The sequence below is a fragment of the Kitasatospora sp. NPDC096147 genome (genome assembly GCF_044763225.1).
Classification (GTDB): domain Bacteria; phylum Actinomycetota; class Actinomycetes; order Streptomycetales; family Streptomycetaceae; genus Kitasatospora.
Genome location: NZ_JBIWFX010000006.1, coordinates 150,861 through 207,634 on the forward strand (window position 1 = coordinate 150,861; position 56,774 = coordinate 207,634).

Genomic DNA, 56,774 nt, shown 5'->3' on the forward strand with positions numbered 1-56,774 from the left:
CAGCCGCGCAGGACGCGGCGGCGCCGGGGCCCCGGCTGGCGGGCCGGCCGCTGGCCGAGGGCGGCGGCCCCGCCGAGGACGGTGCGCGGCACGGCCCCGATCAGGTTGAAGTCGCCGAGCACCAGGTGCGGTCCGGGCAGGTCGGCGATCCACCGCCGGATCGACGCGAGCTGCGCCATGTTCCACCCCGGCACGAAGGACAGGTGGGTGGCCACCACGGTGAACTCGCCCTGCCGCCCCCGGAGGACGGCCGCCAGCGCGGCCCGGGGCTCGTCCGGGACGGGGGTGAGCCCGCGTCGCCCGGCGACCCGGAGCGGGAGGCCGAACGGCGCGGGGGCGAAGCGGCGGGCCCGCCAGTGGCTGACGGGCAGTCGGGTCAGCAGCGCGGTGCCGTAGGAGGGGACTTCGAGGGCGGTGCCGGCCTCGGCGGGGCCGTAGACCTGGAGGCCGGGGCGGTCCCGGTCGAGGACCCAGCCGGCGCCGGCCGCCGGGCGGCCGTGCAACGCGGCGGCGAACCGCCAGTCGCCCGCGCCCATCGCCTTGGCGGCCACCGCCGTCTGGTCGGTGAGGCCGGAGCGCTCCTGGTACCGGTCCACCTCCTGGAGCGCGAGCACGTCCGCGTCCAGGGCGGCGACCGCCTCGGCCAGCGGTTCGCCGGGCTCGGCGGGGAAGGGCAGGGGGCTGCCGTCGGCGGCCAGCGGGCGGCCGTGCAGCAGGTTGAAGGTGGCGATGCGCAGCTGGCTCACAAGGCATGACGGTACCGGCTGCGCTTGAGCCGGTGGGGCATACCGGGTATACATACTCGGTATGTCCATCCGTCACGGTCTGCTCGCCCTGCTCGACCAGGGCCCGCGCTACGGCTACCAGCTGAGAACCGAATTCGAGGCCCGCACCGGGGCCACCTGGCCGCTCAACGTCGGCCAGGTCTACACCACGCTGGGCCGCCTGGAGCGCGACGGCCTGGTGGTCCCGGACGGTGAGGACGACGAGGGACACGTGTTCTACGCCGTCACCGAGAAGGGACGCGCGGAGCTGCGCAGCTGGTTCGACACCCCGGTGCCGCGCACCAATCCGCCCCGGGACGAGCTGGCGATCAAGCTGGCGATGGCGGTCACCGTGCCCGGCGTGGACGTGACCTCCGTGGTGCAGGGGCAGCGCCGGCACAGCATGAAGGCGCTCCAGGACTACACCCGGCTCAAGGGGCAGGCGCTGACCGCCCAGGAGAGCGGGTCGGACCTGGCCTGGCTGCTGGTGCTGGAGCAGCTGATCTTCCAGACCGAGGCCGAGATCCGCTGGCTGGACCATTGCGAGACCCGCCTCGCCCAGCACCGCCCGGCCGCTCCGGCGGCTCCCGCCGAGGCCGCCGAGCCCGATCCGGAGCCCGCCCCATCCCGCGCCCGTCGGCGCGCCCGATTCTGAACCACCGTCAGGGGGAAGTGATGACCACCGAGAACCACCGGTCCGGTACCGCTCCGGTGCTGCACCTGGAGAACGTCACCCGGGTCCACGGCCAGGGCGCCGCCGAGGTGCACGCGCTGCGCGGGGTCGACCTGAAGGTCCACCCGGGCGAGCTGGTCGCCGTGATGGGGCCGTCCGGCTCCGGCAAGTCCACCCTGCTCACGCTGGCCGGCGGGCTGGACAGCCCGACCTCCGGCCGGGTGCTGGTCGAGGGCGCGGTGCTCGGCGAGCTGAGCCGGCGTCAGCAGGCGCAGCTGCGCCGCCGGGCGATCGGCTACGTGTTCCAGGACTACAACCTGATCCCCGCGCTGACCGCGGCCGAGAACATCGCGCTGCCCCGCGAGCTGGACGGGGTGTCCACCCGGGCGGCCCGCAAGGAGGCGCAGGCGGCCCTGGTCGAGCTGGGCATCGAGGAGCTGGCCGACCGCTTCCCGGACGACATGTCGGGCGGTCAGCAGCAGCGGGTGGCGATCGCCCGGGCGCTGATCGGCGAGCGCCGGCTGGTGCTGGCGGACGAGCCCACCGGGGCGCTGGACTCCACCACCGGGGAGGCGGTGCTGGCGGTGCTGCGGGCCCGCTGCGACGCGGGCGCGGCGGCCATGCTGGTGACCCACGAGGCCCGGCACGCGGCCTGGGCGGACCGGGTGGTCTTCATCCGGGACGGCCGGGTGGTGGACGAGAGCGTCAGCCGGGACGCGGCCAGCCTGCTGGTCTCGGCGGCCACCAACAGCCTGAACGGCCCGGTGGCGGAGTGAGCCTGACGTCGTGGCGGGTGGCCCTGCGGATCGCCCGGAGGGACGCGCTCCGGGCCAAGGGGCGCAGTGCGCTGGTGATCGCGATGATCGCGCTGCCGGTGCTCGGGGTGACCGGGGCGGACGTGGTTTTCCGCAGTGCCCAGCTGGAGCCGGAGCAGAAGATCGTCCGGCTGATGGGCGAAGCCGACGCGGTGGTCTCCGCGTACGGGCGGGGCATGACGGTGGTCCAGCCGCCGAACCCCAACGAGGGTGCCGCTGCGGACATGCCGAGGGAGGGCGAGAAGCCCACGGCGGAGCAGCAGCGGAGCCTGGACACCGAGCCGGCCGGGCTGCTCGCGGCCCTGCTGCCGGCGGGCTCCCGGCTGACCCCGCTGGGGTCGGGCGAATCGGTCGCTGCCTCCACCAAGGAGGGGATGCTGAGGACCTCCGTCCTGGAGGCGGACCTGACCGACCCGGTCTGGACCGGGCACACGGTGCTGACCGGTGGGCGGGCTCCGGTGGCGGCGAACGAGCTGGCCGCCAGCCGGGAGTTCCTGAAGCTGTCCGGTCTGAGGATCGGTGACACCACCACGCTCAAGGGTCTGGAGGGCCGCCCGTTCACCATCACCGCCGAGGTCGAGTACCCGGGCGAGCTGACGTTCACCCAGCTGGTGCTCCGGCCCGGGTCGGCGCCGCCGATCGCCAGGCCGGACACCGGCCCGTTCGGCGGCGGCAAGTGGATGGTCCGGATGCCGGCCGGGACGGAGCTGGCCTGGCCGAAGGTGCTGGAGCTGAACAAGTACGGCTTCGCGGTGACCTCGAAGGCCGTGCTGCTGGACCCGCCGCCCCGCTCCGAGGTGCCGTTCTACCAGCGGCAGGGCACCGGCGCCCCGATGATCGACGCCACCGCGCTGGCGGTGCTGGCGACCGTGGTCGGCATGGCGCTGCTGGAGATCGTGCTGCTGGCCGGCCCGGCGTTCGCGGTCGGGGCGCGCCGTTCGCGGCGCCAGCTCGGGCTGCTGGCGGCCGGCGGCGGGGACCGCAAGCACGTCCGCGCGGTGGTGCTGGGCGGCGGCGTGGTGCTCGGCCTGGCCGGTGCGGTGGTCGGCCTGGTGCTGGCGGTGCTGCTGGTGGCGGCCACCCGGCCGTGGCTGGAGGATCTGGCCGGGCGCCGGTTCGGCAGCTTCGACCTGATGCCGCTGGACCTGCTCGGCATCGTCGTGGTCGGCCTGGTCACCGGGCTGCTGGCGGCCGTGGTGCCGGCCGTGCAGGCCTCCCGGCAGGACGTGGTGGAGGCCCTCACCGGCCGGGGCTCGGTGAAGCCGCCGAACCGTCGGCTGGCCGTGCTCGGCCTGCTGATGGTGGCCGGCGGTGCGGCGCTCGCGCTGCTCGGCGCCCAGCTGGTGGACCGCACCCTGGCGGTGCTCGGCGGGTCGATCATCGCCGAGCTCGGCATGGTGGCCTGTACCCCGATGCTGGTCGGCCAGTTCGGGAAGCTGGGCCGCTGGCTGCCGCTCAGCCCCCGGCTGGCGCTGCGCGACTCGGTCCGCCACCGGGGCCGGACCGCTCCGGCGGTGGCGGCGGTGATGGCGGCGGTGGCCGGCTCGGTCGCGGTCGGCATCTACACCGCGAGCTCGGACGCCGAGCACCGGCGGGACTACTCGGCCGTGCTGCCCAGCGGTGCGGTGCTGCTGAGCACCGGCTACGGGGAGAGCCGGGACAAGGCGGTGTACGCGCTCCAGCAGGGCGTGCTGGAGCAGACCCTGCCGGAGCTCGGCCCGCGCGGCGAGGTCTTCCAGGCCGGCTACAAGGGGGAGCTGTACCAGCAGGGCAGCGGGCGGCTGGAGCTGGCCCTGCCGAAGGACCTGCGCTGCCCGGCCGACGACCCCTCGGCCCGGCAGCTCGGCGAGCAGGAGACCGACGCGCTGCGGCGGGACGCGCGCTGCAAGGACCCGGTCGGCCTGTACGTGAACGCGATCGGCGGCCAGCTGCTGGTCGGTGACGCCACCGCGCTGGCGAACCTGACCGGTGTCCGCGACCCGGCCGCCGCGGCGGCGCTGGCGGCGGGCAAGGTGATCGTGTTCGACGCGGCCTACCTCAAGGACGGCAAGGCGGCCCTGGTGCTGACCGAGCCGGAGCCGGAGGCGGCGCGGACCCCGTCCGGGCTGGCGCAGGCGGCCGACGGCACGCTCGCGGCCGTCCGGTCGGAGAGCCACGAGATCGCGGTGGACGCCGCGCTGTTCGCCCCCGCGGTGAAGAACGCCGGCTCGTTCGCCAGCCCGGAGACCGCGAAGCGGCTCGGCCTGGTGACCTCCCTGGCCGGTACGGTCTGGCAGCCGCCGACGGTGCCGAGCAGCGGGCAGGAGCAGAAGGCGGTGGCCGCGCTGGCCAAGACCGGGGACTCCAACTTCACGGTGGAGCGCGGCTACCGGGGCGAGGTCGGGCTGGAGGTGTTGGCCCTGACCGGCTTCGCCGGGCTGGTCGCGCTGGGTGCGGCGGGCATCGCCACCGGGCTGGCGGCGGCCGACTCGCAGCGGGACCTGGCCACCCTGGCGGCGGTCGGTGCGACCGGCGGCATCCGGCGGCGGCTGTCCGGCTTCCAGTGCGGGGCGATCGCCGCGATGGGGGCGGTGCTCGGTGCGATCTGCGGGGTGGTGCCCGCGGTGGCGCTGCGGAAGATCGAGGCGATGCCGGTGTACCCGGGCGAGTCGGCCCGGGAGGCGGTGATCGTCTTCCCGTGGGCCGAGCTGGGGCTGACCGTGGTGGTGCTGCCGGTGGTGGCGGTGGGGCTGGCGATGCTCTTCACCCGCTCCCGGCTGGGGATGCTGCGGCGCTCCGCCTGACGGACCGTCATCGTCACCCCGTGGGGCCCGTGGGCCCCACGGGGTGACGCAGGTTACGGGCCCGCCCGGTGGACCGGCGGCACACCCGGCGGCACCGGCGAACTAAAGTCGTCCGTATGACGAAAACCCCGGACAGCGTCGTCCGCTCCTACATCGACCTCCACCGGGCGGAGTTCCTCTCCGACCTGGCCGACTGGCTCCGCATCCCCTCGGTCTCGGCCGACCCGGCCCGGGCCGGGGACGTCCGCCGCTCCGCCGAGTGGCTGGCGGCGAAGCTGCGCGAGACGGGTTTCCCGGTGGTCGAGGTCTGGGAGACGGAGGGGCTGCCGGCGGTCTTCGCCGAGTGGCCGTCCGGGGACGACGCGGCGCCGACCGTGCTGGTCTACGGCCACCACGACGTGCAGCCGGCCGCGAAGGAGGACGGCTGGGCGACCGACCCGTTCGAGCCCGCCGTGGTGGGGGAGCGGCTGTACGCCCGGGGCGCGGCCGACGACAAGGGCCAGGTCTTCTTCCACACCCTGGGCCTGCGCGCCCACCTGGCCGCCACCGGGCGCACCGCCCCGGCGGTCAACCTCAAGCTGCTGATCGAGGGCGAGGAGGAGTCCGGCTCGCCGCACTTCGAGGCGCTGGTCCGGCGCGAGGCCGGGCGGCTGGCCACCGACCTGGTGGTGGTCTCCGACACCGGCATGTGGAACGAGACCACGCCGACCGTCTGCACCGGCATGCGCGGCCTGGCCGACGCCCAGATCGACCTCTACGGCCCGGACACCGACATCCACTCGGGCTCCTTCGGCGGTGCGGTGCCCAATCCGGCCGGGGTGGCCGCCGAGCTGGCGGCCGGCCTGCACGACGAGGACCGCCGGGTGGCGATCCCCGGCTTCTACGACGGCGTGGTGGAGCTGACGGAGCGTGAGCGCGAGCTGTTCGCCGCGCTGCCCTTCGACCGGGACCAGTGGCTGAAGACCGCCAAGTCGTACGACACCCGGGGCGAGGCCGGCTACTCGGTGCTGGAGCGGGTCTGGGCCCGGCCGACCGCCGAGGTGAACGGCATCTGGGGCGGCTACACCGGCCCCGGCGGCAAGACCATCGTGCCGGCCGACGCGCACCTCAAGCTCTCCTTCCGGCTGGTCGCCGGGCAGGACGTGGAGGCGGTCCGGCAGGCCGTCCGGGAGTGGGTGGCGGCCAAGGTGCCGGCCGGCATCCGGTACGAGCTGGTCTTCCCGGGCGTCACCCGGCCCTGCCTGACCCCGCTGGACCACCCCGCGCTGCAGGCCACCGTGCGGGCGATGTCCCGGGCCTTCGAGCAGGAGGTGCTGTACACCCGCGAGGGCGGCTCCGGCCCGGCCGCCGACCTGCAGGACGTGCTGGGCGCGCCGGTGGTCTTCCTCGGCATCTCGGTGCCCTCGGACGGCTGGCACTCGGTCGACGAGAAGGTCGAGCTGCCGCTGCTGGCCAAGGGCGTCGAGACCGCCGCCTACCTGTGGGGCGAGTTGGCCGAGAGCTGGCCCCGGGCATGAACCTTTTCGACAGTCTTCCGACCGATGGGGATGGACCGCGTTGAGCACCGTGCCTGACACCAAGCAGCTGGCGCTGGCCCGGGCGGGGGTCGACCGGGCCGCCGAGCACCGGTTCGACGAGCCCTGGCTGGCCGCCGCCTGGAGCCACCCGAGCACCAAGGTGCTGCCGATCGCCAGCGGCGAGGCGTTCGTGGTGGACACCGAGCACGGCACCGAGCTGGTGCTGCTGCCCTCCTTCGAGGCGCCGGAGACGGGTGACCGGTACTTCCTGGGCACCGACGAGGACGGCACCTCGTACTTCGCGCTGGTGAACGAGACGCTGCCCGGCCGGCTGGACGGCGACGCCCGCCCGGCCGGCCTGCGCGAGGTCGGCGCCCAGCTCTCCGACCGGGACTCCGGGCTGCTGGTGCACGCCGTCGCGCTGGAGCACTGGCACCGGCTGCACAGCTTCTGCTCGCGCTGCGGGCACCGGACCGAGAAGGCCGGGGCCGGGCACGTGCGCCGCTGCACCTCCTGCGCGGCCGAGCACTACCCGCGCACCGACCCGGCGGTGATCATGATGATCACCGACCCGGAGGACCGCTGCCTGCTGGGCCGTCAGGCGCTCTGGCCGGAGGGCCGGTGGTCCACGCTGGCCGGGTTCGTCGAGCCGGGCGAGTCGATCGAGCAGGCGGTGGCCCGCGAGGTCTACGAGGAGGCCGGGGTCCGGGTCGCCGAGGTGGAGTACGTGGCCAGCCAGCCGTGGCCGTTCCCGTCCAGCCTGATGCTGGGCTTCCTGGGCAGGGCCGACCCGGCGGGCACCGCGATCACGGTGGACGGGGAGGAGCTGGCGGAGGCCCGCTGGTTCTCCCGGGAGGAGCTGAGGGCCGGGATGGCCGCGGGGGAGATCCTGCCGCCGTCCGGGATTTCGATCGCCCGTCACCTGGTCGAACTCTGGTACGGGGAGCCGCTGCCGAGCGCCGCCCGCTGGTAGCGGCGGCGCCGGTCGCCGATCGGAGCGAATAAGGGGCGTGCGGTGGAAAACCGTACGCCCCTTGTGCTTTTCTTCGGCTTTTTCGAGCGGATTCGAAATCCCTCGGTCAGTCGATCCTCCGGTCGATTTCCAGTCGGCAGCTGACGGTCTTTCCGGTCAGCCGGGTGGTCACCGACCAGTCGGTGCAGAGCGCCCCGACGATGGCCAGGCCGCGGCCGCCGGTCTCCTCCTCCCCGGCCTCCCGGGGCTCGGGCAGCGCCCGGCCGTAGTCGGCCACCGAGAGCTGCAGCGAACCGCCGGCCAGGGTCAGCGAGACCGAGACCGAGCCCCGGCCGTAGCGCAGCGCGTTGGTGACCAGTTCGGACATCAACAGTTCGGCGCTGTCGACGAGTTCGGCGGCTCCCCAGGCGGTCAGCACGGTCCTGGTCAGCTGCCTGGCCCGGGCCACGTTGCGCGGGCGCGGCGGGAAGCTGGCGGTGGCGTGCCAGGCGCCCCGGTCGGCCGCCTCCAGGGCCCGCCCCGGGCGCGGTCGGGCACCGGACGGGCCGGTGGGTCGAAGAGTGGTCGGCCGCGCCTCGAAGTGCTGCGCGGTACTGGTCACGGGCATGGCTCCGCCCCCGGTTGTACGTGGCTGGAATGCGGACCCGGCCGGAACGGCCAGTGCCGCAGGGCGACTGCGAACGACCTGATCGGGACGGAAACCGAGATCCCCGATCCCGGGCAATATTGGCCGGTTTCGCTGAAATGGCGCAAGCCGGATCGCTACATTCACTCGCGTGACAATCTCGCGGGGCAGTTCCCAATCACCGAAGTACCAGCGACTGGCCGCCGACCTGCGCCGCCGGATCGCGGCCGGCGAGTGGCGCGGAGACGCACCGCTGCCGGTCGAGACCGAGCTGGAGCAGCAGTACGGCGTCGCCCGGAACACCGTCCGGCTGGCGGTCGACGTCCTGGTCAACGAGGGCCGGCTGGTCCGGCTGCAGGGCAAGGGCACCTACCTCAAGGACCACCCGGTGCTGGACCACCGGGTGTACGGGCCCGACCTGCACCCCGGCCCGCCGCCCGGCCGCCCCGCCGGGCACTGCCTGACCGCGCCCACCGGGGTCTACGAGGCCGAGGCCCGGGCGGTCGGGCGGCAGCTCACGGTGGACTTCGAGATGCTCATCGTCCGGGCCCGGACGGACATCGCCGAGCGGCTCGGCCTGCGGCCGGGCGAGGCGGTGGTGGTGCGCCGCCAGCTGCGGCTGCTGGACCGCGAGCCGTACTCGATCGAGGAGAGCCACTACCGGGCCGGGCTGGCGGCCGGCACCCCGCTGATGGAGCCGGACCAGGTGCCCGGCGGGGACGAGTCGGTGCTGGAGGCGCTCGGCCGGACCGAGGTCGGGGCGGTGGACCACCTGGTCTCCCGGATGCCCGGCCCCGAGGAGGCGGCGTGGTTCCAGGGCGGCCCCGGGGCCCCGCTGCTGGTGCAGACCCGGGTCAGCTACGACGCCCGGGGGCCGGTCCGGGTGGTCGAGACGCGGTACTCGGCCGACCGCTGCCGGCTGGTCTACGGCCTCGGCGAGCTGGCCGCCCGGCCGCTGGTGCGGCCGGTCCCGGGGCCCGCCGGGCCGCTCGACGGGGCACCCCCGGAGCGGCCGGACGCGGCGGTGGTCCCGGCCCGGGCGGGCCGGGACCACCGGTAGCGCGGCCTGACGGGCCGTCAGCCGGCCAGCGCGGCCTGGACCTGACGCAGGCTCGGGTTGGTCATCACGACCTGCTCGCCGCCGCCGGCCGGCTTGACGATGACGGTCGGGACCACCTGGTTGCCGTTGTTCACGGACTCGACGAAGGACGCCGAGGCCGGGTCCTCCTCGATGTTGATCACGTCGTAGCCGATGCCCTCGCGGTCCATCTGGCTCTTCAGCCGGTTGCAGTATCCGCACCAGGTCGTGCTGTACATCGTGACGCTGCCGGACATGCGGTGGACTCCTTCGTGAGGGGCGTACGGTCAGTGCCGACAACGCCCGGGACGCGGCCGGGAATTCCGCGCGGCCCCGGCGTGTGACCTACCACGCGCGCCGGTCGGCGGACCGATTATCGTCCGGCGACCCACCCCCTGTGGACGAGCCGGACCGGAACGTCCTACCGCCCTGCGAGGATGGACGGCATGCAGGAACAGCTCTTGGGCCTCCCCGACGGCCACGGCGACCGGTACGGCACTCCGTCAGGTGACGGCGCACACTACGGCGCCCAGGGCGCCGACGCGGTGCTGGCCGGGCTCGACCCGGAGCAGCGGGCCGTCGCCACGGCCCTCCAGGGCCCGGTCTGCGTGCTGGCGGGCGCCGGCACCGGCAAGACCAGGGCGATCACCCACCGGATCGCCTACGGCGTGCGCAGCGGCGTCTACCAGCCGCAGCAGGTGCTCGCGGTGACCTTCACCGCCCGGGCGGCCGGCGAGATGCGCGGCCGGCTGCGCCAGCTCGGCGCCGACGGCGTGCAGGCCCGCACCTTCCACTCCGCCGCGCTGCGCCAGCTCCAGTACTTCTGGCCCCGGGCGGTCGGCGGCGAGGTGCCCCGGCTGCTGGAGCGCAAGGTCCAGCTGGTCGCCGAGGCGGCCGGCCGCTCCGGCCTGCGGGTGCAGCGCACCGAGCTGCGCGACCTGACCAGCGAGATCGAGTGGGCCAAGGTCACCCAGATCGTGCCGGACGACTACCCGGCCGCCGTGCTCAAGAGCGGCCGGGAGGCCCCGCGCGACCCGGCCGAGATCGCCCGGGTCTACGCCACCTACGAGCAGACCAAGCGCGACCGGGGCGCGATGGACTTCGAGGACGTGCTGCTGCTCACCGCGGCCATCCTGGAGGACCGCCCGGAGATCGCCGAGCGGGTCCGGGCCCAGTACCGGCACCTCACGGTGGACGAGTACCAGGACGTCTCGCCGCTCCAGCAGCGCCTGCTGGAGCAGTGGAGCACCGGCGGCGCCAGCCTCTGCGTGGTCGGCGACGCCAGCCAGACGATCTACTCCTTCACCGGCGCCACCCCCGACCACCTGCTGAACTTCCGCCACCGGCACCCCGAGGCCACCGTGGTCAAGCTGGTCCGGGACTACCGCTCCACCCCCCAGGTGGTCCACCTGGCGAACGGGCTGCTCGCCAAGGCGCGCGGCCAGGCCGCCCAGCACCGGCTGGAGCTGGTCTCCCAGCGCGAGGCCGGCCCGGCCCCGGTCTACGTCGAGTACGCCGACGAGCCGACCGAGGCGGAGGCCACCGCCCGCGAGGTCCGCACCCTGATGGGCAGGGGCGTGCGGGCCAGCGAGATCGCCGTGCTGTTCCGCACCAACGGCCAGTCCGAGGTCTACGAGCAGGCGCTCGCCGACCTCGGCATCTCGTACCAGCTGAAGGGCGCGGAGCGGTTCTTCGAGCGCCCCGAGGTGCGGGACGCGGTGACCCTGGTGCGCGGCGCGGCCCGGGCCTCCGAGGACCCGCTGACGGCGGACAGCCCGGCGCTGGCCGGGCAGGTCCGCGCGGTGCTGGCCACCCGGGGCTTCACCCCCGAGCCGCCGGCCGGCTCCGGCACGGTGCGCGAGCGCTGGGAGTCGCTGGCCGCGCTGGTGCGGCTGGCCGAGGAGTTCGAGGCGGCCCGGCTGACGGCGGGTCAGCCCGCCGACCTGGCGGCCTACGTGGCCGAGCTGGACGCCCGGGCCGCCGCCCAGCACGCCCCCGCCGTGGAGGGCGTCACGCTGGCCTCGCTGCACGCCGCCAAGGGCCTGGAGTGGGACGCGGTCTTCCTGGTCGGCCTGACCGAGGGCACCCTGCCGATCATCTACGCCAAGACCGACGAGCAGGTCGAGGAGGAGCGCCGGCTGCTCTACGTCGGCGTCACCCGGGCCCGGGTGCACCTCTCGCTCTCCTGGGCGCTCTCCCGCTCCCCGGGCGGGCGGGCCAGCCGCAAGCCCACCCGCTTCCTGGACGGCCTGCGCCCGGGCTCCTCGTACTCCGGCCCGACCTCCCGGGGCGGCCGGGGCGGCGTCGAGCAGGGCGCCGAGCGCTCCGGCGGCCGGAAGGCCCGCGGCCCGGTCAAGTGCCGGGTCTGCGACCGCACGCTGACCGACGCGGTGGAGCGCAAGCTGCGCCGCTGCGAGGGCTGCCCCTCGGACATGGACGAGGCGCTCTACGAACGCCTGCGCGAGTGGCGCTCGGTGCAGGCGAAGCAGCAGGGTGCCCCGGCCTACGTGGTGTTCACCGACGCGACCCTGATGGCGATCGCCGAGGCGGTGCCCGCGAGCGAGCGCGAACTGGCCCTGATCTCGGGCGTTGGAGCCATGAAGCTGGACAAGTACGGGGCCGACGTGCTGTTGTTGTGTGCCGGCGAGGAGCCCACGGAGCAGTCCGAGGCCACCGCTGAGGGGCTTCGGGGGGAGTCCGAGGAGCAGGCGTGAAGCCGCTCCCGGGAGCCGCCCGGGTCACTCCGCGAAACTCGCCGGAAAAATAGTTTGCGCGCCGTACACGGGGCGCAATAGCCTGCCGGAGCGGTCAAGGGAACGAGATCGCAAGGCCTCGGAAGGCTCCCTTCCGCACGCCTGCCAGCAGCACCGCAGTACCTGCACGACCGTCCAAACATCCGAACATCGGGGCCTGGGGAACCGGGCCGCGCGAGACGCCGAGAGGAGGCGAAGACAGTGGAAACCAAGATGAACACCAACCTGACTGGCCAGACCGTCATCGCCGTGCCCTCGTGCGTCACCTCGCAGGTCGTCACCGCTCCCTTCGGTCTGGGTCTCCATGGCACCGGTGTCTCCGGCGCTGTCAGTGGCTCGGGCATTAATGGCCTGGGCGGCAACGGCACCCGCGGCACCTCCATCGAGACGGGTCTGTCCCTCGGCTGGACGACGTTCGGTGGCGGTCGTGGACTGCGCAGCGAGCGACCGCTCCAGGCATCTAAGGCAATCCAGGTCGACGCCGAGCACGGCGTCTATGTGGCGGCCGTAGATGCCGGAGCGCAGCAGAAGCAGGACGAGAAGCAGATCAAGGCCGAGGCCGCCCTCGCGGGCGCCGAAGCCGTCCGGATGTGGGCCTTCCGCGGCCCCGAACCCTGGAGAGATCGAGCCTGAGTAGCCTCAGGTAGACGCCTCCAGGGCCGCGGAACCCGTCACACCGGGATTCGCGGCCCTTCTGTTTTGTCCGGTACGTCAGACCCAGCCTGGACCTTCGGGTCCTCCGGTCCAGCCCCACCAGTCAGCTGGCCGGAACCACAAGCAAAGACGAGGAAGACACCAGTGTCCACGGTCATCACGCCGCCACTCCCGTCCGTACCGACAGACATCACCAAGGCCGACCAGGCCGACCCCCCGGAGGTTTCTCTCATGCAGCTCACCGCGCTCGACCAGGCCGAGGTCAACGGCCGCCCGATCCCGTGCCGGGCCTTCGACCCCGAGGTCTTCTTCGCCGAGACGCCGGCCGACGTCGAGTACGCCAAGTCGCTCTGCGGCACCTGCCCGGTCAAGGAGGCCTGCCTGACCGGTGCGCTCGAGCGGCGTGAGCCGTGGGGCGTCTGGGGCGGCGAGCTCTTCGTCCAGGGTGTCGTGGTCGCCCGCAAGCGGCCCCGGGGCCGTCCGCGCAAGACCGAGGTCATGGCGTGAACCCCGCGTCCTCCGCAGTGACCGCCCGTCGGGGAGAGCAGCCCCCGCTGGGCACCACCACACTGCGCCACTCGGTCCGCGTCGCCACTGCCAAGGCCGACGCAGCCGCCGATCCCCGTCCGTTTCCGAGCACGTTCCACGAGCAGGACCACCACATGACCCCCGCAGCCGACCAGACCGCCCGCGCCGACCAGGCCAAAGAACTTCTGATCCAGAACAGGACCCGCGAGATGCAACTCATGCAAGAAACCCTGGCCCGTGCCCATATGCAGGAACGACTGCACGAGGCCGAACACCAACGGGTGGGCGAGCGCGTCGCCCGCGCCGCCCGACTGATGCGGAAGGCCGAGCGTGCCTCGCTCCGCGCCCGCAAGGCGATCGCCCTCGCGGTGATGTGAGACCTGACGGAGTGACAGGCCGGTGCCGCCGGTCGTACCTCCGGCACCCGTAGCACCTGCAGTGCCCGTTGGACCAGCAGTGCCCGCAGTGCCTTTCCCCGAACGCCGATGGCCGCCCTCCCCGAGGAGGGCGGCCATCGGCGCGTCCTGACGGCGGATCAGCCCTCGGCGGGCTCCGTGACCGGGTGGGCGAAGCCGGGCAGCCACTCCAGCATCTCGGCCCGGAACGGGGCCTGGGCGCCGAGCTGGCAGAGCACCCCGATGGTGGACAGGGTGACCCGGTGGATCAGCAGGTAGGCGGGCGGCAGGTTGAGCTGCTTGCCCAGGTTGTAGGCGGGCGAGCGCGGGTCGGCGATCCGGGCCGCCTGGGCCCGCATCCAGGCCCGGGTGAAGTGGAAGACCTCCACCGAGGCGGGCTCGATGATCGGCAGCAGGTAGTCCAGCACCGCCGCCGGGTCCAGCTCGATCGAGGGCTTGACGAAGCCCTCCTCCCGGAGCATGTCCAGCACCCCGTCGGCGTCCCCGGCCAGCGCCATCCGGAGCGAGTCCCCGATCGGCCGGGGCAGGCCGCCGGGCAGCCGGTCCACCGTGCCGAAGTCCAGCACCCCGAGCCGCCAGCCCTCGACCGGGCCGTCGTCCTTGATCAACCGGAAGTTCCCCGGGTGCGGGTCGGCGTGCAGCAGACCGGTCCGGGACGGGCCGGCGAACAGGAAGCGGGCGATCAGCTTGCCGGCCCGGTCCCGCTCCTGCTGGGTGCCGCCGCTGATCACCTCGGAGAGCGGGGTGCCGTCCAGCCACTCGCTGACCAGCACCTGATCGGCCTGGGCGACCACCCGGGGCACGGTGATGTCCGGGTCGTCGGCGAACTCCTCGGCGTGCCGGCGCTGGGCCTCTGCCTCCAGCGCGTAGTCCAGCTCCTCGGCCACCCGCTCGCGCAGCTCGGTGATCAGCGGCTTGATGTCCAGCCCGGGGATCAGCGGGCCGATCAGCCAGGCGACCCGGCTGAGCTGGGACAGGTCGGAGAGCAGCGCCTCGCCCGCGCCCGGGTACTGGATCTTGACGGCCACCTGCCGGCCGTCCTTCCAGACCGCGCGGTGCACCTGGCCGATCGAGGCGGCGGCGGCCGGGCGGTCGTCGAAGCTGCGGAAGCTCTTGCGCCAGTCCTTGCCGAGCCGCTCGGCCAGCGCGGCGTGCACCTTGGCGGCCGGCATCGGGGGAGCGGCGTCCTGAAGCTTCGTCAGGGCGGCCCGGTAGGGGCCGGCCACCTCCTCGGGCAGCGCGGCCTCGAAGACGGACAGCACCTGCCCGAACTTCATCGCCCCGCCCTTGAGCTCCCCGAGCACCTTGAACAGCTGGTCGGCGGTGGCCTGTTGGAGCTCGGCGGTGACCTCCTCGGCCGGTCGGCCGCCGATCCGCCGCCCCAGGCCCAGGGTGGCCCGGCCCGCTATCCCCAGCGGCAGGGCGGCCAGCCGCGCCGTCCGGGTCACTGCCTTGCGCGGAAGATCGCTCACCCCAGGGCCTCCCAGCTCCGACGCCCATCGGGAGGGCGTGTCACTACGCCATTGTGCCCGCTCCGGGTGCGGGCCCGGCCGGACTGTGACAGGCGGATCAGCGGTGGCCGGGCGGGGCCGGTCAGCCGGGTGGGGTGATCACCTCGGTGCGGTGCACCGGGGGGCCGGAGGGCCAGGTGCAGCCGCAGGCGGCGTGGGTGGGCAGCCGCAGCCGGCGGGCCATCCCGTCGGCGGCCGAGACCTCGCACCAGCCGTCCACACTGGGCGGGCGGACGCCGTCCAGCCAGAGCTCCACGTGCAGGGCGGCCAGCCCGGCCACGGCGGTGGCCAGCGCGCTGTCGCAGGCGGGGGTGCGGGGGCGGCCCGCGCCGTCCTCGCCGAGCTGGGCCAGCAGCCGGGGCCAGGCCTCGTCCTCGTCCCGTCTGGTCAGGGTGGCGCAGGCGCCGCAGGCCGAGGCGCCCGGAAGCACCAGCGGGCCGACCACCCCGAGGTGCTCCAGCACCCCGACGTAGAGGTGCGGGACCCCGGCGCGCATCAGCCGGTGCGCCTCGGGGGCGACCCCGGCGAAGGCCCCGGCGCCGTCCCTGGGGGCCAGCACCACCAGGGCGGGCGGCGGCTCCGCGCCGGGACGGCGGCTGCGGCGCTGGGCGGCGGGGGTGCCGGAGGTGCGGTGCACCACCTCCCTGGCGGCGGTGGTGCGCAGCCGGCCGACGTCGGCCGGGGCGTACCCGGCGGGGGAGCAGTCCCGGGCGGTCACCCGGCCCCGGTCGGTCAGGGTGACGGTGCCGACGCCCCCGGCGGCCAGCACCGCCCCGATCGCGGCACCGACCCGGCCGGCCCCGTGGATCTCCACCCGGGCGGCGGCCCGGCCGCGCAGCACCGCCGGGGCCTCGCCGGGGGCCGGGTGCACCAGGGAGAGTGACGCCACGTCAGGACCGAGCAACTCCTGCCGGGCTACCGGGTAGGCGCCGAGCGCGGCCTGGCCGGCCTCGGCGTCGTCCAGCAGCCCGGCCTGCTCCAGCGAACCGAGCAGCTCCCCGGCCAGCTCCCGCCCCAGCCCGAGCTTCTCCCCAGCCTCCAGCAGGGCCGGCCGCTCCCGGCTGCCGTCCACCAGCTCCAGGAAGGCGGCCACCGGCTGGCCGACCTCCTCCACCACCCGGGCGTGCCGGTGCACGGTGCCGAACTGCAGGGTCGATCCGTCCCGCCAGAGGCGGGAGAGCGCGGGCTTCACCATCGGACGCACGGGACACCTCCGGGACCGCCGGCAGGACCGGCTGACGTTGCCTGACCAGCAGGATGCCCGATCCGGCGGCCGACCCGGACCGCGCTGTCCACAGGCCAGGTCCGCCGGTATGACGATCGTTCTGCACAGCCTGTGGATAACGAAGCGGCACCGAGGTGACGCGCCCGCCCGGGCCGGGCCCGTCCGTCGGTACCGGGAGGTACCGTCGGTGGGCATGGCGACCGAACAGCACTCCCGGCGGCAGGGCCCGACCGAGCAGGACGGCCCGACGGCGCGGAGCGGCTCCGCCGGGCCGGCGGAGGCCGGGCCGCAGGTGGAGGTCCGGCGCAGCGCGCGCCGCAGCCGCACCGTCTCCGCCTACCGCGAGGGCGACCGCACGGTGGTGCTGATCCCGGCCCGGATGTCGATGGCCGAGGAGCGGCGCTGGGTGGCCCGGATGGTGGAGCGGCTGGCGAAGCAGGAGAGCCGCCGCCAGCTCGGCGGGGACGCCGAGCTCGCGGCCCGGGCCGAGCGGCTCTCGGCGGCCTACCTGGACGGCCGGGCCCGCCCCGCCGTGGTCCGCTGGGTCACCAACCAGAACTCCCGCTGGGGCTCCTGCACCCCGGCCGAGGGCAGCATCCGGCTCTCCCACCGCCTCCGGGGGATGCCCGAGTACGTGGTCGACTACGTGCTGCTGCACGAGCTGGCGCACTTGTTGGAGGCCGACCACGGCCCCGCCTTCTGGGCCCTGCTGGCCTCCTACCCGCGCACCGAGCGGGCCCGCGGGTACCTGGAGGGCGTGGCCGCCGCCCCGAGGCTCCCGCAGGCCCGTGAGGACAGTGACGAGGAGGCGGCGGTCTAGCGCCCGCCCCGCCCGACGGCCCCCGCCGGGCCGCCCCGCCCGACGGCCCCGACTGCCCGCACCGGACGACCCGCCCTGATCCGCCGGGAGACGTCGGAAGGTGTCGGAAGTGTCGGACAGGCCCGGGGAGTTCCTCCCGGACGTCGGGAGGCCTCACCACCTGCCCGCCCGGGCCGAGGAAGGCGCCCGGCCTCACCCACCCCGGGCCCTACGGGCTCTCGGCAGCACGCACCGGCTCACACGGCGCACGCGCTCGCCTCCGCACCGGCCGGGGCGCCGCACGCCGGTGTGCGAAGGGCCGGTCGGCCGGGAGAGTGGCCGGGGACGTCCGCCGCATCGGTGCGGGGTGGCTGCGGCGAGCGGGCGGGCGGCGGGAAGGGGAGCGGCATGAGGAGTTCCGGACCGAGGGGGGTTGTCACGGCACGCGGCGGGCCCGGTGGCCGCTGGCGGAGCCGGGCGGCGACGGCCGTGCTGGGCGTCGTCGCGCTGGCCGCCGGGTCGCTGGCCGCGGTCGCCCCGGCCGCGGCGAACGCGCCCGGCAGCCCGGGCACGCCGAGCGCGCCGGTGACCGTGTTCACCGAGGGGTTCGAGAACGGCCAGGGCGCGCCGGTCACGACGCTGACCGACTACACCGGCGCCCCGCCGACCGGCGAGCAGTACACCGCCGACCCGGCCTGGCTGACCGCCTGCAACGGCCTGATCGTCTCCGCCCAGGCCCCGGGCTCGCCGCCGCCCGGCGTCTACTGCGGCAGCTTCTGGGCGGCCAACAAGCAGATGGCCGCCGCGCTGGGCACCTGGGCGGGCGGCGACGCCGCCACCAACCACTCGCTCACCGCCTACACGGCCGGCGACCCGGGTGCCGGGCGCACCCAGCTGGAGACCGTGCAACCGATCCCGTTGGGCGCGCAGAACCGCTTCCTCACCTTCTCGGTGGACGCAGCCGCCCAGAACTGCTTCGCCAGCCACCCGCTGCTCGCCTTCTACCTGCTGGACGGAGGCACCCCGCGCGCCGCGTTCAGCTCGCCCATCGACCCCTGCCAGAATCCCGGGCAGGTCATCGGCGGCACCGCGGTGGGCACCTACGCCAGCAACGGCTCGGTCCTGTTCAGCGGTGATTCGGCCGGCATCCGGCTGGTCAACGAGCAGGCCAGCGGCGGCGGCAACGACGGCGCGGTCGACAACATCCGGCTGCTGGACGCCACCCCGCAGCTCGACCAGGCGTTCGCCCCCGCCCAGCTGCCCGTCGGCGCGCCCACCACGCTCACCTTCACCGTCACCAACACCAGTGAGCTGGCCGCCAAGAAGGGCTGGTCCTTCACCGCCCAGCTGCCCGCCGGCCTGGTCCTCGACCCGGCCGGCCCCACCACCGACTGCGGCCCCGACGCCACCGCCGTGAACGCGGGGCCGGGCACCGTAGCCGTGCACGGCGACCTGGCGGCCGGGCAGACCTCCTGCACCGCCACCGTCCGGCTGACCTCGCTCACCGGTGGCACCTACCAGGTGTGCGCCCCGGCGGTGACCGCCCGGATCGGCCTCGACCCGCCCGGCTGCACCTCGGTGACCTTCACCGCCCCGGTCTTTGACGCCCGGGCGCACGGCGTGCGGCTCACCTCCCCGCTGACCACCATCGGCCCGCTGCCCCTGTCCGCGCACTCCTGCACCCCGCTGCCGGGCGAGGACGCCGACGCGGTGCTCGGCGCCGGGCTCGGTGCCGTGGGCACCCTGGGCGCCCTCAGCACCGACGCCGCCGGCACCGTCGACCCCGACGGCACCCGCACGGCCTCGGCCCACGCCCAGGCCGCCGGGGTGAACCTGCTCGGCGGCCTGATCACCGCCGACCTGGTCGGCACCTCGGCCCGGGCCCGGCAGGCGCTCAGCACCGACGGGCCGGGCACGGTCACCACCGACGGCGCGACCACCCTGGTCAACCTGCGGGTCGCCGGGGTGAGCGTCTCGGCCGACGCGGCGCCGAACACCACCATCGGCCTCCCGCTGGTCGGCTCACTGGTCGTCAACCAGCAGACACCGCTGGCCGGCGGCAAGGGCACCCGCGTCACCGCGCTCTCGCTGACCCTGCTCACGGGGACCCGGCTGACCGTCGCCCAGAGCGGCGCGGCGCTGCTCACCACCGCCGACGCCTGCCCGGTGACCTGATCTCACGCCCCACCCCGGTGCCTCCTGCCCACAGCGCGGTCGCGCGGGCAGGAGGCACCAGGGGTGGGCGGGGGCGCCCGGAAGGTCCGGGCGGGAACGTCCTAAGCGGCCGTCAGTTTCCGGGCCAGCTCGACGAGTTCGCGCAGCGCGTCGTCGGTCGGCTCCGGCACGGCGTCCAGCGGGAACCAGCGCAGGTCCAGCGACTCCTCGCTGATCAGCTCCTGCGCCCCGGCCGGGGCCAGCGCGATGTACTGGACGTCCAGGTGGACGTTCTCCGGCCGGTCCTTGCCGGCGCAGCGGACGGTGTGCCGGTCCAGCTTCACCGGCACCGGCTCGCCCCCGACGGCCAGCAGCTCCAGCCCGGCGATGCCGGACTCCTCGGTGGCCTCGCGCAGCGCGGCGGCGGCCAGCGTGGCGTCACCGGGCTCGCAGTGGCCGCCCATCTGCAGCCAGAGGCCGACCTTGGGGTGCAGGGTCAGCAGCACCCGCCCGGCCGCCGGGTCGACCACCAGGGCGCTGGCGGTGATGTGGGCGGGCAGGCAGGAGCGCCACAGGCCCTCGGGCTCGGCGGCCAGGTGGGCCAGGTAGTCCTGCCGGAGCCGGTCCTGCCCGGTGTCGGCCACGGTCCAGTCGGTCAGCGCCCGGACCGCGTCCGCGTGCAGCGTGGTGCTCACTTGCCGTCCTCGCCCTTGCCCTCGTCGTTCTTGCCCTCGTCGTTCTTCGCGGTGCCGTCGGAGCCGGCCGCCGCCTCGCCGAGCATCTTGTCCAGCTCGGAGAAGTCGATGCCGCCCTCCAGCGAACCGCCGGTGCCGGGGTGGACGAAGCCGTCCGGGTCGTCCAGGTCGGCGGCGGTGGGCAGCATGTCGGGGTGCTGCCAGAGCGCGTCCCGGCCCTCCACGCCCCGGGCGTCGGCCAGCGAGGCCCAGAGCCGGGAGGCGTCCCGCAGGCGGCGCGGGCGCAGCTCCAGGCCGACCAGGGTGGCGAAGGTCTGCTCGGCCGGGCCGCCGGCCGCCCGGCGGCGGCGGACGGTCTCGCGCAGCGCGCCGGCCTGCGGCAGGTGCGGCTCGGCGGCGGCGTGCACCACCGCGTCCACCCAGCCCTCGACCAGCGCGAGCGCGGTCTCCAGCCGGGCCAGCGCGGCCTTCTGCTCGGGGGTGTCCTCGGGCTGGAGCAGTCCGTTGCCCAGGGCCTCCTGGAGCGCCTCGGGGTTGGCCGGGTCGAGCTGGCCGACCAGCTCCTCCATCCGGGTGGTGTCCACCTTGATGCCGCGCGCGTACGCCTCGACGGCGCCGAACAGGTGGGCCCGCAGCCACGGCACGTGGGCGAAGAGGCGCTGGTGGGCGGCCTCGCGCAGGGCCAGGTAGAGCCGGACCTCGTCGGCGGGCACGCTCAGGCCCTCGCCGAACTCGGCCACGTTCTGCGGCAGCAGCGCGGCCTTGCCGGCCGGGGCCAGCGGCAGGCCGACGTCGGTGGAGCCGACCACCTCGGCGGCCAGCGCGCCCAGCGCCTGGCCGATCTGGGTGCCGAACATCGCGCCGCCCATCGAGCGCATCATGCCCATCAGCGGCCCGGCCATCGCCTGCATCTCCTCGGGCAGCACGCCGCCCATGGCGTTGCCGACCCGCTCGGCCACCGGGTCCACCAGGTCCTTCCAGACCGGCAGGGTGGCCTCCACCCACTCGGCCCGGCTCCAGGCCACGGCGGTGCCGGCCCCGGACGGGAACTCGGTGGCGGAGTCCAGCCAGAGGTCGGCCAGCCGGACCGCTTCGGCCACCGCCGAGCGCTCGGCCGCGCTGACCGAGCGGTCCTTGCTCTTGCCCTCGGGCTGCTCGGCGACCACGGTCTGCCGGGCGATGTCCCGGGCCAGGTCCCAGTTGACCGGCCCGCCCTCGAAGGAGAGCATCTGGCCGAGCTGCTGGAAGGCGGCGCCGAGGTCGTTCGGGTTCAGGTTGCCGAACATCGCCCCGAACGGGTTGTCCCCAGGGGCGCCGGAGCCCGCACCGGGGGCGCCCATGCCGAAGAGTGCGCCGAACGGATTGGCCCCGCCGAAGCCGAAGGGCTGCTGCGGCGAGCCGCCGCCGGAGCTCTCGTCCTTCTTGTCCTTGTCGCCCTTGGCCTTGCCGTCCTCGGGCTCCTCGGGGGGAACGCCGAATCCGAAGGGAAGGTCGCTCACGGGGTCCTCGATCCGGTCGGCCGTCACGCAAGTGGTGTGGCGGGGGCTGCGAAGCCCGGGGAAAACCACCGGCGGGAACGCGGCCCGACCGCGCCGGGTGCACCGCCGGGGCCGTGCCTCGGGCAGGATGGACGTACAAGACACTCGTACGTACGCACATAAGCTAACCGTGGAGGATGGCCGGTGAGTTCCCCGCCCTCGGACGTTCGCTCTGGGCTGACCGGAGGAGAGGACGTCCCTGCCACCGCGGGTTCGCCGCCTCCAGCCTACGGCGGCAAGCCGTTGACCGTGGCCGTGACCGGCGCCGCCGGAGTGCTCGGGGAGCGGGTGGCCGCCCGGCTGGTCGCCTCCCCCTCGGTGCGCAAGGTGCTGGCGCTGGACGACCGGCGCGGTGAGGTGCCCGGGGTGCAGTGGCGGGTGCTGGACGTCCGTGACCCGGCGGTGGCCGAACGGCTGGCCGGGGTGGACGTGGTGGTGCACCTGGCGATGGACCTGGGCATGGAGTCCGACCCGCGCGCCCGGAGCGCGTACAACGTGCGGGGCGCGCAGACGGTGATCACCGCCGCTGCCGCCTCCGGGGTCTCCCGGGTGGTGCTCTGCACCTCGGCGATGGTCTACGGCGCGCTGCCGGACAACGAGGTGCCGCTGGCCGAGTCGGCCGAGCTGCGGGCCACCGAGGAGGCGTCGCTGGTCGGCGACCTGCTGGAGATCGAGCGGCTGGCCCGCCGGGCGCCCCGGGCGCACCCGGGGCTCCAGGTGACCGTGCTGCGGCCGGCCGTGGTGGTCGGCCCGGGCATCGACACGGTGCTGACCCGGCACTTCGAGGCGCCCCGGCTGCTGGTGGTGGCGGGCTCCCGGCCGTGCTGGCAGTTCTGCCACGTGGACGACCTGGCGGCGGCACTGGAGTACGCGGTGCTCGGCCTGGTCGAGGGCGAGGTGACGGTCGGCTGCGACGGCTGGCTGGAGCAGGAGGAGGTGGAGGCGCTCTCCGGCATCCGCCGGATGGAGCTGCCCGCCGCCCTGGCGCTGGGCACCGCCGCCCGGCTGCACCGGCTGGGCCTCACCCCGGCTCCGGCGGGCGACCTGGCGTACACCATGTACCCGTGGGTGGTCTCCGGCTCGCGGCTGTACGAGGCCGGCTGGCGGCCGGTGCACAGCAACGAGGAGGTGCTGGCCGAGCTGCTGGAGCAGGTCACGGGCAAGCACGCGGTGGCCGGGCGGCGGCTCGGCGGCAAGGAGGCGACGGCCGGGCTGGGCGCGGCGGGCGCGACCGTGGCGCTGGTCGGCACGGCGGCCCTGGTGCGGCAGATGCGCAAGCGGCGGCGGATCTGACGGAGCGTCGGCCGAGCGAGGGACTTCCGCAGAGCGGAATGCTCCAATCGTGATGCGGAAGGGCCTTGTCGCGGGCCCGGGGGGATGAGGAATCATGGGGAGCATGTCCGAGAACCACGACCCCATCCGCCTGCTGGCGATCCGTGAGACCCCGCTCTCGCTGGACGAGGTGTACGAAGCGGTCGGTGACGACGCGGCCGGCGGCACCACGGTCTTCGTCGGCACCGTGCGGGACCACGACGGCGGCAAGTCGGTCTCCGCGCTGGAGTACAGCGCGCACCCGAGCGCCGAGGCGGAGATGCGCCGGATCGCCGAGAAGATCGTCGCCGAGTTCCCGGTCCGGGCGCTCGCCGCGGTGCACCGGGTGGGCCGGCTGGAGATCACCGACAAGGCGGTGATCGTGGCCGTCTCCTGCCCGCACCGGGGCGAGGCGTTCGCGGCGGCCCGGCGGCTGATCGACGACCTCAAGCACGAGGTGCCGATCTGGAAGCACCAGGTCTTCGCCGACGGCGAGGAGGAGTGGGTCGGCGCCGGCTCCTGCTGACGGCCGGTCACCCCGCACGCCCGCGCCCGCTCACCCGTCCGGTCGCCCCGGGGCACGTTCGGGCGCACCCGGTCCTACGAATACTCCGCCGAGCTGAGTGCGATCCCCGTGCCGTAACCCGAATGGCGCCGTCACCGTTGGACTCCCGGGTGGTTAATCTGCTCATACGAACGACGAGCTGGGAGTTGGGGACATGGCTGCGCTCGCCTGGTTGATCATTCCTGTGGTGGCGGCGCTCTGCGCCATGGTCTGGGCCGGCTGGGCCGCCCGCACGCCCCGGGCCACCGGGGACCCGGCCTCGCTCGCGGAGCACCAGCGGTTCAAGGCGGCGATGGAGCGCAGCACCTCCGGCGGTGGCGGCGAACGGGACCGGTGACCCGGGCGGCACGGAGGGGGGTCCGTCCCGTACTGTCGGTCCCATGCCACGCCGCTCCGCGACGATGCTCGCCGCCACCCTGCTGCTGATAGCACTGCTCTGCGCGTCGGTCTTGATGAAGGTGCCGTACACGGAGATGAGCCCCGGCCCGACGTACAACACGCTCGGGATGCAGGAGAACAGCGACAAGCCGGTGATCCAGATCACCGGGCACGAGAGCTACCCGACCAGCGGGCACCTGAACATGACGACGGTTCAGGTGACGGGCGCCAAGTACGAGCCCAGCCTGGTCTCGGCGGTGGTCGGCTGGCTGCGTGGCGACGTCCTGGTGGTGCCGCACGGCAACGTCTACCCCGAGGGGCAGACCGACCAGGAGGCGCAGCAGCAGAACGCGGAGGAGTTCGCCTCCTCCGAGGACAGCGCCAAGACCGCCGCGCTGAACCAGCTGGGCATCCCGATCGGCTCCGAGGTGGTCGTCAACTCCGTGGTGGCGGGGGGACCGTCGGACGGCAAGCTGCACGCGGGCGACCGGATCATCGCGGTGGACGGCACCACCATCACCAGCGACAGCCAGGTGGCCGAGCTGGTCACCAAGCACAAGCCGGGCGAGGACGTGGTCTTCACCGTGCTGCCGAAGGGCACGGACGGGGCCGCCGCGAACCAGGCCGACCAGCAGCGGATCACCGTCACCACCGCCAAGGCGCCGGACTCCGACCGGGCGATCGTGGGCATCCGCCCCCGGGTGAACCACACCTACCCGTTCAAGATCGAGATCGGGCTGCAGGACGTCGGCGGCCCGAGCGCCGGGCTGATGTTCGCGCTCGGCATCGTGGACAAGCTGACCCCGACCGACCTGACCGGCGGGAAGTTCGTGGCCGGCACCGGCACCATCACCGACGAGGGCAGGGTCGGTCCGATCGGCGGCATCTCGATGAAGCTGATCGCCGCCCGGGACAAGGGCGCCCAGTACTTCTTCACCCCGGCCGACAACTGCGCCGAGGCGTCCAAGAACACGCCGGAGGGCCTCCGCCTGGTGAAGGCGGAGACCCTCGACAGCGCACTGAAGTCGCTGGACCTGATCCGGGAGGGCAAGCCGGACGGGCTGCCGTCCTGCACCGCCTCCTGACCGGGCGTCAGCCTCAGGAGAAGGTGGCGAGCAGCGCCTCGGTCAGGCCGGGCACCAGGTCCGGGCCGGTCAGCACCTCGCGGGCGACGTCCTTGGAGCGCAGCCGCAGCGCGATCTCCTTCTTGCCGTCGCGCAGCACGGCCGCGGTGATCCGGACCTCCTCGCGGTTCGGCTGGTTGGCCGCCCACTCGGCGATCTGGGCCTCGGTGGCGTTCTTCGGGCGGGTCTGCTCGGCGCCCGGCGGCAGCATCTGACGCTCCACCACCAGCGCGCAGCCGGCCACCTGGTCGGGCCAGGCGATGGTGCCGAGGAACTTGTCCAGCTCCATGCCGGCGGGCAGCTCGTCCTGCTCGACCGGGGTCAGCCCGTCGTCGGCGGCGGTCAGCCCGAGCTGCTTGGCCAGCCTCGGGTCCTGACGGCGCAGGGCGGCGCTGTCGACCAGCGCGAACAGCCGGGTCGGCAGGTCCCAGCCGAGGGTGGCGGCGTACTCGTCGATCTCCAGCGCGGCGCGGGTCAGCGGGGAGGCGGCGGGGGGCTTGCCGCCGGCCAGGGCATCAAGGGCATCGGACATGGCTCCATCCTCACACGGCGGCGGGGACGCTCCGCGCAGGCGAGGGCGTGGTCCGGGACCGCCCCGCGGCGGGCGCCCGGCCCGGGAGTGGACCGGACGGAGTAGGCAGGGGCCGGGGTTACGCCGGGCGAAGTCGTGGTGAACCGTGGGAACTCAGGTAAAGAGCCATTAAGTTGCATGGAGACCCGCCCGAAACCTGACGACACGACACACCAGAGGTGCCCCCTTGGTTTTCCAGATGCCGGACCGCCCGCAAGGCCCGGGCTTCCGCGCCAGAGTCGGCCCGCCCTCCCGCCGCACCCGCGTGCTCCTGCTGACCGCAGGCGTGCTCGCCGTGCTGTTCCTACTGTTCGTGATGTTCGCGGGTCTGTGGACGGACTGGCTCTGGTTCAAGTCGCTCCACTACTCCTCGGTCTTCACCTCCCAGCTCTGGACCAAGATCGGCCTGTTCGCCGTCTTCGGCCTGGCGATGGCGCTGGTGGTCGGCCTGAACGTCTGGCTGGCGCACCGGCTCCGCCCGCCGCTGGCCGCGATGTCGGTCGAGCAGCAGAGCCTGGACCGCTACCGGATGGGCGTCGCCCCGTACCGCAAGTGGCTGCTGATCGCGGTCTCGCTGCTCACCGGCCTGGTGGCCGGCGCCGCCGCCGCCGGGCAGTGGCGGACCTGGATGCTGTGGACCAACCAGACGCCGTTCGGGGTGAAGGACAGTCAGTTCCACCTGGACGTCTCGTTCTACGCCTTCGAGCTGCCCTGGTACGAGTTCGTGCTCGGCTTCGCGTTCAGCGCGGTGATCGTCTCGCTGCTGGCCGCCACGCTGGTGCACTACCTCTACGGCGGTCTGCGCCTGCAGGGCCCCGGCCGCAAGGCCAGCCCGGGCGCGCAGGGCCACCTGGCGGTGCTGCTCGGCGTGTTCGTGCTGCTGAAGGCCGTCGCGTACTGGCTGGACCGGTACGCGCTGGCGGTGAAGTCCGGTGCATACAAGGGCGTCGACGGCTGGACCGGGCTGCGCTACGTGGACGCGAACGCGTTCCTGCCGGCCAAGACCATCCTGTTCTTCGTCGCCATCATCTGCGCGGCGCTGTTCTTCCTCACCCCGATCCGCAAGACCTGGGCCCCGGCCCTGATCGGCTTCGGGCTGATGGCGCTCTCGGCGGTGCTGATCGGCGGGCTCTACCCGGCGATCGTGCAGCAGTTCCAGGTCAAGCCGAACGAGCAGGCCAAGGAGACGCCGTACATCCAGAAGAACATCGACGCCACCCGGCAGGCGTACGGCATCGCCGACAGTGACACCCAGCAGTACTCGCCGAAGGCGTCCACCTCGACCGAGGCGCTCAAGCAGGACGCGCAGACCATCGCCGACATCCGGCTGCTGGACCCGAACGTGGTCTCGCCGACCTTCCAGCAGATCGAGCAGCAGCGGTCGTACTACAAGTTCCCGAAGACCCTGGACGTCGACCGGTACAACAACGGGCAGGCCGGCGGCCAGGACACCGTGATCGGTCTGCGCGAGCTGGACCTGAACGGCGTCCAGCAGCGGAACTGGATCAACGACCACTTCAAGTACACCCACGGCTACGGCGTCGTCTCGGCCAAGGGCAACCAGGTCAACGACAAGGGCCAGCCGGTCTTCACCGAATCCGGCCTGCCGTCCACCGGTGCGCTGGGCGACTACCAGCAGCGGATCTACTACGGCGAGGAGACCAAGACCTACTCCATCGTCGGCGGCTCCAACGAGGAGATCGACTACTCCACCGACAACGGTGACAAGACCTACAAGTACACCGGCGCCAGCGGGGTCTCGCTGGACAACCCGTTCACCCGGGCCGCCTACGCGGTGCGCTTCGCCGAGCCGCAGATCCTCTACGCCGGTGCCATCACCGACGGCGCCAAGGTGATCTACGACCGGACCCCGAAGGAGCGGGTGGAGAAGGTCGCCCCGTGGCTGTCGATCGACGCCGACCCGTACCCGGTGGTGCAGGACGGCAAGCTGGTCTGGGTGCTGGACGGCTACACCACCTCGGACGGCTACCCGTTCGCCTCCAAGACCACCCTGGGCGACGTCACCAAGGACTCGCTGACCGACCAGCGCGGGCGCACGCTCACCACGGTCAACAAGGTCAACTACATCCGGAACTCGGTGAAGGCGACCGTGGACGCCTACACCGGTGAGGTGACGCTCTACCAGTGGGACGACGCCGACCCGGTGCTGAAGACCTGGATGAAGGCCTTCCCCGGCACCGTCGAGGCCAAGGACAAGATCCCGGCCACGCTGATGCCGCACCTGCGGTACCCGCAGGACATGTTCAAGGTGCAGCGCGACCTGCTGGGCCAGTACCACATGACGGACGCCAACTCCTTCTTCAACGGCACCGACATCTGGCAGGTCCCGGTCGACCCGACCACCAACTCCGGTGACGTGCAGCCGCCGTACTACATGACGGTGCGGATGCCGGAGGCGGCGCAGGCGAGCTTCTCGCTGACCACCACCTTCGTGCCCAGCAAGCGGGACAACCTGGCCGCCTTCATGGCCGTCAGCGCCGACCCGGGGCCCGAGTACGGGAAGATCCGCATCCTCAAGGTGCCCGGTGACTCCAACACGCTCGGCCCCAAGCTGGTGCAGTCGCAGTTCAACTCCAACGCCGACGTGGCGAACAAGCTGAACACGCTGAAGATCGGCGGCGACTCCGAGGTCGAGTACGGCAACCTGCTGACCCTCCCGGTCGGTGGCGGCCTGCTCAACATCGAGCCGGTCTACGTGCGCGGCCGAGGCGCCAACTACCCGGTGCTCCAGCGGGTGTTGGCGGTCTACGGGAACGACAACGTGGCCTTCGAGAGCACCCTGGAGGAGGCGCTGAAGAAGGTGCTCGGCAATGCGACCACCGGCACCACGCCGACCGCGCCGACCACCCCGGGGACCACCACCCCGACGCCCAACCCGGGCACCACCACGCCCACGCCGACGCCCTCGCCCTCGCCCAGTCCGGGCACCGGCAGCCCGTCGCAGCAGCAGGCGGTGGCCGACGCGCAGAAGGCCTTCAACGACATGGAGCAGGCGCGCAAGGATGGCGACTGGGCCAAGTACGGCGAGGCCCAGAAGGCGCTGAAGGCCGCCCTGGACGCCGCCACGGCGGCGCAGCCGAAGGCCGGATGACCATGGATTGACGATCTGCTCCGCCCCCGTGCTACGGTTGTGCACACAACGACGCGGGGTGGAGCAGCTCGGTAGCTCGCTGGGCTCATAACCCAGAGGTCGCAGGTTCAAATCCTGTCCCCGCTACTCTGAACCGAAGGCCCGGAGATTCATCTCCGGGCCTTCGGTGCTTCCCGGGAGCTGAACTCCCGTCAAATGGGCTCACCCGTCCGGGTCGTGCTCCGGTACGATGCGTCCCCGGGGTTTGTGGGGGGCAAGTGTCGGGAAATCGACAAAGCGCTGAAGCAATCTCGCCGGGCTTCGGCCCGCTCCCGCCAAACCTGGCCGGGGCAGGTGTACGCGGGTTGCGGGTGATGCGACGATGGAGCATGTGGGGGACGCCGTACGGCCGTTGACTCCCATGCCCCGGGGAGGTCGCCGTCACAGCCTCGTCGTCCCCGGCGGATGCCGCGGCACTCGGGGGAATCGGGAGTCGGCATGAGGCTGATCGGAAGGAACGATCCGGACAGAGCGGGCACGTCGGCCGTGGGGGCGGTCGACACCGAGGCGTGGGCGCAGAGCGAGGAGCCGGCCGCCGCGCTGCCGGCCCAGCGCACCAGCGGCCTGACGGTGCCCCGGGAGGCCGGCTACGGACCCGACAGCCTGGTCCGGGTGCCCGCCCGGCAGTTCGCGCCCGCCGCCGGCAGCTACACCGCGCCCGCCGACGGGCCCGAGTCCGACCCGATGAGCTTCGAGACCGCCCTGGCCGCCCGCGAGCAGGCCGCGCTCGAGGTGAGGCACCGTCAGGCCGCCGACGACGGCGACCCGAACGCGGCCAGCCAGCTCGGCGCGCTGCTGCTGCGCCGGGGTGACCTGGAGGACGCCGAGCCCTACCTGCGCAGCGCCGCCTCGGCCGGTCTGCGGGCCGCCGCCAACAACCTCGGCGTGCTGCTCCACCAGCGCGGCCACCGGGCCGAGGCCGCCCAGTGGTGGCGGCAGGCGGCGGTGGCCGGCTCGGCCCCGGCCGCGCACGCGCTCGGGCTCCAACTCCGGGATCAGGGCGAGGAGGAGGCGGCCGAGTACTGGCTGCACTTCGCCGCCGAGCACGGTCACCCGCTCGGCGCCTACGCGCTGGGCGACCTGATGGAGCACCGGCGCGACGTGCGCGCCGAGCGCTGGTTCAAGGTCTCCGCCGACGCCGGCCACCGGGAGGCGGCCTACCGGCTGGCCCGGATGCGGGAGGCGGCGGGCGACAAGGAGACCGCCGAGACCTGGTACCGCACCGCCGCCGCCCGCAGCCACGCCCGCGCGGGGCTGCGGCTCGGCGTGCTGCTGGAGGAGCGCGGCGACCTGGACGAGGCGGCGCGCTGGTACCGGCAGGCGGCGCAGAACGGTGAGGCGCGCGCCGCCTGCGCGCTGGGCTTCCTGCACCGCGACGCGGGTGACCTGACGCTGGCCGCCGAGTGGTGGCAGGAGGCCGCCGAGGCCGGCGACGGGAACGCCGCCAACGCGCTCGGCGCCCTGCACGCCGGCCGGGGCGAGGCGGTGGAGGCCGAGCGCTGGTACCGCCTCGCCCTGGAGGCGGGTGACCAGAACGGCGCCTTCAACCTCGGGCTGCTCTGCGCGGCGGCCGGGCGCGAGTCGCAGGCCGAGCAGTGGTACCGGCGCGCGGCCTACGCCGGGCACCGGGAGGCGTGCAACGCGCTGGCCGTGGTGCTGCTCCAGCGCGGCGACGAGTCCGGCGCCGAGCCGTGGTTCTCCAAGGCCGCCGAGGCGGGCAGCGTGGACGGGGCGTTCAACCTGGGGGTGCTGCACGCCGGGCGCGGGGAGCAGCAGCAGGCGCACGAGTGGTACGCGCGCGCCGCGGCGGAGGGGCACGGCGAGGCCGCGCTCCAGCTGGCCGTGGTGCAGGAGCAGCGCGGCCAGCTGACGGGTGCCCTGGAGCGCTACCGGCAGGCGGCGGCGGGCGGTTCGGCCGAGGGCTGCTTCCGGCTGGCCTCGCTGCTGGACCGGCGCGGCGACGCGGACGCCGAGGCCGAGCACTGGTACGCGGTCGCGGCCGACGCCGGGCACCGCCGGGCGCAGGTCCGGATGGGCGTGCGGGCCGCCGAGCGCGGCGCGCTGGAGATCGCCGAGAGCTGGTACCGGCGGGCGGCGGAGGCCGGCAGCCGCAGCGCCGCCTTCAACCTCGGCCTGCTGCTGGCCCGTCAGGACCAGGAGGCCGAGGCGGTCGGCTGGTACACCCTGGCCGCTGACGCCGGTCACGGCCGGGCCGCCCTGCGGCTGGCCCTGCTGGCCCTGCGCCGGGGCGAGCCGGTCCAGGCCGAGTCCTGGTGCCTCCGGGCCGCCGACTACGGCCCCCCGGAGGTCACCGAACGGGCCGCCCGCCTGCTCGGTGCGCTGCACACGGACCTCAGCGCCTGAGGCCGACCGCCGGGCAGGTGCGGACCCGGGGGCGCGAGGGACTGCGCACAGGGGAACGGCAACGGGTGCACCTGGCTGACGGTGGTTCGGTCGCGGCCGGGCGGCCTTCCGGAGCGCGCGGTTCCTCGCGCCCCCGCGGCTTCCCCTACCGGGCCGTCAGGCCTGACTGCACGTAGGACAGAGGCCTCGGTAGGTGACTTCGGCCGCCGAGATGACATAGCCGAAGCGCTCGGCTGCGGGGAGCGCGGCGATCAGGTCACCCTGGGGGTGGACGTCGCGGATGGAGCCGCAACCCGAGCAGATGAGGTGCTGGTGGGCGTGCCGCGCGTTGGGGTCGTAGCGCTTGGCGCGCCCGTCCGTGGAGACCTCCAGCACCTCGCCGAGGGAGACCATCTCGCCCAGCGTGTTGTAGACCGTGGCGCGGCTGATCTCGGGGAGGCGGGTCACCGCCCGGGCGTGCACCTCGTCGGCGGTGAGGTGCACGTGGTCGCCGTCGAGGACCTCGGCCACCACACGACGCTGCGAGGTCATGCGCCAGCCGCGTCCGCGAAGTCTTTCCAACAGGTCACTCATGCCAACAGGGTAAGCCCTGTTCTCGACTTGGTTCCAGTGTTGACTTAGACAAAGTCCAAGCTAGGATCGAGCCGAAGCTTAGGCACGGTACGACCGGATCACGCGGAGGCATCCCGACATGACCACCCAGAGCGAGCGGCCTATCCTCACCACGGAGGCCGGTGCGCCGGTCTCGGACAACCAGAACACCGAGACCGCGGGTGTGGGCGGACCGGCGCTGGTCCAGGACCAGCTGCTGTTCGAGAAGCTCGCGCACTTCAACCGCGAGCGCATCCCGGAGCGCGTGGTGCACGCCCGCGGCGCCGGCGCCTACGGCACCTTCACCGTCACGGCGGACGTGACCCCGTACACCCGGGCGAAGTTCCTCTCCGAGATCGGCAAGCAGACCGAGACCTTCATCCGCTTCTCCACCGTCGCGGGCAACCTCGGGTCGGCCGACGCGGTCCGCGACCCGCGCGGCTGGGCGCTGAAGTTCTACACCGAGGAGGGCAACTACGACCTCGTCGGCAACAACACCCCGATCTTCTTCATCAAGGACGCGGTGAAGTTCCCGGACTTCATCCACACCCAGAAGCGCGACCCGTACACCGGCTCGCAGGAGGCGGACAACGTCTGGGACTTCTGGGGCCTCTCGCCCGAGTCGACCCACCAGGTGACCTGGCTGTTCGGCGACCGCGGCATCCCGGCGTCCTACCGCCACATGAACGGCTACGGCTCGCACACCTTCCAGTGGGAGAACGAGGCCGGCGAGTACTTCTGGGTGAAGTACCACTTCAAGACCGACCAGGGCATCAAGAACCTCACCGCGGCCGAGGCCGCCGTGCTGGCCGGCGAGGACCCGGACAGCCACCAGCGGGACCTGCGCACCGCGATCGAGAACGGCGACTTCCCGACCTGGACCGTGCAGGTGCAGATCATGCCGGCGGCCGACGCGGCGAACTACCGCTTCAACCCGTTCGACCTGACCAAGGTCTGGCCGCACGCGGACTACCCGCCGATCGAGATCGGCAAGCTGGAGCTCAACCGGAACCCCGACAACGTCTTCGCCGAGGTCGAGCAGTCGATCTTCTCGCCGGCCCACTTCGTGCCGGGCATCGGCCCGTCGCCGGACAAGATGCTGCAGGGCCGCCTGTTCGGCTACGGCGACGCGCACCGCTACCGGGTCGGCATCAACGCCGACCACCTGCCGGTGAACCGCCCGCACGCCACCGAGGCGAACACCAACAGCCGGGACGGCCACCTCTACGACGGCCGGCACGGCCGGGCGAAGAACTACGAGCCGAACTCCTTCGGCGGCCCGGTGCAGATCGACCGGCCGCTCTGGGCCTCGGTGCCGCTGACCGGTGCCACCGGTGAGAGCGCGGCCCCGTCGCACCTGGAGGACAACGACTACGTCCAGGCCGGCACCCTCTACCGCCTCTTCTCGGAGGACGAGAAGGCCCGCCTGATCGCCAACCTCAGCGGCTTCATCGCCAAGGTCTCGGCCGACCGCGACGACATCGTCGAGCGCGCGGTGAACAACTTCCGCCAGGCCGACGCCGACTTCGGCCAGCGCCTGCAGGACGCCGTCCAGGAGCTGCGCAAGCAGAACTGACGGACGGTCACAGACCGCGGGCCCCGGGGGTGTTCGATCACCCCCGGGGCCCGCACCAGTCCCGCCGGGCGTCAGATCGTGAGCGCCCGCAGCACCTCGTCGTGCAGCAGCCCGTTGGAGGCCACCGCGTCGGCGCCGTTCGGGCCGTCGATGCCGTCCAGGCCAGTGAAACGGCCGCCGGCCTCCTGCACCACGATGCAGGGCGCGGCCATGTCCCAGAGCGAGAGCTCGGGCTCGGCCGCGATGTCCACCGCGCCCTCGGCGACCATCATGTAGGACCAGAAGTCGCCGTAGGCGCGGGTGCGCCAGCAGGACCGGGTGAGGTCCAGGAAGGCGTCGAGCCGGGCCCGCTCCTCCCAGCCGCTGAGCGAGGAGTAGGAGAGCGAGGAGTCCGCCAGCCGGGAGACCCGGGAGACCTGGATCCGGCTCGCCTTGGCCAGGCTGCGCCCGGCGAACGCGCCCAGGCCCTTGGCCGCCCACCAGCGGCGGTTCAGCGCGGGGGCCGAGACGATGCCGACCACCGGGTGCTGCTCGCCGTCCGGGCCGACCTCCAGCAGCGAGATCAGGGTGGCCCAGACCGGCACGCCCCGGACGTAGTTCTTGGTGCCGTCGATCGGGTCGATCACCCAGCGGCGCGGGCCGGAGCCCTGCAGGCCGAACTCCTCGCCGAGCACCGCGTCCCGCGGGCGGGCCCGCTGGAGCACGTGCCGGACCTGCTCCTCGGCCGCCTTGTCGGCGTCGCTGACCGGGGTCAGGTCGGGCTTGGTCTCGACCTTGAGGTCCAGCGCCTTGAAGCGCTCCATGGTGATCGAGTCGGCCGAGTCGGCGAGGACGTGGGCGAGTCGGAGATCGTCGTGGTAGTCGGCCATGTCGAAGACCCTAGCGAGCCCGGTCCGTCCGCGACCAGTTCGGCTCGCACTGCGGACCGGGCGGGCTCAGTGGCCGGAACCGCTGAGCTGGAGGCCGATCACCCCGGCCACCACCAGCGAGATCGAGACCAGCTTGAGCGTGGTGGTGGCCTCGTCCAGGAAGAGCATGCCGTAGATCGCGGTGCCGGCCGCGCCGATCCCGGTCCACACCGCGTAGGCCGGGCCGACCGGCAGGGTCTTCAGCGAGAGGGTGAGCAGGCCGAAGCTGCTGAGCGCGAAGACCGCGAAGCTGACGGTCGGCCAGAGCTTGGTGAAACCGTCGCTGAGTTTGAGGTTGATCGCGAAACCGGTCTCCAGCAGTCCGGCGATGATCACCAAAGCCCAAGCCATCCGAGCCGACTCCCCTCGCGAGGCCGGACCGCACGGTCCGACCTTCCTATGATCGCCGCGAGGGGCGGGAGCGACACTTCCGACGGGCCGAAAGGTGATCCGGCGTCAGCCGTCAGTCACCCTCCCGGGTTTCCTTCGAGGCCAGCAGCCGGCGCAGCGAGTACAGCCGGGCCTGCTCGGCGTGGCCCTCCTCGACCCAGGCGTCCAGCGCGCAGTCCGGCTCGTCGTGGCTGCACGCGCGCGGGCAATCCACCGTGCCCGGCTCCAGGTCGGGGAAGGCCAGGATCACCCGGGACGGGTCGATGTGGGAGAGGCCGAAGGAGCGGAAGCCGGGGGTGTCGATCACCCATCCCGGGTCCAGCGCCTTCTTCGAGCCGGGCTTGGCGCCGGGCGGCGGCGGCAGCCGCAGGGCCAGCGCCGAGACGGTGGTGTGCCGGCCCCGGCCGGTCACCGCGTTGACGTGCCCGGTGGTCCGCTGCCGCTCCGGCACCAGGGCGTTCACCAGGGTGGTCTTGCCGACGCCGGAGTGGCCGATGAAGACGGTGGCCAGCCCGCGCAGGTGGTCCCGGACGGCCTCCGCGCCGGTGGTCTCCAGCTCGTCCCGCCGGGTCACCACGTAGTCGATGCCGAGCGGGGCGTACGTCTCCAGCAGCGGCTCGGCCGGGGCCAGGTCGGACTTGGTCAGCACCAGCAGCGGGGTCATCCCGGCGTCGTACGCGGCCACCAGGCAGCGGTCGATCAGCCGGGAGCGCGGCTCCGGGTCGGCCAGCGCGGTGACGATGGCCAGCTGCTCGGCGTTGGCCACCACGATCCGCTCGTACGGGTCGTCGTCGTCGGCGGTGCGGCGCAGCACCGAGGTGCGCTCCTCCACCCGGACGATCCGGGCCAGCGTGTCCGGCTCGCCGGAGAGGTCCCCGACCAGCTGGACCAGGTCACCGACCACCACGCCCTTGCGGCCCAGCTCGCGGGCCTTCATCGCGGTGACCTCGCGCTCGCGCTTGGTGCCGACCTCGACCAGGCAGGTGATCCGGCCCCGGTCGACGGTGAGCACCATCGCCTCGGAGGCGTCCTCGTGCTTGGGCCGGATCCTGGTCCGCGGTCGCGAGCCCTTGCGGGCCGGGCGGTTGCGGATGTCGTCCTCGTCGGTGTCCTTACCGTAGCGGCGCATGCCCTGATCCCCCGTCAGCCCTGGCCGAGGAGCTCGGCCCACATCAGCGGGAAGTCCGGCAGGGTCTTGGCGGTGGTGGCCACGTTCTCCACCAGCACGCCGGGCACGGCCAGGCCGAGCACGGCGGCGGCGGTGGCGAGGCGGTGGTCCTCGTAGGTGCGGAAGGTGCCGCCGTGCAGCCGGCGGGGGCGGATCCGCAGGCCGTCGGCGGTCTCGCTGACGTCGCCGCCGAGCTCGTTCAGCTCCTTGGCCAGGGCGGCCAGCCGGTCGGTCTCGTGCAGCCGCAGGTGGGCGATGCCGTGGAGGTGGGACTCGGAGTCGGCCAGCGCGGCCACCGCCGCGATCACCGGAGTGAGCTCGCCGACGTCGTGCAGGTCGGCCTCGATGCCGTGGATCGTGCCGGTGCCGGTGAAGGTCAGGCCCTCGTCGGTGAAGGCGCAGGAACCGCCCATCCGGGTGTAGAGGTCCCGCAGCTGGTCACCCGGCTGGTAGGTGTGCCGGGGCCAGTCCCGGACCGTCACCCGGCCGCCGGTCACCAGGGCGGCGGCGAAGAACGGGGCCGCGTTGGAGAGGTCCGGCTCGACCACCAGGTCGCGGCCGATCAGCGCGCCGGGGGTGACCCGCCAGACGTCCTTCTCGCCGCCGTCCTCGGGCGCGTCGACCTGGGCGCCGGCCTTGCGGAGCATGTCGACGGTCATCCGGATGTGCGGCAGGGAGGGCACCGAGGAGCCGGTGTTCCGCACCTCCACGCCGCTGTTGTAGCGCGCGCCGGAGAGCAGCAGGGCGCTGACGAACTGGGAGGAGGAGGACGCGTCCAGCTCCACCGTGCCGCCGTCCACCGCGCCGGTGCCGTGCACGGTCAGCGGGAAGCCGCCCCGGCCGCCGTCGTCGATCCGCACGCCGAGCGCGCGCAGCGCGTCGATCACGCCGTGCTGGGGCCGCTCGTGGCTGCGCGGGTCGCCGTCGAAGTGCACCGGGCCGTCGGCCAGCGCGGCCAGCGGGGGCAGGAAGCGCATCACGGTGCCCGCGTTGCCGACGTCCACCCGGGCCGGGCCGCGCAGCCGGCCGGCCGGGATGACCCGCCAGGCCTCGCCGCCGCCGGTGCCGCCGCTGGCGTTGTTGACCGTCTCCTCGATGGTCACGCCGAGCGCGCGCAGGCCGTCCGCCATCAGCTGGGAGTCCCGGCTGCGCAGCGGGCGCCGCACCCAGCCGGGGCCGTCGGCCAGCGCGGCCAGCACCAGCGCGCGGTTGGTCGCCGACTTCGATCCGGGCACGGTCACGGTCGCGTCGACGGCACCGGTTGCGAGGGGTGCGGGCCACAGCTCATCGGTCATGCAGCCAGTCTAGGGGCCCATCCTGTACGCACCGCCCGGCCGGAGCTGACGGTGGCTCAGGCCAGCAGCCAGGCCGAGCCGAGGGCCAGCGAGACCACGGCGACCAGCAGGAAGACCGTCACCCAGACCAGCGGGCCGAGGCCGGTGAGGCGGGCCAGCTGGTCGGCGTCGGTGGAGCGGACGCCCTCGCGGCGGCGCTTGGCCTGGAGCTCCAGCACCGGCCGCACGCCGGCCAGCAGCAGGAACCAGACGCCCGCGTAGGCGAAGGCGGCCTGCAGCTGGCTGCCGCCGTACCAGGAGATCAGGAAGAAGGCGCCGCCGGTGACCAGCACCGCGAGCAGCCCGTAGAGGTTGCGGATCATCACCAGCAGCCCGGCCAGCAGCACCACCGCGATCCACAGCAGCTGGGTGACGTGCTGACCGGCCAGCAGCGCCGCGCCGCCGAGCCCGAGCAGCGGGGGAGCGGTGTAGCCGGCGGCGGCGGTGAGGATCATGCCGGGGCCGGTCGGCGGGCCGGAGGAGATGGTCAGGCCGGAGGTGTCGGAGTGCAGCCGGATGCCGGAGAGCCGACGCCTCGTCAGCAGCGCCACCAGGCCGTGGCCGCCCTCGTGGGCGATGGTCACCACGTTCCGGCTGAGCCGCCAGAGCGGGTGCGGGAGCACCGCCAGCAGCGCCGCGCCCGCGCTCGCCAGCACCAGCCAGCGCGGCGGGGCCGGCTGGGTGGCGATGACGGTGTCGACGACCGTCCGCCAGAGCCCTGCGATGTCCATCCCTGCCTCCTCCGCCGCGCCGGACCGGCAGCCTCCCATGCCAGGACGGCCCGGCGGAACCGTCCGGTTCTGCCCTTCGGGTGAGAACCGCCGTGGCAAGCTGGCCGTCATGTGCGGACGCTTCGCCTCCACCAGCCGGCCGGAGGACCTGGTCGGGACCTTCGGCGTACAGCAGTGGGACCCGACCGAGACCGTCGCGCCGAGCTGGAACGTGCCGCCGACCGCCCCCGCCTACGTGGTGCTGGACCGCGCGCCGAAGGGCGGCGGCGCGCCCGTCCGCCAGCTGCGGGTGCTGCGCTGGGGCCTCGTCCCGGCCTGGTCGCAGTCGGCGGACGCGGCGGCCAAGATGGTCAACGCCCGCTCGGACACCGTGCATGAGAAGCCCTCCTACCGGCAGGCGTTCGCCTCCCGGCGCTGCATCGTCCCGGTGGACGGCTACTACGAGTGGGAGACGCTCCCCACCGAGAGGGGCAGGCCGAGGAAGCAGCCCTACTTCGTGCACCGGGCGGACGGCACGGTGCTCGCACTGGCCGGGCTGTACGAGTTCTGGCGGGACCGCCGGCACCCGCCGGACCACCCCGGGGCGTGGCTGGTCACCTGCGCGATCGTCACCACCGACGCCGAGCCCGCGCTGGCCCCGATCCACCACCGGATGCCGCTCTTCCTGGACCCGTCCTCCTTCGACGCCTGGCTGGACCCGGCCCTGGACGACCCGGGCCGGCTCTTCCCGCTGCTGGTGCCGCCGGCCCCCGGCGCCCTGCTGGCCCGGGCGATAGGCCCGGCGGTGGGGAACATCCGCAACAACGGCCCGGAGCTGCTGCGCCCGCTGAGCGAGGTCGAGCCGGAGCCGGAGGACGGCGTGCTGTTCTGATACGACTCGGTACCCGTACCGGCTGCCGACAGAGCGCCGCCCCACCTGACGGAGTGTCATGCTCGTTCCCACCCCCGCCGGCGAGGCCCGGATCACCCTGCACCCGGCCGCCGGCGAGCCCCGCGCCCTGCTCGCCCTCGGCCACGGCGCCGGTGGCGGCGTCGAGGCCCGCGACCTCGCGGCGCTGGCCGCGGCGCTCCCCGGCCACGGCGTCGGCGTCGCGCTGGTCGAGCAGCCCTGGCGGGTGGCCGGCCGGAAGGTGGCCCCGGCGCCGAAGACCCTGGACGCCGGCTGGCTCCCGGTGATCGCCGAACTAGCCCGGCCCGGGCTGCCGTTGTACCTCGGCGGGCGCAGCGCCGGGGCCCGGGTGGCCTGCCGGACGGCGGGCGCCCTCGGCGCCGCCGGGGTGCTGGCGCTGGCCTTCCCGCTGCACCCGCCGGGGCGGCCGGAGAAGAGCCGGGCGGACGAACTGCTCTCCACCGGCTGCCGCACCCTGGTGCTCCAGGGCACCCGGGACTCCTTCGGCACCCCCGCCGAGTACCCGGAGCTGCCGGACACCCACCGGCTGGTCGAGGTGCCGTACGGCGACCACGGCTTCGCCGTCCCCAAGCGGGCCCCGGTCTCCCAGCAGGAGGCGCTGGACGTGATCACCGCGGCGGTCCTCGACTGGCTCCGACCGGGCTCCGACCAGCGCTGACAGGTCCGTCCGGCGCACCGGGAATTACCGGTGCGGGTGAGCGGTTGACACCTCACGTCAGCAAGGTGAAGCCGGTGGAGAGGCAGGGCAGATGGGTTCGATCGCGTGCCCCGAGCGTGCGGCCACGGGTGCCGTGATGCCGGACTGGTCCGAGTGGATCGGCGCGGGCGGGAAGTCCGTCAGCCCGATATCCTCGCTGACGGGCGGGCCCACCCAGGCGCCTGTCCGTACTGCCGAGGAGGTGGGTCCGGTCGTCGGAGCGGAGCACGAGTCCGAGCCGGTCGAGGTCAGCGCGGTGCTGACGGGCGAGGAGCTGGCCGAGGCGATCGGCGAGGACACCTTCCGGGTGTCGGCCGACGAGACCGAGGACGAGCGGCGCGAGCGCTTCGAGCGCGACGCGCTCGGCTACCTGGACCAGATGTACTCGGCGGCCCTGCGGATGACCCGCAATCCGGCCGACGCCGAGGACCTGCTCCAGGAGGCGTTCGCCAAGGCGTACGCGTCCTTCCACCAGTTCCGCGAGGGCACCAACCTCAAGGCGTGGCTCTACCGGATCCTCACCAACACGTTCATCAACTCGTACCGGAAGAAGCAGCGGGAGCCCCAGCGCACCGCCGCCGAGGAGATCGAGGACTGGCAGCTGGCCCGGGCCGAGTCGCACATGTCGACCGGTCTGCGCTCGGCCGAGGCCCAGGCGCTCGACCACCTCCCGGACAGCGACGTGAAGGACGCCCTGCAGGCGATCCCGGAGGAGTTCCGGATCGCGGTCTACCTCGCGGACGTAGAGGGCTTTGCGTACAAGGAGATCGCGGACATCATGGGTACTCCCATCGGCACGGTGATGTCCCGGCTGCACCGTGGCCGCCGTCAGCTGCGCGTCATGCTGGAGGACTACGCCCGCGAGCGCGGGCTGGTCCCGGCCGGCAGCGGTGCAGGGCAGGAAGCGAAGGGCTCGGGCTCATGAGCTGCGGCGATCCGCACGACACCGACTGTGGAGAGGTGCTCGACCACCTCTACGAGCTGCTCGACAACGAGATGGCCGAGGGCGACTGCGCCAAGCTGCGGGTGCACTTCGACGAGTGCTCCCCCTGCCTGGAGGAGTACGGCCTGGAGGCCGCCATCAAGGCCCTGGTCAAGCGCTCCTGCTCCAGTGAGCACTCCCCGGCCGACCTGCGTGGCAAGGTGCTGGCCCGGATCGACCTGATCCGGGCGGCCCAGCGCGACGGCGAGCCGCTGCCGCAGCCGCTGGCCGCCGAGACGGCCGAGTAGGCAGAGCCGCGCGGCGGAGCCCGGCGACCCCACGGGGGGCGCCGGGCTTCTCCGTACCCGCTGCTTCCTCACTCGTTCGAGTGAGCCGCCGCTGCGCCGACCGGGGCATTCCCGGATCGGGCGCTCAGCCCGGCCGCCGGGCCCCTATTCTCCCTGACGGGCCCTCAGCGGGCGGGTGCCCCGAGGGAACTGCGGCCGGGTCGGGAGGCGGAGATCGTCGGTGACGAGGCGGCCCCGGCGCTGCCGGGAGCGGCCAGACGGTACGTGGCGCTGGTGCTGTGCGCCGCGCTCGGTGCCCTGCTGAGTTCGGCCCTGCCGGGCGGCGGGCCGCTGACCGGGCCGGTGCACTGGCCCCGGCTGGGGCTGCTCGCCCTGCTGCACGCCTGCTGGGACTCGCTGGCCCAGGGCAGTCCGACCCCCTGCCTGCGCACCGCGCGGGCGGCCCGGGCGGTGTTCGCCGGGCGGGCCCCGGCCGGCGGCGCCCGGCCGGCCGAGGACGGGACGGGCGGGGCGGTCTTCCTGCCGGTGCTGTTCGCCGGGGTCCTGATGCTGCCGCCGGCCGCCGCCGCGCTGGTCGCGGTGCCGGCCGCGCTGGTGGCCCCGGCCGCCGCGCCCCGGGCACTGCGCCGGGCCTGGAACGCGGCCCAGCTCGGGCTCTCCGCCTTCGCCGCCGCGACGCTGTTCCGGCTGCTGCACGGCCCGGAGCTGCTGCTCGGCTCCCGCTTCCCCGGTGCGGCGCTGCCCGCGCTGGCCGCCGTCGCGCTGTTCTGCCTGGTCAACGCGGCCCTGGTGGGCGGGATGCGGTACCTCGCCGAGGACGACCGGACCAGGATCACCGAGGGGCTCGGCGGCCGGCTGGCCGGGGCGCTGCTGCACGGGGCCGGCGGGCTGATGGTCGCGGTGCTCTGGCAGGGCCCGTACGGGGCGTTCGCCGCCGTGCTGGCGCTGCTGCCGTTCTCCATCTCGGCCTGGGTCTCGGCCCAGGGCAGCCGGGAGCGCCGGGCGCACCGGGCCACCGTGCAGGCGCTGGTGCAGGCGGTGGAGATCAAGGACGCGTACACCCGGGGGCACAGCGAACGGGTCGGCCGGGCCTCGGTGCTGATCGCCCGTCAGCTCGGGATGGCCGAGGACCGGCTGCGCACCCTGCACTTCGCCGGGACGCTGCACGACGTCGGCAAGGTCGGGGTGGCCACCGAACTGCTGCGGCGCAACGGCCCGCTCTCCGAGCAGGAGCGGCGGGCGGTCGAGGTGCACCCGGTGCTCGGCCACGAACTGGTGCGCGGGATCGACTTCCTCGGCGAGGCGCGCGGCGGCATCCTGCACCACCACGAGCGGATGGACGGGCGCGGCTACCCGAGCGGGCTGACCGGCGACCGGATCCCGGAGTTCGCCCGGATCATCTCGGTGGCGGACGCCTTCGACTCGATGACTTCCACCCGCTCCTACCGGCGCGGCCGGCCGGTGGCCGAGGCGGTCGCCGAGCTGGAGCGGTGCGCCGGCAGCCAGTTCGACCCGCAGATGGTCGGCGCGCTGGTGGCGGCGGTCGCCGAGCACGGCTGGCAGCCGGCCCCGCCCCCGCCCGGCGGCTGGGACGGCGAGGTGCCGGACATCCCGCTCGGGGTGCCGGAGCCGGCCCGCCGGAGCGCCACCGACCTGCTGCGCGGTGCCCCGTGATCCGGGCGCTGCGGCTGGTGGCGGCCGGGCTGTTCCTGCTGTGCTGCCTGGACGTGCTGCACCACGGGGTGACCGCCCCGCTGGTGGCGGCGGCCTTCGCCCTGGTGGTGGCGGTCGGCGAGCGGGTCCGGATCACCCTGCCGGGCGACCGCGAGCAGGCCCCGATCGGTACCGCCGTCGCGCTGGCCTACGCGCTGCTCGGCCCGCTGCACGGGCTGCCCACCACGCACAGCGTCTCCCAGGTGGTCGCGGTGGCCGGGGCGGGCACCCTGCTCGGCCGCTTCCCGCACCGCCGTCGGGGCCACCGCCCGGCCCACGCCTCCGGGCCCGGCCCCGGGGTGCTGGACGGGGCGGCCCGGCGGGTGCTGACGGTGGGCTTCGCCGGAGTGCTGTTCCAGCCGCTCTACAACAGCGGGGTGCTGGACCAACTGCCGCTGGCCGGGCCGGTCTACGGGGTTTTCCTGACCGGGGTGGCCGCGTTGGCCGCGCTCTGCGACGCCACCCTGGCGGCGGTCCAGCGGCGGGCGGCGCTGGGGCTGCGGTTCGGCGCCGCGCTGGAGGACGAGCTGCGCTCGCTGCTCGGCATCGGCTCGGCGATCGTCGCCACCGGGATGCTGATCAGCCTGCTGGCGGGCGAGGTCGGGCTCTGGGCGCTGCCGCTGTTCTGCGCCCCGCTGGTGCTGGCGCAGGCGTCCTTCCGGCGGGCCGCCGCCGTCCGGGCGACCACCGGGCAGACCATCGAGACGCTGGCGAGGGCCACCGAGGTGGCCGGCTACACCCCGGCCGGCCACGCCCGCCGGGTGGCCGACACGGCCTGCGCGCTCGGCCGCGAGCTGGGCCTGGGCAGTCGGGACCTCGCCCTGCTGGAGTACGCCGCGCTGATGCACGACATCGGCCAGCTCTCCCTGGTGGAGCCGGTGCCGGGCGGGGCCACCGCACTGCTGCCGCCGGCCGAGCAGCAGCGGATCGCCCGGCTCGGCAGCGAGGTGATCAGCCGGACCGGGGTGCCCGGGCAGGTGGCCGGGCAGGTGGCCCGGCTGGCCGACCCGTACTGCGGGCCGGACGGCCGGGAGGACCGCTCGGTGCCGCTGGCGGCCCGGATCATCCGGGTGGCCAACGCCTTCGACGACCTCTCGGCCGCCGCCCGGGCCGGCGGGCTGGGCGAGCGGGACGGCCGGCGGGAGGTGCTGGTCCGGCTGCGGGCGGGCGGCGGACGGATCTACGACCCCCGGGTGCTGGACGCCCTGGGCGGCGTGCTCGGCTCGATGCCGGGTCCTCGGTACCCGGACTGATCCCGGCGGGGGTACCTGACAGCGCCGGGACGGATCCGGCCGCAGGGCCCCCGGGACCTGACTGAGCACCCTCGCGGGGAGCGCGGCCCCGGGGCGGCGTGGTTGGATGCGGTCATAGCGTGGAAAGGGCCCGGACCGGGCGGGCCGCGAGCCCCCGCCCCGACGGGCCGGGCAACCGGCGGACGACTACGGCAGGGACGGAACGTGAGGATCTTCCACCGCGCACGGCACCGGCCGTCGGCGACCTGGCGGCAGACCACCGACCGGGCGTTCACCCTGATCGGTGACGGCCGCTACGAGGACGCCGGCACGCTGCTGGTGATGGCCGCCGACCTGGAGCCCTGGCTCTCCGACTCCTGGTTCAACCTGGCCCTGCTGCACAAGTTCCGCCGGGACTGGGAGCAGGCCCGGGCGGCCGGCCTGCGGGCGGTCGCGCTGCTCGACCGCGAGCAGGGCGCGCCCGACTGGTGGAACCTCGGCATCACCGCCACCGCGCTCCAGGACTGGGCACTGGCCCGCCGCTCCTGGCAGGCGTACGGCCTGCGGCTGCCCGGCGGCGCGCAGGACGGCCCGGTCTCGCTGGACCTGGGCACCACGCCCGTCCGGCTCTCGCCCGAGGGCGAGGCCGAGGTGGTCTGGGGCCGCCGGCTGGACCCGGCCCGGATCGAGGTGCTCTCCATCCCGCTGCCCTCCTCCGGCCGCCGCTGGGGCGAGGTGGTGCTGCACGACGGCGCCCCGCACGGCGAGCGGGTGGCGGACGGCACGGCCTATCCGGTCTTCGACGAGATCGAGCTCTGGGCGCCCTCCCCGGTGCCGACCTACGTGGTGCTGCTGCACGCCGAGACCGCCGCCGACCGGGACGCGCTGGAGCGGCTGGTGGCGGACGCGGGCTACGCGGCCGAGGACTGGACCTCCTCGGTGCGGCTGCTCTGCCGGGCCTGCTCGGAGAGCCGGATGCCCAGCGACGACGGCCGGACCGTGCACCACGACCCGCACGACGACGGGGACGCCGCCCACCCCGGCCACCTCAGCCACCTCAGCCAGGCCGGCTCGGGGCTGGCCTGGCTGGCCGAGCGGGAGTGCGGGATCGCCGCGCCGGCCGGCCTGGTCCGCTCGCTGCTGGACCGCTGGGTGGCGGCGGCACCGGGTGCCCGGGCCTACCGGGACCTCGAAGAGGTCTGCTGAGCAAGGGCCGCCACGGGTGCGCGCACCGTACTCTTTACCCGGAAGATCCGAGTAAGCAGGAGAGCGGGAGCGATGGCGGACCAGCACGACCACGACCACGAGGGCCACGACCACGAGGGCCACGACCACGACCACGCGGAGTCGGGCGCGGGCCGGATCGTGGGGGAGCTGCCGGACACCTCCAAGGGCACGGCCCGTCCGATCACCGTGGTCGGGAACCCGGTGCTGCACCGGGAGACCAGGACCGTCACGGCCTTCGACGCCGACCTGTCCGCGCTGATCGACGACATGTTCGTCTCGATGTACGCGGCCGAGGGCGTCGGCCTGGCGGCCAATCAGATCGGCGTGGACGCCAAGGTGTTCGTCTACGACTGCCCGGACGACGAGGGCGTGCGCCACGTCGGGCACGTGGTCAACCCGGTGCTGGAGCCCTTCCCGGCCGACCGCCCGCGGAACCTGGACGACGGCAACGAGGGCTGCCTCTCCGTCCCCACCGCCTACGCCGAGCTGCCCCGCCCGGACTACGCGGCGGTCACCGGCCAGGACAAGGACGGCAAGCCCGTCCGGGTCGAGGGCACCGGCTTCTTCGCCCGCTGCCTCCAGCACGAGACCGACCACCTGTACGGCTTCCTCTACATCGACAAGCTGTCGAAGCGGGACCGCAAGGACGCCCTGAAGCAGATGGCCGAGGGCACCCCGCGCTACGAGGTCGTGCCGAACGACTGACGGCCCGTCACGCCGAGCACGACGAAGGCCGCCGCCCCGGAGCTCCGGGGCGGCGGCCTTCGTGTCGGGTCCTGCGGGAGCGGGCCGGCCTAGAAGTCGTCGTCGAAGGCGACCGAGCCCTCGACCGCGACCTGGTAGGCGGAGACCCGGCGCTCGAAGAAGTTGGTCAGCTCCTGGACGTTCTGCAGCTCCATGAAGCCGAACGGGTTGGTCGAGCCGTACCGGATCGGCAGGCCGAGCCGGGCCAGCCGCTGGTCGGCCACGGCCTCCAGGTACTGGCGCATCGACTCGGTGTTCATCCCGGGCAGGCCCTCGCCGCAGAGGTCCTGGGCGAACTGGAGCTCGGCCTCGACGGCCTCCTCCAGCATCTCGGTGACCTGCTTGGCCATCGTGTCGTCGAAGAGGTCGGGCTCCTCCTCGCGCACGGTGTCCACCACCGACATGGCGAAGTCCATGTGCATGGACTCGTCCCGGAACACCCAGTTGGTGCCGGTCGCCAGGCCGTGCAGCAGGCCCCGGCTGCGGAACCAGTACACGTACGCGAAGGCGCCGTAGAAGAACAGGCCCTCGACGCAGGCCGCGAAGCAGATCAGGTTGAGGAGGAACGCGCGGCGGTCCTCCTTGGTCTGCAGCGAGTCGATGTGGTCGACCGCGTTCATGTACTTGAAGCAGAACTGCGCCTTCTGGTGGATGGAGGGGATGTTCTCCACCGCCGCGAAGGCCGCCGCGCGGTCGTCCGGGTCGGGCAGGTAGGTGTCGAGCAGCGTCAGGTAGAACTGGACGTGCACGGCCTCCTCGAACAGCTGCCGGGACAGGTAGAGCCGGGCCTCGGGGGAGTTGATGTGCTTGTAGAGGCTCAGCACCACGTTGTTCGAGACGATCGAGTCGCCGGTGGCGAAGAAGGCGACCAGCCGGCCGATCATGTGCCGCTCGCCCTCGCTCAGCTTGGCGAGGTCGGCGACGTCGGAGTGCAGGTCCACCTCCTCCACGGTCCAGGTGTTCTTGATCGCGTCCCGGTACCGGTCGTAGAACGACGGGTACCGCATCGGACGGAGGGTCAGCTCGAAGCCCGGGTCGAGCAGCATCTTCTCGCGGCCGGGGGTGTCGGGGGTGCTCACTGGCAGGCCTCGCAGGACTCGGGGTTCTCCAGGGAGCAGGCCAGCGCGGCCTCCTCCTCCGGGGTGAGGGTCGGGGTGTTCACCGGCACGGGCGCGGCGGCGCGGGCGGCGCCGGAGGCGGCCTGGGCGATCCGGGTGGCCGGGCGCGAACGCAGGTAGTAGGTGGTCTTCAGACCGACCTTCCAGGCGTAGGCGTACATCGAGGAGAGCTTGCCGATGGTCGGCGCCGCCATGAAGAGGTTCAGCGACTGGCTCTGGTCGATGTAGGGCTGACGGGCGGCGGCCAGGTCGATCAGCGCGCGCTGCGGCAGCTCCCACGCGGTGCGGTAGAGCGAACGGACCTCGCCGGGCAGCCAGCTGAAGTCCTGGACCGAGCCGTTGGACTCGCGCAGCGCGTCCCGGGTCTGCTGGTCCCAGACGCCCAGCTCCTTGAGCTCGCGGACCAGGTACGGGTTGACCTGGAGGAACTCGCCGGAGAGGGTCTCGCGCTTGAAGAGGTTGGAGACCTGCGGCTCGATGCACTCGTAGACGCCGGCGATCGAGGCGATGGTCGCGGTCGGCGCGATGGCCAGCAGCAGCGAGTTGCGCAGGCCGGTGGTGGCGATCCTCGCGCGCAGCGCGTCCCAGCGGCCGGTCCACTCCGGGGTGACGCCGAAGTGGTCGATGTGCAGCTGGCCGCGGGCGGCCCGGGTCTCGCCGTACGCCTCGTGCTGCCCGAACTGCTCGGCCAGCTCGCTGGAGCGCTCGTAGGCGGTGAGCATGATGCGCTCGGCGATCAGGGTGGAGAGCCGCTTGGCCTCGGCGGAGTCGAAGTCCAGCCGGAGCTGGAAGAAGACGTCCTGGAGGCCCATCACGCCGAGGCCGACCGGGCGCCAGCGGGAGTTGGAGGTGCCCGCCTCGGTGGTCGGGTAGAAGTTGATGTCGATGACCCGGTCGAGGAAGGTCACGGCGGTGCGCACGGTGGCGTCCAGCCGCTCCCAGTCCATCGCACCCAGCAGGTCGGCGGCGGTGGCGCCGGGGGCCACGTGGGCGCCCAGGTTGACCGAGCCGAGGTTGCAGACGGCGGTCTCGGAGTCGTCGGTGACCTCGATGATCTCGGTGCAGAGGTTCGAGGAGTGCACCACCCGGCCGGGCAGCGCGGTCTGGTTGGCGGCCCGGTTGGAGGCGTCCTTGAAGGTCATCCAGCCGTTGCCGGTCTGCGCCAGGGTGCGCATCATCCGGGCGTACAGGGTCTGCGCCGGGATGGTGCGGACGGCCTTGCCGGCCTGCTCGGCCTTGACGTACGCCTCGTCGAACTCGGCGCCCCAGAGGTCGACCAGCTCGGGGACGTCGGCCGGGGAGAACAGCGACCAGTCGGCGTTGGCGTTCACCCGGCGCATGAACTCGTCCGGGATCCAGTGGGCGAGGTTCAGGTTGTGGGTCCGGCGGGCCTCCTCGCCGGTGTTGTCGCGGAGCTCCAGGAACTCCTCGACGTCCGCGTGCCAGGTCTCCAGGTAGACGCAGGCCGCGCCCTTGCGGCGGCCGCCCTGGTTCACCGCGGCGACCGAGGAGTCCAGGGTGCGCAGGAACGGGACGATGCCGTTGGACTTGCCGTTGGTGCCCCGGATCAGGCTGCCGCGCGAGCGGATCCGCGAGTAGGACAGGCCGATGCCGCCGGCGTGCTTGGAGAGCCGGGCGATCTGGGCGTACCGGTTGTAGATCGAGTCCAGGTTGTCCAGCGGCGAGTCCAGCAGGTAGCAGGAGGACATCTGCGGGTGCTTGGTGCCGGAGTTGAAGAGGGTCGGCGAGGAGGTCAGGTACTCCAGCCGGCTCATCAGGCGGTAGAGCTCGGCCACCTCGGCCACCGACTGCTCGGTGTCGCCGACCGCCAGGCCCGCCGCGACCCGGAGCAGGAAGTGCTGCGGGGTCTCGATCACCTGACGGGTGATCGGGTGGCGCAGCAGGTAGCGGGACTGCACGGTGCGCAGGCCGAAGTACTCGAAGCGGTCGTCGCCGGCCGGGTCGATCAGGCCGTTGAAGACGGTCGCGTGCTTGGCCACGAAGGCGGCGGTGACGTCGCCGATCAGGCCCTCGGCGTGGCCGACGGCGATCGAGGCGGCGAAGGTGACGGCGCCCTGCGAGACGGCCTCGTCCCGGATCTCCAGCGCCAGCAGCCGGGCGGCGAGCTTCGAGTACTGCGGGTCCTCGGCGATCATCGAGGCGGCAGCCTCCACGGCCAGGCCGCGCAGCTCGGCGAAGTCCGAGCCGGCGTGCCGGCCGCGCAGCGCAGCGGCCGCGACGTGGCCCGGGTCCACCTGGGGGAGGTCGGCGCTGCGGTCCGTGAGGAGCCGGAGCAGTGCGGCCCCCGGGTCGGTCCGGTCTTCGGCGGTTCCCTGGGCGGGCAGGGCAACTGAGGCAGCGATGGTCAAGGCGCTTCTCTCCTGGCGGCGGCGGTCGGCATGGCTGCCGGGCCCGATCGGGCGCAGGGGAGCACGCGCGGAACGCCTGACGGCGCGCGCGGATCACCCCCGGCCCACCCGCGAGGCCCGGACGTCAAAGCTGTGCTGCAAGGCGTCTGCGGGGAAGCCGTGTGGCACGCCGTCGGCAGGTCATCGGACTCGCGGGGGGCCGTTGTGGGGCGCCCGCTCACCGCTGCGGGGCAGTCCCGGACTTCCACCGGGTTCCCCTGCATCGACAGCGAGAGCGAGCATACATGTTGTGGCGCCTGAGATGAGCGCCCCCATATCTAGTGGCGCGTCGCCGTGATCGTCCTATTCCGGTCCGTCATCGCAGGACCCTTGCGGGGCTTGGAGGAGGCCGTCGGGCGGCCTCCGGACACGTCCGTGGGGGCGCCCGGCCGGGCGCCCCCACGGAGCCGTCGGAGCGGGCTCGGAAGGTCTCGGAGCTGCTCCTCAGAAGGTCATCGTGTAGACCAGCAGCCGGACGCCGGGGCGGACGTCCCAGTCCCGCTCGGTGGTGCGCCGGAAGCCGAGGCGCTCGTACAGCCGGTGCGCCGAGGTCATCGACGGCCGGGTGGAGAAGGCCATGCCGGCCAGGCCCAGCTCGCGGCTGCGGGCGATCGCCGCCCGGACCAGCTGCTCGCCGACGCCGCGGCCCCGGGCGGCGCCGGAGACCGCCAGCATCCGGATCTCGCCCTCGTGCGGCGCGGCGATGTCGGCGAACGGGGTGCCGCCGACGGCGAAGGTCACGCAGCCGAGCAGCTGCCCGTCGGCCGGGTCGGCCGCGACGAGGAGCTCGGCCTGCTCGAAGCGCGGGCGGGCGTCGAGGAGTTGGGAGGCGTAGGGGCCGTCGGCCGGGCTGTGACCGTCTCCGACGAACGCCTCGTGGGTGACGGCGCCGACGGCGGGGAGGTCGGCCTCGACGGCGGGGCGGATGACGATGTCCATCCGGACAGTCTGCCCGAACGGGTGTCCGAACCGGCTCCGGGGGTGCCGTGCAGCCGATCGGCGGTCGACGGGTCGGCGGGGTAGCCCCCGGGGCGGTGCCAGTTGTCGCGCCCGTGGCGGGAGTTGCGGGTCACATCGCGGCCGACCAGGGCACCGAGCAGGCCGAAGGCGGAGAGGATCGCGAGCAGGGCGAGGGCGGAGGGGAGGTCCATGCCGTCGAGTCTTCCGCCGGGCCCCGGCTGCCACGAGTGGCAGGAACAACCCATTGCGTCGATATCCTGCCATCGGGCATCCTGGCGCCATGCTGCGCAACGTGGTCACCGTGGTCCTGGAGGACGTCCACCCGTTCGAACTGGGCGTCGCCACCGAGGTGTTCGGCCTCGACCGGCGGGACGACGGGCTGCCGCTCTACGAGTTCGCGGTCGCCTCCGACCGGCCCGGGCTGCTGCGCACCCACGCCGGGTACCGGATCGAGGTGGAGCACGGCGCCGAGCGGCTGGCCGGGGCGGACCTGGTGATCGCCGCCGCCACCCACGTCCGGGACGAGTACCCGCAGGTGCTGATCGAGGCGCTGCGGGCCGCGGCCGACCGGGGCGCCCGGGTGCTGTCGATCTGTAGCGGGGCCTTCCTGCTGGGCGCCGCCGGGCTGTTGGACGGACGCCGCTCCACCACGCACTGGAAGCACACCGAGCGGCTGGCGGCGCGCTTCCCGCTCACGACCGTGGAGCCGGACGTGCTCTACGTGGACGAGGACCCGGTGATCACCTCGGCCGGTACGGCGGCCGGCATCGACGCCTGCCTGCACCTGGTCCGCAAGCTCCAGGGGGCGGAGGTGGCCCGGGGGATCGCCCGCCGGATGGTGGTCGCCCCGCACCGGGACGGCGGGCAGGCCCAGTTCGTCGCCCGGCCGCTGCCGGAGTGCGACGCGGACTCGCTCGGCGGCCTGCTGGAGTGGCTGCGCCACCACCTGGACCAGGAGCTGACCGTCGATCAGCTGGCGGCCCGGGCGCACATGTCCCCGCGCACCTTCGCCCGGCGCTTCCAGCAGGAGACCGGCACCACCCCGCACCGCTGGCTCACCAACCAGCGCCTGCTGCTCGCCCAGCGGCTGCTGGAGGGCACCAACGAGCCGGTGGAGACGGTGGCTTCGTCCAGCGGCTTCGGCAACGCGGCCACTCTGCGGCACCACTTCACCCGCTGGCTCGGCACCACCCCGCAGGCGTACCGGCGGACCTTCGGCTGAGCGGACGTCACCCGCCGCCGGGGCCGGTACACCCCCGGCAGGTTCCGCTTCGGTATCGGTTCGGTGGGGAGGCCGTCGGCTGTCGGGGCGCCATGTTCTAGCATCCGCACTATGACTGACGGTACGGAACGCCCGGACGTTGCCCCGACTCCGGGCCAGCATCCCTCTCAGACGCCGAACGAGGCGGCGCCGGCGGGCGCGTTCCCGCCCGTGCAGCCCGGCCAGATCCCGGGGCAGGCCGCGTACGGGTACCCGCATCCGCAGAGCGGCTACCCCGCTCCGGGGGGCTACCCCGCGCAGGGTGGCTACCCGTCGCAGGACGGCTACGGATACCCGCACCCGCAGGCCCAGTTCCAGCAGTTCCAGCAGCAGCCGCCGAACGCGAGCCCGAGCTGGGAGCAGCTGGCCGACCAGGAGGAGCAGCGGGTCCGCCGTCGCAAGCGGACCATCACCGCCGTGGTGGTCGCGGTGGCCGTGGCGCTCGGGGTCGGCGCGGGCTACGCCGTCATCAACAAGACCGACGACGAGAAGACCCCGACGGTGGCCGCCACCTCGCCGACGGCCGACGGCAGCTCCACCGCCAAGCCCTCGGGTTCGGCCACCCCGGGCCAGGGCGGATCGGTCACCGTGCCGGGCGACCCGAACACCCTGGCCGACCTCTCCGGTCAGGCCAATCTGGCCATCGGCCCGGACGCCGAGGTCAGCCGGGTGCCGGACGGCCACGTGCTGCGGCTGCGCAGCAACAACAACTCGCACGCCGAGTCGGCCACCAAGGTGGTGGACGTGAACGGCAGCTTCACCATCGCCGCCTGGGTCTACAACGAGGCGCCGGAGGGCCAACGGACCGCGATCAGCCAGGGCGACGGGGCCTCGTTCTCGTTCGACCTCGGCCGCAACGCCACCCAGGACGGCAAGAAGTTCTGGGAGTTCCGGGTGCAGACCGCCGACGGCGGCGCCGACTCCACGATCGTCTCGGTCGCCTCCGAGAACATCAACACGGTCGGCGAGTGGGCCCTGCTGACCGGGGTCTACGACGCCAGCACCAAGACCGTCGCGCTGTTCGTCAACGGCCAGCCGGCCTCCAAGAGCGCCTCCGCGCAGGTGCCGGGGATCTGGTCCGGTCCGGGCCCGCTGCAGCTCGGCCGCAGCCGCCAGCACAAGCTGTGGAGCGGCAACTGGGCCGGGGTGATCGGCAGCACCAAGATCTGGAACCTGGCGCTGAGCGCGGACCAGATCGCCTCGCTGAAGACCAACGGGGTCAAGGAGAAGCCGACGGCCTCCTGGCTGGTCGGCTGACCGGGAGCGGAGCCTGACGCCCCGTCGGATCTGACGGACCGTAATCTTTCAGCATACCCCCACCGGCACCCCTGTGATCATCACGACATGGTCACGGGGGTGCCGATGGTGCGTGAGCATCGGATAAGGTCTGCTGTGAGACACGGGCCGGTTCACGTACGCACGACAGAGTGCGTCCGGGACCGGCCTTCTGATGGGTGGACAGTTCTGCCCGGTCGGTCGGCGGCTACGGGGCTCATGTGCCGACTCAGCGGATTTTCCCAGGGGGGACTCAAGCGTGCGACGTCTGTCGATCGTCATCCCGGCGTTGAACGAGGCACCGAACCTGCCCACCGTGATGGCCAACATCCCGGTCGCGGAACTGGCCGCCGCCGGCTGGGAGACCGAGGTGATCGTGGTCGACAACGCGTCGACCGACGACACCGCCGCGGTCGCCGCGTCGCTCGGCGCCCGGGTGGTGCACCAGCCGCGGCGCGGCTACGGGAACGCCTACCAGCAGGGCTTCGACGCCGCCACCGGCGATGTGATAGCCACCGGTGACGCCGACTGCACCTACCCGTTCGACGCGCTGCCGGACATGCTGGCGACGATGGCCGAGCGGGACGTCGAGTTCCTCACCACCAACCGGCTCGGCCGGCAGAACCGCGAGGCGATGAAGCGCTCGCACGCGGTCGCCAACCACGCGCTGAGCGCGCTCAGCCGCCGGCTGTTCCGCAACGGCCTGAGGGACTCGCAGTCCGGCATGTGGGTGTTCCGCCGCTACGTCTGGAGCGGTCTGGACGTGCGCTCGCCGGGCATGGCCTTCTCCCAGGAGATCAAGAACGCTGCCACCAGGGCGGGTTACCGCTTCCTGGAGGTGCCGATCGAGTACCGCCAGCGCGGTGGCGAGGTGAAGCTGAACGCGCTGCCCGACGGCGTGGCCAACCTCCGCCAGCTGTTCGAGCACCGCTTCCGCCGGGACGCGGACGTGCGTCCGGAGCAGCGGACCACCGCCTCCGTGCCCGGTCCGCGGCAGGCCGACGCCGAGCCGGGCCGGGACGTGCGCTCCGGGCAGTACGAAGCGGTATGAGCCGCAAGCACGGCGGCACCGTGGACGGTGCCGAGGATCGGACCACGAGCGACGGGCCGGAGCCCGAGAAGGCCCCGGACGACCTGGCCCCGGACGACCTGGCCCCGGGCGACCCGGACGGGGGCGACCCGGACGGGGAGCAGGAGCCCGCGCAGGCGTCCGGGACGCCCGCGCGGGCCAGGACCTCCCGGCGCCGCCGGGCGGCCGGCCCGCCCTGGCGGCGGCCGGCCCTGGCGGCGCTCGCGGTGGTCCTGCTGGCCGCGCTGGCCTGGCAGGTGCCCCCGGTGCGGACCGTGCTGCGGCAGTCCTTCACCCAGCAGAACGCGGCCTTCACCGAGCTCTACTTCACCGACACCCCCGCCTTCGAGGGCGCCACCGCCGTGGTCCCGGTCGCGCTGAACGCGCACGGCACCGGCGAGAAGGCGTACCGGCTCAGGGTGGTGCTGCTGACCATCGACGGGGCCGGCGTCAACGAGCGGACGCTGGACGTGACGCCCGAGGACGGCACGCCCGTCCGGGCGACCGCCCGGGTCCCGGCCGGCAGCGACGTGACCGCCGTCCGGGTCGAGCTGGTCGGCCACCCGCAGACCCTGTTGTTCCGCTTCGGAAGGGCCGAGGACCCCAACTCCGCCGGCAAGCAGTGACGCCCGAAGCCCTCGCCCTGGAAGCCTGATGCGTACGATCCTGCAGGTCACCCCGTACTACCCGCCGCACCTCGGCGGGTTGGAGCGGGTCGTCGAGCACCTCTCGCGGCAACTGGCCGGCCGGCACCGGGTGCGGGTGGTGACCACCGTGCTCGGCGCGGACGGGGCGCCCCGGCGCCAGGCCGAGGAGCCTTCCGGCGACGGCTCCCTGACGGTCCGCCGGCACCGGGCGGTGGAGGTCGCGCACACCGCGATCGCCCCCGGGCTGCCGCTCTCGCTGCTGGCCGCCCCGCGCGACGCGGTGCTGCACCTGCACTGCGCGCACGCCCTGATACCCGAGCTGGTGGCGCTCACCGCACTGCTGCGCCGCCAGCGCTACCTGCTCCACTTCCACCTGGACGTGGACGCCTCCGGCCCGCTCGGCCGGCTGCTGCCGCACTACAAGAAGCACGTGTTCGGCCGGGTGATGCGGGCCGCCGCCGGGGTGATCGTGCTGACCGAGGCCCAGGCCGCCTTCGTCCGGGACGCCTACCGGGTGCCCGCCGAGCGGGTCTTCGTGGTGCCGAACGGTGTCGGCCCCGAGTACTTCCTGACGGTCCGTGAGAGCGGCGAGCCCACCGGGCGCCCGCTGGAGCTGCTGTTCGTCGGCCGGCTCGGTGCGCAGAAGAACGTCGACCGGCTGCTGGACGCGCTGGCGCTGACCACCGAGCCGGTCCGGCTGCGGGTGGTCGGCGACGGCGAGCTGCGCGGGCACCTGGAGGCCAAGGCGGCCAGGCTCGGGCTGACCGGCGTGGAGTTCGCCGGCGGCCTGCTCGGCCCCGAGCTGCTCGCGGCCTACCGCGCGGCGGACGCCCTGGTGCTGCCCTCGGACCGCGAGGGGATGCCCTTGGTGGTGCTGGAGGCGATGGCCGCCGCCCTGCCGGTGCTGGCCACCGCCGTCCCGGGCAGCACCGAACTGCTCACCGGCGTCGGCCTGCTGGCCGCCCCCGAGCCGGCCGCGCTGGCCGCCGCCGTGGACCGGCTGGCGGCCGATCCGAAGCTGCGGCTGCGGCTGGCCCGGCAGTCCGCCGGGGCGGCCACGGCATACTCCTGGGAGTCGGTGGCGGCCCGGGTCGAGCAGGTCTACGCCGAGGTCCACCCGCACCCGGCAGGACGGGCATGAAGATGAGGTTGCTCCAACTGCTCGGCCGGCTCCACCGGCGCAGCCGCGTGCTGCTCGGGGTGGCGCTGGCCTGTCTGGTCGAGGCCTGGGCCGGTGCGCCCGGCGCGCTCCAGACCGCCGCCGGGCTGTACCTGCTGTTCGTCGCCCCGACGGTGTTCTGGCGCGGGGTCGCGGCCAAGGCGGTCTCCACCCGGGAGGCCGTGCTGGTGCTGGCGGTCGGGCTGACGGTGATCACCGACCTGGTGATCGCGCTCGGGGTGAACACGGTGCTCCCGCTGTTCGGCGACGAGCACCCGCTGAGCCGGCGCGCGCTGTCCGGCGCGATGGCGATGACCCTGGTGCTGCTCGGCACCTTCCTGCCCGAGGAGCCGCGCGCCGCGAAGGCCCCCCGGCGGCCCGGACTCCCGTACGGGCTGGGCCCGGTGGCCGGGCTGGGCGCGCTGGCCCTGGTGCTCTCGGTGGCCGGCCCGACCCGGCTGAACAACGGCTTCAGCGGGAAGACCAGCATGGCCGCGCTGGTGGTGATCGCCGCGCTGCTGGTGCTGCTGACGGTCCGTCGGCGCCGGTACTCCGCCCCGCTGGTCTCGCTCGGGCTGTACGCCGCCTCGGCCTCGCTGCTGCTGCTGAACTCGCTGCGCGGCTGGTACATCGTCGGGCACGACGTGCAGCGCGAGTACGAGTACTTCCGGCTCACCCTGGGCGGCGGCTACTGGGACGTCTCCGCCTACCCCGACGCCTACAACGCCTGTCTGAGCATCACCCTGCTGCCGGTCAGCCTGGTGCGGCTCACCGCGATCTCGGACGTCTACGTCTTCAAGCTGGTGCTGCCGCTGCTGTTCGCCTTCACCCCGGTCCTGGTCTACCGCTCGGTGCGCAACGTCGCCCCGCAGTTCGTGGCCCTGCTGTCGGCGGTCTACTTCATGGTCTTCCCGACCTTCTTCACCGACATGACCTTCCTGGGCCGCCAGGAGGTGGCCTTCCTGCTGATCGGCTGCGCCATGGTGGTGCTGACCGACGGGGCGCGGCCGCTGCGCACCCGGCGGGTGCTCTTCCTGGTGCTGCTCGGCGGCGTGGTGCTCTCGCACTACTCCACCATCTACCTGATGGTGGCGGTGCTCGGCCTCGGCGTGGCGGTGGACCTGGGCTGGCGGCTGCTGGCCCTGCGCAAGGGCCGCAAGCCGCGCCGCCGCCCCCGCCGGGACCACGCGGCCTCCTTCGTGACCTGGTGGATGGTGCTGCTGGCGGCCGGGATGGCGCTGCTCTGGGCCGGGCCGGTGACGCACACCAACGGGCAGCTCGGCCGCACCGTGGCCGGGGTGGTCAAGGGCCTGGTCGACCCCGGATCGGTCAAGAGCGGCTCCTCCGACACCGGGTACAGCGTGTTCGGCGGCGGCCGGGTCAGCCCCGAGCAGCGGATCACCGACTACCGGAGCGCCAGCGTCGAGTGGACCGCCGCCGACCGGGCGGCCGGGGAGCTGC

The 56,774-nt window shown here is 73.6% G+C and carries 50 protein-coding genes, 1 tRNA gene and 1 riboswitch (2 of these 52 cut by a window edge); of the genes, 34 read left to right on the forward strand and 17 right to left on the reverse strand.

Annotation, left to right across the window (positions count from 1 at the left end):
- Positions 1-746: the 5' portion of an endonuclease/exonuclease/phosphatase family protein gene (locus ACIRBX_RS20950; RefSeq protein WP_402298555.1), read on the reverse strand. The gene continues 163 nt to the left of window position 1, outside the view; only the first 746 of its 909 coding nucleotides appear in the window; its start codon is at positions 744-746; its stop codon lies off the left edge, out of view.
- 61 nt (positions 747-807) lie between these two features.
- Here ACIRBX_RS20950 and ACIRBX_RS20955 point away from each other — a divergent pair, with 61 nt between their 5' ends.
- The 5 genes from ACIRBX_RS20955 to nudC all read left to right on the forward strand — a co-directional run bounded on the left by ACIRBX_RS20955 (position 808) and on the right by nudC (position 7,525).
- Entirely contained in the window at positions 808-1,419 is a 612-nt protein-coding gene (locus ACIRBX_RS20955) for a PadR family transcriptional regulator (protein WP_402298556.1), read from the forward strand.
- A 20-nt stretch (positions 1,420-1,439) separates the two neighbouring features.
- Positions 1,440-2,213, forward strand: coding sequence for an ABC transporter ATP-binding protein (locus ACIRBX_RS20960; RefSeq protein ID WP_402298557.1), 774 nt, complete (start codon positions 1,440-1,442; stop codon positions 2,211-2,213).
- Positions 2,210-5,035, forward strand: coding sequence for an FtsX-like permease family protein (locus ACIRBX_RS20965; RefSeq protein WP_402298558.1), 2,826 nt, complete (start codon positions 2,210-2,212; stop codon positions 5,033-5,035). The genes ACIRBX_RS20960 and ACIRBX_RS20965 overlap by 4 nt, the downstream gene beginning before the upstream one ends.
- 116 nt (positions 5,036-5,151) lie before the next feature.
- A complete protein-coding gene (locus ACIRBX_RS20970) occupies positions 5,152-6,552 on the forward strand; it encodes a dipeptidase (RefSeq protein WP_402298559.1) in 1,401 nt (466 codons plus the stop codon).
- A 40-nt stretch (positions 6,553-6,592) separates the two neighbouring features.
- Complete coding sequence (nudC, locus tag ACIRBX_RS20975; RefSeq protein ID WP_402298560.1) at positions 6,593-7,525, forward strand: NAD(+) diphosphatase; 933 nt, start codon at positions 6,593-6,595, stop codon at positions 7,523-7,525.
- A 106-nt stretch (positions 7,526-7,631) separates the two neighbouring features.
- Here nudC and ACIRBX_RS20980 read toward each other — a convergent pair whose 3' ends face one another.
- Positions 7,632-8,126: an ATP-binding protein gene (locus ACIRBX_RS20980; protein WP_402298561.1), complete on the reverse strand. Its 495-nt coding sequence runs from the start codon at positions 8,124-8,126 to the stop codon at positions 7,632-7,634.
- Between the two features lie 175 nt (positions 8,127-8,301).
- Here ACIRBX_RS20980 and ACIRBX_RS20985 point away from each other — a divergent pair, with 175 nt between their 5' ends.
- On the forward strand, positions 8,302-9,210 hold the full coding sequence (locus ACIRBX_RS20985) for a GntR family transcriptional regulator (protein WP_402298562.1): 909 nt from the start codon (positions 8,302-8,304) through the stop codon (positions 9,208-9,210).
- Between the two features lie 17 nt (positions 9,211-9,227).
- On the opposite strand, the gene ACIRBX_RS20990 is transcribed toward ACIRBX_RS20985, so the two are convergent.
- On the reverse strand, positions 9,228-9,485 hold the full coding sequence (locus ACIRBX_RS20990) for a mycoredoxin (protein ID WP_402298563.1): 258 nt from the start codon (positions 9,483-9,485) through the stop codon (positions 9,228-9,230).
- Positions 9,486-9,773: 288 nt separating this feature from the next.
- Here ACIRBX_RS20990 and ACIRBX_RS20995 point away from each other — a divergent pair, with 288 nt between their 5' ends.
- From ACIRBX_RS20995 to ACIRBX_RS21010, 4 genes are all read left to right on the forward strand, one after another.
- Positions 9,774-11,942: an ATP-dependent DNA helicase UvrD2 gene (locus tag ACIRBX_RS20995; RefSeq protein ID WP_402298793.1), complete on the forward strand. Its 2,169-nt coding sequence runs from the start codon at positions 9,774-9,776 to the stop codon at positions 11,940-11,942.
- Between the two features lie 252 nt (positions 11,943-12,194).
- Positions 12,195-12,614 (forward strand): hypothetical protein, encoded by a 420-nt coding sequence (locus ACIRBX_RS21000; RefSeq protein WP_402298564.1) that lies wholly within the window; start codon positions 12,195-12,197, stop codon positions 12,612-12,614.
- A 165-nt stretch (positions 12,615-12,779) separates the two neighbouring features.
- Positions 12,780-13,142, forward strand: a complete 363-nt coding sequence (locus ACIRBX_RS21005; RefSeq protein ID WP_402298565.1) for a WhiB family transcriptional regulator — start codon at positions 12,780-12,782, stop codon at positions 13,140-13,142.
- Positions 13,143-13,297: 155 nt separating this feature from the next.
- Positions 13,298-13,540: a hypothetical protein gene (locus ACIRBX_RS21010; protein WP_402298794.1), complete on the forward strand. Its 243-nt coding sequence runs from the start codon at positions 13,298-13,300 to the stop codon at positions 13,538-13,540.
- A 158-nt stretch (positions 13,541-13,698) separates the two neighbouring features.
- Here ACIRBX_RS21010 and ACIRBX_RS21015 read toward each other — a convergent pair whose 3' ends face one another.
- Together ACIRBX_RS21015 and ACIRBX_RS21020 are read right to left on the reverse strand one after the other, a co-directional pair.
- Positions 13,699-15,051, reverse strand: a complete 1,353-nt coding sequence (locus tag ACIRBX_RS21015) for an ABC1 kinase family protein (RefSeq protein WP_402298566.1) — start codon at positions 15,049-15,051, stop codon at positions 13,699-13,701.
- Between the two features lie 121 nt (positions 15,052-15,172).
- Positions 15,173-16,285: a ThiF family adenylyltransferase gene (locus ACIRBX_RS21020; protein WP_402298567.1), complete on the reverse strand. Its 1,113-nt coding sequence runs from the start codon at positions 16,283-16,285 to the stop codon at positions 15,173-15,175.
- A gap of 223 nt (positions 16,286-16,508) precedes the next feature.
- Here ACIRBX_RS21020 and ACIRBX_RS21025 point away from each other — a divergent pair, with 223 nt between their 5' ends.
- Positions 16,509-17,135, forward strand: a complete 627-nt coding sequence (locus ACIRBX_RS21025; RefSeq protein WP_402298568.1) for a M48 family metallopeptidase — start codon at positions 16,509-16,511, stop codon at positions 17,133-17,135.
- Positions 17,136-17,603: 468 nt separating this feature from the next.
- Positions 17,604-19,289 carry a choice-of-anchor P family protein gene (locus ACIRBX_RS21030; protein WP_402298569.1) on the forward strand — a complete coding sequence of 562 codons (1,686 nt, stop codon included), beginning with the start codon at positions 17,604-17,606 and terminating at the stop codon, positions 19,287-19,289.
- Between the two features lie 101 nt (positions 19,290-19,390).
- Here the strand turns inward: ACIRBX_RS21030 and ACIRBX_RS21035 are convergent, their stop codons facing one another.
- On the reverse strand, positions 19,391-19,963 hold the full coding sequence (locus ACIRBX_RS21035) for an NUDIX hydrolase (protein ID WP_402298570.1): 573 nt from the start codon (positions 19,961-19,963) through the stop codon (positions 19,391-19,393).
- Complete coding sequence (locus ACIRBX_RS21040; protein WP_402298571.1) at positions 19,960-21,462, reverse strand: zinc-dependent metalloprotease; 1,503 nt, start codon at positions 21,460-21,462, stop codon at positions 19,960-19,962. Before ACIRBX_RS21040 ends, ACIRBX_RS21035 begins: the two co-directional genes overlap by 4 nt.
- A 183-nt stretch (positions 21,463-21,645) precedes the next feature.
- Between ACIRBX_RS21040 and ACIRBX_RS21045 the strand changes: the two genes are divergently transcribed.
- The 4 genes from ACIRBX_RS21045 to ACIRBX_RS21060 all read left to right on the forward strand — a co-directional run bounded on the left by ACIRBX_RS21045 (position 21,646) and on the right by ACIRBX_RS21060 (position 24,840).
- A complete protein-coding gene (locus tag ACIRBX_RS21045) occupies positions 21,646-22,794 on the forward strand; it encodes an NAD-dependent epimerase/dehydratase family protein (RefSeq protein WP_402298572.1) in 1,149 nt (382 codons plus the stop codon).
- A 94-nt stretch (positions 22,795-22,888) separates the two neighbouring features.
- A complete protein-coding gene (locus ACIRBX_RS21050; RefSeq protein ID WP_402298573.1) occupies positions 22,889-23,338 on the forward strand; it encodes a molybdenum cofactor biosynthesis protein MoaE in 450 nt (149 codons plus the stop codon).
- A 193-nt stretch (positions 23,339-23,531) separates the two neighbouring features.
- Positions 23,532-23,714, forward strand: coding sequence for a hypothetical protein (locus ACIRBX_RS21055; protein ID WP_402298574.1), 183 nt, complete (start codon positions 23,532-23,534; stop codon positions 23,712-23,714).
- Between the two features lie 43 nt (positions 23,715-23,757).
- Positions 23,758-24,840: a PDZ domain-containing protein gene (locus ACIRBX_RS21060; RefSeq protein WP_402298575.1), complete on the forward strand. Its 1,083-nt coding sequence runs from the start codon at positions 23,758-23,760 to the stop codon at positions 24,838-24,840.
- 13 nt (positions 24,841-24,853) lie between these two features.
- Here ACIRBX_RS21060 and ACIRBX_RS21065 read toward each other — a convergent pair whose 3' ends face one another.
- Complete coding sequence (locus ACIRBX_RS21065) at positions 24,854-25,411, reverse strand: PPA1309 family protein (RefSeq protein ID WP_402298576.1); 558 nt, start codon at positions 25,409-25,411, stop codon at positions 24,854-24,856.
- A gap of 238 nt (positions 25,412-25,649) precedes the next feature.
- Between ACIRBX_RS21065 and ACIRBX_RS21070 the strand changes: the two genes are divergently transcribed.
- The 3 genes from ACIRBX_RS21070 to ACIRBX_RS21080 all read left to right on the forward strand — a co-directional run bounded on the left by ACIRBX_RS21070 (position 25,650) and on the right by ACIRBX_RS21080 (position 30,965).
- The gene (locus tag ACIRBX_RS21070; RefSeq protein WP_402298795.1) at positions 25,650-28,562 is read left to right on the forward strand and encodes a UPF0182 family protein; all 2,913 of its coding nucleotides are present in this window, start codon (positions 25,650-25,652) and stop codon (positions 28,560-28,562) included.
- A 52-nt stretch (positions 28,563-28,614) separates the two neighbouring features.
- Positions 28,615-28,688 (forward strand) — tRNA-Met (locus tag ACIRBX_RS21075).
- A gap of 597 nt (positions 28,689-29,285) precedes the next feature.
- On the forward strand, positions 29,286-30,965 hold the full coding sequence (locus tag ACIRBX_RS21080) for a tetratricopeptide repeat protein (RefSeq protein ID WP_402298796.1): 1,680 nt from the start codon (positions 29,286-29,288) through the stop codon (positions 30,963-30,965).
- Positions 30,966-31,121: 156 nt separating this feature from the next.
- On the opposite strand, the gene ACIRBX_RS21085 is transcribed toward ACIRBX_RS21080, so the two are convergent.
- Entirely contained in the window at positions 31,122-31,538 is a 417-nt protein-coding gene (locus ACIRBX_RS21085; protein ID WP_402298577.1) for a Fur family transcriptional regulator, read from the reverse strand.
- A gap of 118 nt (positions 31,539-31,656) precedes the next feature.
- Between ACIRBX_RS21085 and ACIRBX_RS21090 the strand changes: the two genes are divergently transcribed.
- Positions 31,657-33,132 (forward strand): catalase, encoded by a 1,476-nt coding sequence (locus tag ACIRBX_RS21090; protein WP_402298578.1) that lies wholly within the window; start codon positions 31,657-31,659, stop codon positions 33,130-33,132.
- 71 nt (positions 33,133-33,203) lie between these two features.
- Here the strand turns inward: ACIRBX_RS21090 and hisN are convergent, their stop codons facing one another.
- From hisN to ACIRBX_RS21115, 5 genes are all read right to left on the reverse strand, one after another.
- Entirely contained in the window at positions 33,204-34,001 is a 798-nt protein-coding gene (gene hisN / locus ACIRBX_RS21095) for a histidinol-phosphatase (RefSeq protein WP_402298579.1), read from the reverse strand.
- Positions 34,002-34,067: 66 nt separating this feature from the next.
- The gene (locus ACIRBX_RS21100) at positions 34,068-34,391 is read right to left on the reverse strand and encodes a DMT family transporter (RefSeq protein WP_402298580.1); all 324 of its coding nucleotides are present in this window, start codon (positions 34,389-34,391) and stop codon (positions 34,068-34,070) included.
- Positions 34,392-34,503: 112 nt separating this feature from the next.
- Positions 34,504-35,559 (reverse strand): ribosome small subunit-dependent GTPase A, encoded by a 1,056-nt coding sequence (rsgA, locus tag ACIRBX_RS21105; protein WP_402298581.1) that lies wholly within the window; start codon positions 35,557-35,559, stop codon positions 34,504-34,506.
- A gap of 14 nt (positions 35,560-35,573) precedes the next feature.
- Positions 35,574-36,893, reverse strand: a complete 1,320-nt coding sequence (gene aroA / locus ACIRBX_RS21110) for a 3-phosphoshikimate 1-carboxyvinyltransferase (RefSeq protein ID WP_402298582.1) — start codon at positions 36,891-36,893, stop codon at positions 35,574-35,576.
- Positions 36,894-36,949: 56 nt separating this feature from the next.
- Complete coding sequence (locus ACIRBX_RS21115) at positions 36,950-37,663, reverse strand: M50 family metallopeptidase (RefSeq protein ID WP_402298583.1); 714 nt, start codon at positions 37,661-37,663, stop codon at positions 36,950-36,952.
- Positions 37,664-37,772: 109 nt separating this feature from the next.
- On the opposite strand from ACIRBX_RS21115, the gene ACIRBX_RS21120 reads away from it, so the two are divergent.
- The 8 genes from ACIRBX_RS21120 (at position 37,773) to def (ending at position 45,377) form a co-directional block, all read left to right on the forward strand.
- A complete protein-coding gene (locus ACIRBX_RS21120; RefSeq protein WP_402298584.1) occupies positions 37,773-38,534 on the forward strand; it encodes an SOS response-associated peptidase in 762 nt (253 codons plus the stop codon).
- 58 nt (positions 38,535-38,592) lie between these two features.
- Positions 38,593-39,231, forward strand: a complete 639-nt coding sequence (locus tag ACIRBX_RS21125; protein WP_402298585.1) for an alpha/beta family hydrolase — start codon at positions 38,593-38,595, stop codon at positions 39,229-39,231.
- A gap of 91 nt (positions 39,232-39,322) precedes the next feature.
- The gene (locus ACIRBX_RS21130; RefSeq protein WP_402298586.1) at positions 39,323-40,195 is read left to right on the forward strand and encodes a sigma-70 family RNA polymerase sigma factor; all 873 of its coding nucleotides are present in this window, start codon (positions 39,323-39,325) and stop codon (positions 40,193-40,195) included.
- Positions 40,192-40,500, forward strand: a complete 309-nt coding sequence (gene rsrA, locus ACIRBX_RS21135; RefSeq protein WP_402298587.1) for a mycothiol system anti-sigma-R factor — start codon at positions 40,192-40,194, stop codon at positions 40,498-40,500. Before ACIRBX_RS21130 ends, rsrA begins: the two co-directional genes overlap by 4 nt.
- Before the next feature lie 264 nt (positions 40,501-40,764).
- The gene (locus ACIRBX_RS21140) at positions 40,765-42,174 is read left to right on the forward strand and encodes an HD-GYP domain-containing protein (RefSeq protein ID WP_402298588.1); all 1,410 of its coding nucleotides are present in this window, start codon (positions 40,765-40,767) and stop codon (positions 42,172-42,174) included.
- Complete coding sequence (locus ACIRBX_RS21145) at positions 42,171-43,466, forward strand: HD-GYP domain-containing protein (RefSeq protein WP_402298589.1); 1,296 nt, start codon at positions 42,171-42,173, stop codon at positions 43,464-43,466. The genes ACIRBX_RS21140 and ACIRBX_RS21145 overlap by 4 nt, the downstream gene beginning before the upstream one ends.
- 204 nt (positions 43,467-43,670) lie before the next feature.
- A complete protein-coding gene (locus tag ACIRBX_RS21150; RefSeq protein WP_402298590.1) occupies positions 43,671-44,651 on the forward strand; it encodes a tetratricopeptide repeat protein in 981 nt (326 codons plus the stop codon).
- Between the two features lie 72 nt (positions 44,652-44,723).
- Complete coding sequence (def, locus tag ACIRBX_RS21155) at positions 44,724-45,377, forward strand: peptide deformylase (RefSeq protein WP_402298591.1); 654 nt, start codon at positions 44,724-44,726, stop codon at positions 45,375-45,377.
- A gap of 89 nt (positions 45,378-45,466) precedes the next feature.
- Here the strand turns inward: def and ACIRBX_RS21160 are convergent, their stop codons facing one another.
- From ACIRBX_RS21160 to ACIRBX_RS21170, 3 genes are all read right to left on the reverse strand, one after another.
- Entirely contained in the window at positions 45,467-46,462 is a 996-nt protein-coding gene (locus ACIRBX_RS21160; protein ID WP_402298797.1) for a ribonucleotide-diphosphate reductase subunit beta, read from the reverse strand.
- Positions 46,463-46,491: 29 nt separating this feature from the next.
- A complete protein-coding gene (locus ACIRBX_RS21165; RefSeq protein WP_402298592.1) occupies positions 46,492-48,903 on the reverse strand; it encodes a ribonucleoside-diphosphate reductase subunit alpha in 2,412 nt (803 codons plus the stop codon).
- A 156-nt stretch (positions 48,904-49,059) separates the two neighbouring features.
- Positions 49,060-49,202: riboswitch (cobalamin riboswitch) on the reverse strand.
- A gap of 184 nt (positions 49,203-49,386) precedes the next feature.
- Entirely contained in the window at positions 49,387-49,881 is a 495-nt protein-coding gene (locus ACIRBX_RS21170) for a GNAT family N-acetyltransferase (protein ID WP_402298593.1), read from the reverse strand.
- Positions 49,882-50,182: 301 nt separating this feature from the next.
- Here ACIRBX_RS21170 and ACIRBX_RS21175 point away from each other — a divergent pair, with 301 nt between their 5' ends.
- The 6 genes from ACIRBX_RS21175 to ACIRBX_RS21200 form a co-directional block, all read left to right on the forward strand.
- On the forward strand, positions 50,183-51,124 hold the full coding sequence (locus ACIRBX_RS21175) for a helix-turn-helix domain-containing protein (RefSeq protein ID WP_402298594.1): 942 nt from the start codon (positions 50,183-50,185) through the stop codon (positions 51,122-51,124).
- Positions 51,125-51,235: 111 nt separating this feature from the next.
- Positions 51,236-52,420, forward strand: coding sequence for a LamG domain-containing protein (locus ACIRBX_RS21180; RefSeq protein WP_402298595.1), 1,185 nt, complete (start codon positions 51,236-51,238; stop codon positions 52,418-52,420).
- Between the two features lie 277 nt (positions 52,421-52,697).
- A complete protein-coding gene (locus tag ACIRBX_RS21185; RefSeq protein WP_402298596.1) occupies positions 52,698-53,489 on the forward strand; it encodes a glycosyltransferase family 2 protein in 792 nt (263 codons plus the stop codon).
- On the forward strand, positions 53,486-54,133 hold the full coding sequence (locus ACIRBX_RS21190; protein ID WP_402298597.1) for a hypothetical protein: 648 nt from the start codon (positions 53,486-53,488) through the stop codon (positions 54,131-54,133). Before ACIRBX_RS21185 ends, ACIRBX_RS21190 begins: the two co-directional genes overlap by 4 nt.
- A gap of 28 nt (positions 54,134-54,161) precedes the next feature.
- Positions 54,162-55,295, forward strand: coding sequence for a glycosyltransferase family 4 protein (locus ACIRBX_RS21195; protein ID WP_402298598.1), 1,134 nt, complete (start codon positions 54,162-54,164; stop codon positions 55,293-55,295).
- Positions 55,292-56,774: the 5' portion of a hypothetical protein gene (locus ACIRBX_RS21200; protein WP_402298599.1), read on the forward strand. The gene runs 839 nt beyond the window's last position; only the first 1,483 of its 2,322 coding nucleotides appear in the window; the start codon lies at positions 55,292-55,294; its stop codon lies off the right edge, out of view. Before ACIRBX_RS21195 ends, ACIRBX_RS21200 begins: the two co-directional genes overlap by 4 nt.

Bases quoted from the DNA above. Each gene is read 5' to 3' on its own strand.
- ACIRBX_RS20955 (WP_402298556.1), top strand. From the start codon at position 808: ATGTCCATCCGTCACGGTCTGCTCGCCCTGCTCGACCAGGGCCCGCGC.
- ACIRBX_RS20960 (WP_402298557.1), top strand. From the start codon at position 1,440: ATGACCACCGAGAACCACCGGTCCGGTACCGCTCCGGTGCTGCACCTG.
- ACIRBX_RS20970 (WP_402298559.1), top strand. From the start codon at position 5,152: ATGACGAAAACCCCGGACAGCGTCGTCCGCTCCTACATCGACCTCCAC.
- ACIRBX_RS20990 (WP_402298563.1), bottom strand. From the start codon at position 9,485: ATGTCCGGCAGCGTCACGATGTACAGCACGACCTGGTGCGGATACTGC.
- ACIRBX_RS21000 (WP_402298564.1), top strand. From the start codon at position 12,195: ATGAACACCAACCTGACTGGCCAGACCGTCATCGCCGTGCCCTCGTGC.
- ACIRBX_RS21010 (WP_402298794.1), top strand. From the start codon at position 13,298: ATGACCCCCGCAGCCGACCAGACCGCCCGCGCCGACCAGGCCAAAGAA.
- ACIRBX_RS21020 (WP_402298567.1), bottom strand. From the start codon at position 16,285: ATGGTGAAGCCCGCGCTCTCCCGCCTCTGGCGGGACGGATCGACCCTG.
- ACIRBX_RS21025 (WP_402298568.1), top strand. From the start codon at position 16,509: ATGGCGACCGAACAGCACTCCCGGCGGCAGGGCCCGACCGAGCAGGAC.
- ACIRBX_RS21050 (WP_402298573.1), top strand. From the start codon at position 22,889: ATGGGGAGCATGTCCGAGAACCACGACCCCATCCGCCTGCTGGCGATC.
- ACIRBX_RS21055 (WP_402298574.1), top strand. From the start codon at position 23,532: ATGGCTGCGCTCGCCTGGTTGATCATTCCTGTGGTGGCGGCGCTCTGC.
- ACIRBX_RS21060 (WP_402298575.1), top strand. From the start codon at position 23,758: ATGCCACGCCGCTCCGCGACGATGCTCGCCGCCACCCTGCTGCTGATA.
- ACIRBX_RS21065 (WP_402298576.1), bottom strand. From the start codon at position 25,411: ATGTCCGATGCCCTTGATGCCCTGGCCGGCGGCAAGCCCCCCGCCGCC.
- ACIRBX_RS21070 (WP_402298795.1), top strand. From the start codon at position 25,650: ATGCCGGACCGCCCGCAAGGCCCGGGCTTCCGCGCCAGAGTCGGCCCG.
- ACIRBX_RS21080 (WP_402298796.1), top strand. From the start codon at position 29,286: ATGAGCTTCGAGACCGCCCTGGCCGCCCGCGAGCAGGCCGCGCTCGAG.
- ACIRBX_RS21085 (WP_402298577.1), bottom strand. From the start codon at position 31,538: ATGAGTGACCTGTTGGAAAGACTTCGCGGACGCGGCTGGCGCATGACC.
- ACIRBX_RS21090 (WP_402298578.1), top strand. From the start codon at position 31,657: ATGACCACCCAGAGCGAGCGGCCTATCCTCACCACGGAGGCCGGTGCG.
- hisN (WP_402298579.1), bottom strand. From the start codon at position 34,001: ATGGCCGACTACCACGACGATCTCCGACTCGCCCACGTCCTCGCCGAC.
- ACIRBX_RS21100 (WP_402298580.1), bottom strand. From the start codon at position 34,391: ATGGCTTGGGCTTTGGTGATCATCGCCGGACTGCTGGAGACCGGTTTC.
- rsgA (WP_402298581.1), bottom strand. From the start codon at position 35,559: ATGCGCCGCTACGGTAAGGACACCGACGAGGACGACATCCGCAACCGC.
- aroA (WP_402298582.1), bottom strand. From the start codon at position 36,893: ATGACCGATGAGCTGTGGCCCGCACCCCTCGCAACCGGTGCCGTCGAC.
- ACIRBX_RS21115 (WP_402298583.1), bottom strand. From the start codon at position 37,663: ATGGACATCGCAGGGCTCTGGCGGACGGTCGTCGACACCGTCATCGCC.
- ACIRBX_RS21120 (WP_402298584.1), top strand. From the start codon at position 37,773: ATGTGCGGACGCTTCGCCTCCACCAGCCGGCCGGAGGACCTGGTCGGG.
- ACIRBX_RS21125 (WP_402298585.1), top strand. From the start codon at position 38,593: ATGCTCGTTCCCACCCCCGCCGGCGAGGCCCGGATCACCCTGCACCCG.
- ACIRBX_RS21130 (WP_402298586.1), top strand. From the start codon at position 39,323: ATGGGTTCGATCGCGTGCCCCGAGCGTGCGGCCACGGGTGCCGTGATG.
- rsrA (WP_402298587.1), top strand. From the start codon at position 40,192: ATGAGCTGCGGCGATCCGCACGACACCGACTGTGGAGAGGTGCTCGAC.
- def (WP_402298591.1), top strand. From the start codon at position 44,724: ATGGCGGACCAGCACGACCACGACCACGAGGGCCACGACCACGAGGGC.
- ACIRBX_RS21160 (WP_402298797.1), bottom strand. From the start codon at position 46,462: ATGCTGCTCGACCCGGGCTTCGAGCTGACCCTCCGTCCGATGCGGTAC.
- ACIRBX_RS21170 (WP_402298593.1), bottom strand. From the start codon at position 49,881: ATGGACATCGTCATCCGCCCCGCCGTCGAGGCCGACCTCCCCGCCGTC.
- ACIRBX_RS21175 (WP_402298594.1), top strand. From the start codon at position 50,183: ATGCTGCGCAACGTGGTCACCGTGGTCCTGGAGGACGTCCACCCGTTC.
- ACIRBX_RS21180 (WP_402298595.1), top strand. From the start codon at position 51,236: ATGACTGACGGTACGGAACGCCCGGACGTTGCCCCGACTCCGGGCCAG.
- ACIRBX_RS21190 (WP_402298597.1), top strand. From the start codon at position 53,486: ATGAGCCGCAAGCACGGCGGCACCGTGGACGGTGCCGAGGATCGGACC.
- ACIRBX_RS21195 (WP_402298598.1), top strand. From the start codon at position 54,162: ATGCGTACGATCCTGCAGGTCACCCCGTACTACCCGCCGCACCTCGGC.